The following is a 56,008-nucleotide window of genomic DNA, read 5'->3' as shown; positions in this document are numbered from 1 at the left end:
TTTGGAACCGCTTCATAGGATTTCGGGTAAATGCGGTTGGGTTTTCCACAGCCCTGTTTCTGGATTTCCACCAGCCCCGCATACTGCAACTCCCGCAGGGTGTTGACCGCTTTCTGCCGCCCGCAGCGGAGCAAAGCGACCACCTCGCAGATGGGGTAGTACAGGTAGACCCGCCCGTACTCGTCCGCCCAGCCGTTCTTCCGGGACAACTCCGCCCGGCGCAGGACAAAGGCATACAGCACCTTCGCTTCGTTGCTCAAGGGCTGGAATGTGGGTGCTTCAAAAAGGAAATTGGGGAGCCGGGTGAAACTGAACGCCTTTTCCGGCTGGTGAATATAAATCGTGTTTGTCATAGCGTGTTTTGTGGACGGTTAGAGGCCCGTTTTCCGGGGCGAATGATAAATGATACCAGCCGCCCCGGTTGAGGGCTTGCGGAGCCTTGCAAATCAAGGCTTTTCCCGCTCTTAACTGTCCACAGCAGACCTCCTTTTCCGTTCACTTTCTGTTTTCTGCCGCCTGTGAACTCTGGCGGCGCAGTCCGGGCAGTATTTGCCCCGGTTGGACTTCGGGACGAACACACCGCCGCACTCCGCACAGCGTTTCAAGTCCCTGTCCCGGTAAATCTCCGCTTCCAGCGTCCTGTCCAGCGGCAAGACCGCCCAGCGGAACCACTTGCAGCAGACGGAGAACGAAATCATCTGCGGACAGGCGCAGGTGTCGCCATCGTCCAGCGCAAGGCAGTTTCCGTCCTCGCAGTTGCAGCACTCCCGGCGTATCAGGCCGCTGGCTCGTCTCTTCTGGGGCGGGGTTATGCGGTAGGGGGAGCCGTCCGGCCTGTGTTCCAGCGGCGGCAGGTGTTGATAGGGTCTTTTGCTCATGCGTCCCTCCGTTTTCTTTGGCGTGTTCTGTTTCCAAGGTGCTTGTCCATCGATGAACTATCCCAAGTCTACACCTTTTTGACCGCCTGTGCCGTATATCCAAGAGGTAGGAAATCAGCCTGAAAAACTCCCTATTTCCACGCTCTCGGATTTGTGATATAATCAAAAAAAGATAAAAGACAAATTCAGGTTTCTGGTCTTCTTGCACAAAATAAAGGAGGAGCTATTATGCAAATTGTTTATATTCCAAGCGAATCAATGTCTGTTCAAGGTAAAAAAGATGAAATCTATAAAAGATATGGGAAAGACTGGAATATTAGAGAACAGGGAGGAGGTAACGGAAATTGGTTGTTGACCAGAAAAAGTGATGTGCTTGTAGATGGAAAAAGTTATCGTACTTTTGTACTTGAACACTACGGTAAATCCAAGCTGACAGCGAAGCTTGTTGATAAATTTCGTGAAGATGTAGCAAATGGTAAAATAAAACTGTAAATGCCTATGCCGTTATGCTATGAGCATAGTACATAGCATAACGGCTTCTCTTTCGTTGAGCTAGCAAGGAGGGTGAATATGTCTTTATCCATACAAGAGCGATTAAAAGACCTACGTGTGGAGCGTGGCTTGACGCTGGGGCAGCTTGCGGAGCAGACCGGGCTTTCCAAGTCTGCGCTGGGCAGTTACGAAACGGAAGACTTCAAGGACATCAGCCACTATGCCCTTATCCGGCTGGCGAAGTTTTACGGTGTGACCGCTGATTATCTGCTGGGGCTGTCTGAAATGAAAAATCACCCAAACGCCGATCTTGCAGACCTGCGTTTGAGTGATGAAATGATTGACCTGCTGAAAAGCGGGAGGATAGACAATACCCTGCTGTGTGAGCTGGCGGCGCACCCGGATTTCCCCCGGCTGATGGCTGACCTTGAAATCTATGTGAACGGAACGGCACTGAAACAGGCGCAGGGTGCAAACGCCATAGTGGACACGATGAGCGCAACTGTTATAAAAAAGCATAATCCTGGCATGAGTGATACGCAGTTAAGACAGCTTATCACCGCCCATATTGATGAGGACGAGTTTTGCCGCTATGTGATACAACGGGACATAAACGGGATTGCCCTTGCTCTGCGGGAAACACACAAGGACGATTTTTTCAGCGTCCCAGAGGATAACCCGCTAAAAGAAATGCTGGAAACTGCTGGTGAAATCGTCAGCCAGGACAGCGACACGGAACAAGCGTACTTGGCGTTTATCTGCAAACGGCTCAAGCTGAATTTTAGGAAGCTGTCAGTAGAAGAACGGAAGTGGCTGAAAAAGATTGCGGAAAAATCCGACTTGCTGAAGAATCCAAAACCGCAGAGAGGACGAAGATAAAAAATGCCTGAACGGCGGTTCTGGTTTTTCAGAACCACCATCCAGGCATTTTGTTTAGTAATAGAAAAAGGTGCAGTTGATTATTGCGTATTGTCAATCTCTCTCAAACCGGGTAGTAAAAATACGGCAAGCGCAACGATGATAATGCCAATTCCGCAAATGACAAACCATTTCTCAACTCCCAGCCGCTCCGCCAGAGGCCCGGAAATGACAAGGCCAAACGGCATGGCGAGGGAAGCGGCGCTTGTCAGTAGAGAAAAAACTCTCCCCAGATATTCTGGTTTGACCGTTTCTTGAAAAATCGCATTTTGCACACCGTAAAATGGAGCGGAAATTCCCATAACAGTACAGCACACAACAAAGACAAGAAATGCGTCTGGCGGCAAAAGCCCGGAGAGCATATTGCTAACGCCCATCAGGAGAACGGAAAGACCGATGGTGTACCGCCGTTTCTTAAAACCGCCCCAAATGCTCAGAATGACTCCGCCAAGCAGCATACCAACCGCAAAAGCAATTTCAGCGGCAGAGGCATGGGCCGGTGTTCCTTTGAAGTATGACATACAGATGAGAGGAAAAAGCGTACTGATTGGCATATAAAAGAACATATAAATTACACCAATCCAGAGCAGAGCAAAGAGGCCCCTGTTTTGCTTTAATACCACATACCCCTCTTTCATATCCTGTAAAAACTGTTGTCTTTTCGTTTCTGGACATAGTTCAGGCGTTGGTATGGACGAAATCGCAACAGTCACACAGGCAAGGATTGCACCCACAATATCTAACAATATAATTGCATTAAGAGGCCAAACAGCATATAAAAACGCTGCGGCAGCTGGACTGATAATCGCACTTACTGCTTGCATGGTCTGCGTGTAACCAGCGCATTTTGTAAGTTCCTCTTTTGGCACAATCATAGGTGTTGCTGCGCTGAATGCTGGAGAATGAAAAGCAGTTCCCGCACTTCGGATTAACAGGACAACCATAATAGACCATACGGGCAATTCCATGTAAAACGCCACCAGCGCCAGAATACCGCCAGCGGCGGCAATTATCAAATCCGCACCAATCATTACGCTTTTACGGCTGTGCCGGTCAACAAAAGCACCTGCAAACGGGCCTAAACAGGCTTGCGGCAAAAATCCAATCAGTGTTGCCGCCGTCAATATGATTGCAGAATTAGTTTTCGCAACCAAATAAAAGATAATGGCCATTTGCAAAATACCGCTGCTAATAAAGGATATTGCTTGTCCGGCAAGAAGTGTAAAATAAGTTTTTCTCCATGAATTGTTGTTTTGGGTCATAATGCGAACCTCCTTTTTTATTGCATTGTTCCTTTGTTTCTGCAATAAAAAGCAGGCGTTGTCCCACAGAGAGGGCAGACGCCTGCATAACAACAAAGCACGAAAAAACACCACGATACAGTTCAAAGACTGCTCGTGTCAAACCTACGTGTTCCTTTGCATACGCACGCAAAAAAAGCCCACCATCATGTGGAAAGGTACTTCTACTTTTTATTGCTTATTAGCGTACACAAATTAACACACGTAAGCCTCCTTCCAATCTCAAACTGTCGCACAGTATAACACACATCCGATAGACTTGTCAACCATTTTTAACCTTGTTTTCCATCTTGTTTTTCCATCTCTTACGGGCAGTAGCAAAGCCAGGCGAGCCAGTCAACGGTCAAGATGAACGGCGCTTTCAGCGCCGCCGTTGACAGTCTCGCCCGTCTTTGCTAATGGGTAATCAAGGCGGGAAAGCCATTTTAGGGCTTTCCCGCCCATTTCAATTTTGGGAGAAGAAAGGCCCCAAAATGAACGAGTGCGGCCAAACACTTTTAGGGATTGGCCACCTTGTCCACCCATCCAGCGGGGCGGCGGGGAACGGTCAAGGCCGGGCGTCAGCCCATTCATTTCAGCCTTGACGGTTTCCTGCCGTCCTGCTACTTTTCCCGGAGTGTGGCCACACATCTGGTCACGGTGTCCAGAGCTTTGGGACTTTTTGTCCCATAGGCCGGGGGCGGAGGACGAGGGACGGGGGCTTTCATAATACGCCCTGTCTGCTGCTGAAATCAGCCCTTTGTTTCCGGCTTACCAGCCCCAAACAAAGCCCTGCTTTCCTGCCGCGTCAAATGCCCTTGCCCTCCCCGGCGGCAACGGTATTTTCAGGGCAACGCCGACAGAGCGTATAACACACTACACTTTGCTCCGCAAAGTCGTGTGCCAAATGGGGCGCTGCCCCCTTTGGAAACCCCCGCAACAAACAGGTGCTATGCACCCAGCCGGGAGCATAGCGCCGTTTGTTGTCAGCAGCCCGTTTCACGGTCTGCGTGTAGTTCCTTGTAAACTGACCTAAACTAAGAATTAAGTATCTATTCGATACAGAACTGTGAGGCCTGGGCATTCTGCCTGGCAGCGATTTTGGGCCTTAAAAAAAGCTGGGCGCAAGCGAAATATCGCTTGCGCCCAGCTGGAACATCGCAACACGTTTGCCTTTTCCCGATCGATGGCCACATGTCCATTTGACGCGAGATAATATCCGTATAGGGCGCCCATGGCGAAGATACTCCTCTCCGAATTTTGAATGTTACATATTTGGAAGTTTTCCCTAAGGCATCATGGAGAAGTCAGGGATATGTGAATTATAAACTTGCCAGAGGGCGCCGGAAGCTGTTCCTGTTATAATCCCCCGATTTTACTGTTTCTGGAAAAAGAATTGCCTCAAAACAGAAAGAAACCCGCTTTTGAACTCAATCAAAAGCAGGTTTCTTTTGTGGAAGGGACGGTTGAAATCGATATTTTGGATGGGCGGAACCGCTGCAGAAGAACTGCTAAACGGCCCTTCTGGGCCGCGGCGCGAGTGCGCCGCACAAGCGTTTTGGCCGTAGGCCAAAACCTTGGCGCAGGGGTGGCTCCGCCGCCCCGAGCATTGAAATCCCGAAGGGTGGAGCCGCCCTGCGGCGGCGGAACCCACAAAAAAGGACATCTGCTTTGCAGATGTCCTTTTTTGTGGAGCTAATGATGTGACTCGAACACACGACCTGCTGATTACGAATCAGCTGCTCTACCGACTGAGCTACATTAGCTTATCTCTGTGATCTGCCTGGATCTCTCCAGAGCGAGAATTATTTTATCACAGTTTCCTTCTGCCGTCAACTGGTTATTTTCAATTTCCGCAGGCGGTCTATATTCGCCGCTTTCTGTATAATACGATCTGTATTTTGCAGGAAGTCCTGCAAAATTTTTCACTGCCGTTCGCTCTGTTCTCTGAGCATTCGCTGGAATGCATCGGATTCTGCCAAGAAAACCTGTTGGGATTTACCCAAGAAATTTCGACAATTTCTGTCATTATTTTCTGTTGACTTCCTGTTTCTCCCTCTCCTCCCCCTCGTTTTTCATTTACATAATTTTTTCGATAATTCTCTTTTACAAAGAGTTATTCACATTTTCCACATGGTTTTCAACATCTACATTTTCCTTATATTTCAATAATCTTATTTATAATTGTATTAATTTCCCAATTTTTCTATCCGCCGTTTGAGGGCTTTGGAAGCTGCGCTTATATTTTACATAATATATCAAATTCAAAAACCTCCTCACAGATGTGACCGTTTTTTCCGGGTTCGGACGTATTTGAAAAGTTTTTTTGGCATGCCTTCAAAAAAGTAAGCTGCCCCCCTTTACAGATGCAGCTTGCATAGCCTTTTCATTCATTCCGGCAAAGAGAACAGGCGGCCGCTGACGCGGCCGCCTGTTCAATCTGCAATGTCCCTTGTGGCATAGGCATTCAGGTCCATCCCTGCTGTGTGCCCAGCCAGATACTCATAGTAGCCCTGGGCGCCGATCATGGCGCCGTTGTCGCCGCACAGCTTCAGCGGCGGCAGGTACAGCCGGACGCCCGCCTGGTCGCAGGCGCGCTGCAGGTCTCCCCGGATGATGGAGTTGGCCGCTACGCCGCCGGCGGCACAGAGGATCTTCCGCCCGGTCTGTCTGGCCGCCTCCATGGCCCGGGGCACCAGCGTGTCGCTGACCGCCTGGGCGAAGTCCCGGGCCAGGGCCGCCCGGTCCAGGGGCTCCCCCACCTGCTGTGCGTGGTGGGCCAGGTTCACCACCGCCGTCTTCAGGCCGGAGAAGCTCATGTCCAGCTCTGCCCCATCCACGTGGGCATGAGGCAGGGTGTAGACCCCGCCGGGGGACTGCTGTGCCAAAGCGTCCAGGGGGGCGCCGCCGGGATAGGGCAGGCCCAGCACCCGGGCCGCCTTGTCGAAGCACTCTCCAGCGGCGTCATCCCGGGTGGCGCCCAGGATCACCATGTCCGTGTAGTCCCGGACGTCCACGATTAGCGTGTTGCCGCCGGAGATGGCCAGGGCCAGGAAGGGCGGCTCTAAGTCCGGAAAGGCCAGGTAGTTGGCGGCGATGTGGCCCCGGATGTGGTGCACCGGGATCAGGGGCACCCCCAGGGCGAAAGCCACGGACTTGGCAAAGCTGAGGCCCACCAGCACCGCGCCGATAAGGCCCGGGGCGTAGGTCACCGCCACCGCGTCGATGTCTTGTTTGGTGCAGCCCGCCTCCCGGAGCGCCTGCTCCGTCAGGGCGGCGATGGCCTCCACATGCTTGCGGGAGGCGATCTCCGGCACCACGCCGCCGTACAGGGCGTGGAGGTCTGCCTGGGAGGCGATGGCATCCGACAAAACGGTGCGGCCGTCCTCCACCACGGCCACCGCCGTCTCGTCGCAGGAGGACTCAAAGGCCAGGATCTTCATGTGTTCACGCTTCTTTCTCTCACTGCTGCCACTCCACCTTTGCCCCAAGGCCGGCCTGGGGGTCAAAGGGGATGCGGACGTATCTGGCGAACTTGTCCGGGGCAAAGGTACTGGCGTAGACGAAGCGGTGCTCCTCCATCAGGGCCGCCTCGTCCACGTCTCCCGCCGCCCAGTACAGGGTCTTGTAGGGCACGCCGAACATCTCCGTGTCGTACCCGGCGGTCCGGGCGCCGCTGCGGGCGTAGAAGCCCAGCCGCCGCTCCGCCATGGCGGGATCCGGGGCGTACCGGGGGATCTCGCTCTCCCCGAAGATCACGGTGTCCCCCTCCGTCTCCCGGAGCTTCTCCAAAATCACAGAGCCCAGGCCGCCGTTCCGGCGGTCGGAGGCCACGCACAGGTAGTCCAGCAGGGCCCAGCCGGGGTGTCCCAGCCACAAAAACGCCTCGCCGGCGATGTCGTCTCCGTCAAACAGGCACCAGGGGCGGTACCGCCCGGCGGCCCACATCTCCTCGATATTCCGCAGGGGCTTCAGCTCCGCGGCGGGAAACGACGCCCGCAGGTCCCGGTCATAGACCGTCCGCAGCTGCTCCAGTGTCGGGATCCTCAGTTCCATTTGCAAACTCCTTCGTCATGATGATGGCATCCTCTTTCGGATGCTCGTAATAGTTTTTCCGCCGGCCCATGCTGCGGAAGCCCCGGCTGCCGTACAGGGCGATGGCCCCGTAGTTGGACGCCCGGACCTCCAGCGTCAGAAACGCAAGACGGTGGGCCTGGGCAAAGTCCAGGAACACCTGCAGCAGCTTCTGGGCGATGCCGTTGCGGCGGCACTCCGGCCGCACGGCCACATTGGTGATGTATCCCTCGTCCAGCACCACCAGCAGCCCGGCGTAGCCCACCACGTGGTCCTCATCATCCAGGGCCACCAGGAAGGCGGCGCAGTCGTTCTGCAGTTCCTCCACCAGCATGTTCCGGGACCAGGGGGTGGTGAAGCAGATCCGCTCCAGCTCCGCCACCTCGTCCACGTGGTCCCCGGTCATGGGGACGATGCGCACGTGCATCTGTTCTCTCATGGTTCTCTCTCCTTTTCTGTGGCCGCCGCCTGTTTCAGGATCTGCTCCGCCGTCTCCCGGGGCGTCAGGTCTGTCACATCCAGCCGGCGGACGTCCAGGGCCTCGTACAGCGGCAGATAGGCAAGGCTCCGATCCAGCACATCCGGCGTCCGCTTCCCGGCCCGGATGTCTCCCTCCAGCCGGGACCGCAGGGCCTCCGGCGTACAGACCAGGAAGACGGCCCGCAGGGCATACGGCTCCGTCAGGCGGCGGAGCAGATCTGCCCAGATCTCCCGCCGGTGCAGGACCCAGCAGAAGATCACATGGTCATAGGCAGAGCAGCGGAGGAAATTATCCAGAAGAAAGGAGATGTTCTCCAGCACCATCTCCCGGGTCTCCTCCGTCGCCTGAAAGGGATGGGCGTCCCAGCACCAGTCCCCGTCCAGGAACACGCTGCGGTCCAGCAGCTGCTGCAGCTGGCGGCAGGCGGCGGTCTTGCCCACGCCCATGGGGCCGCCGATCACATACAGGCGCTTCATGTGCCCGCCTCCGCCGCGCCGTCCGCCCAGGCCTGGAGGCGGGAGAAAAACCGCCCCACATGGAAGCCGTCCGTGACGCCGTGGTGGACCTGCCCAGCCAGGGGCAGCAGGGCGGTGATGTCCACATCCGCCGTCATGCTGTACCAGCAGGGCACGTCCCGGTGGTAGTGCTCAAAATACGAGCGGCGGGGCCAGGCGTCGTAGTCGATCCTGCAAAATCCCATCAGCCCTTGGCCTCCAGCCAGTTTTTGCCCCAGTGGGCGTCCGCCGTCAGGGGGACGGTCAGGCCCACCACGTTTTCCATCTCCGCCTTCAAAAGCGCCGCCGCCCGCTCCGCCTGTGGCTCCGGGCACTCCACGATCAGTTCGTCGTGGACCTGGAGCACCAGCCGGGCCTCCGGCAGCTCGGCGCGCAGCCGCTTCCACACCGCCACCATGGCCAGCTTCATGATGTCCGCCGCCGTGCCCTGGATGGGCATGTTCAGCGCCACCCGCTCGCCGAAGGAGCGAAGGTTGAAGTTGGAGGACTTCAGCTCCGGCAGGTCCCGCCGGCGGTGGAACAGGGTCTCCACATACCCCTGCTCCCTGGCCCGCTCCACAATGGCGTCCATGTAGGTCCGGACGCCGGGGAAGGTGGCGAAGTACGCCTCCATATACGCCTTGGCCTCCGCCACGCTGACGCCGATGTCCTGGCTCAGGGAGAAGGCGGAGATGCCGTAGACGATGCCGAAGTTCACCGCCTTGGCCTGGCGGCGCATCTCGTGGGTCACCTGGTCCGGCGCCACGTGGAACACCTTGGCCGCCGTCTCCGCGTGGAAGTCCCCGCCGGAGAGGAAGGCCGCCTGCATGTCCCGGTCCCCGGAGATGTGGGCCAGCAGCCGCAGCTCGATCTGGGAGTAGTCCGCGTCCACCAGGACGCAGCCCTCCGCCGGGATGAACATTTTTCGGATCTCGCTGCCCAGGTCCGTACGGGTGGGGATGTTCTGGAGATTGGGCTCCGTGGAGCTCAGGCGGCCCGTGGCCGTCACCGTCATCTGGAAGGAAGTCCGCACCCGGCCGTCCGGGTCCATGGCCTTCAGCAGCCCATCGGCATAGGTGGATTTCAGCTTGGCGTACTGCCGGTACTCCAGCACCGCCCCCACAATGGGAGCCTCGTACCGGAGCTTTTCCAGCACGTCGGCGTTGGTGGACCAGCCGGTTTTCGTCTTTTTGCCGTGAGGCAGCCCCAGCTTGCCGAACAAAATCTCGCCCAGCTGCTTGGGGGAGTTGATGTTGAACTCCTCCCCCGCTAAATCATAGATCTGCTGTTCCAGCTCCGCGCTCCGGGCGGCCAGCAGGTCCCCGAAAGCCGCTAGGGCTTTGGCGTCCACCCGGCAGCCGGCGATCTCCATCTCCGCCAGCACCCGGCACAGGGGCAGCTCCGCCGTCTCATAGAGGTCCCACATCTGCTCCTCCCGCAGCCTAGGGGCCAGGGCGCCGTACAGGGCGTCCACGGCGGCGGCGTAGCTGTCGAAGCTGGCCTCCGCCGCCGCGGCGTCCCCCAGCAGGGAGAAGGCGTCCTTCTCCAAATACAGGGGCTTTGGCAGCTCCTCGTTGAAATAGGAGACGAACAGACGGGCGAGGTCATAGCTCCCCGCCGTGGCGTCCAGCAGGTAGGCGGCCAGGGCCGTGTCGAACACGAACCCCTCCGCCGGGAGGTGGTTCTCCAGCAGGGTCCGCATCAGGTCCTTTACGTTGTGGGAGACCTTGCGGATGTCCGCCGAGAACAGGGCGGTCAGCAATGCGTTCCAGTCCCCCTGGTACTTCTCGAAGAACAGCTCCGCCGTGACGCCGGTGTTCTCCCCGGTCCAGCAGACCACGGACAGGCCTGTCAGATCCGGCAATGCCAGCACCGCCACGTGGTCCGCCTGCCGCCACTGGGCCAGCAGGCGCTCCACCTGAGCCGGGTCCGTCACCTGCTCCACGGTCATGTCACAGCTGGGCTTCTCTGCGGTCACGGCCTCCGCCGGGGCCAGGCCGAACTTCTCGATGAGCTTGGTGAACTCCAGCTTCAAAAACAGCGGGTAGGCGTCCGGGCCAGGCTGCTGCCGCAGGTTGTCCTCCGGCCGGAACTCCAGGGGAGCGTCGGTGACGATGGTGGCCAGCCAATAGGACTCCCGGGCGCTTTTCTCCCCCTCCGCCAGCTTGCGGACAGCGGCGGGCTTGGCATCGATGTCCGGCATCCGGGCGTACAGGTTGTCGATGCTCTCGTACTGCTGGATCAGGGCCATGGCGGTCTTCTCCCCGATGCCGGGGACGCCGGGGATGTTGTCGGAGCTGTCCCCCATCAGGGCCTTCAGGTCGATCATGTGGATGGGAGCGAAGCCGTACTGCTCCCGGAAGGCGGCCTCCGTCATGTCACGGGTTACGGTCTGCCCCATGCGGGTGGACACCAGCTTCACCATGGTTCGGTCTGTGATGAGCTGCAGACTGTCCTTGTCGCCGGTGACCACCACGCAGTCCCAGCCGTCCGCCTCACACCGTCGGGAGATGGTGCCGATGAGGTCGTCGGCCTCCCAGCCCTCCAGCTCGTACCGGGGGATGCGCAGGGCGTCCAGCACCTCCTTCAGCACCGGCACCTGCATCCGCAGCTCCTCCGGCATGGGCTTGCGGGTGGCCTTGTAGGCCTCCGACGCCTGGTGGCGGAAGGTGGGGGCGTGGACGTCAAAGGTGACGCACAGGGCGTCCGGCGCTTCCTCCCCCTCCAGCCGGAGGAGGGTAGTGAGGAAGCCGAAGATGGCGTGGGTGTAGAGCCCGTCCCGTGTGGTGAGGGGGCGGATGCCGTAGTAGGCCCGATTCAGGATGCTGTTGCCGTCGATGACCATGAGCTTCATGGGAAGTCCCTCCTGCCCGCAGGCTGATTTTTCCATAGAGATATAGTATATCCCAAATCCAACGTTTTCGCAAGGCGGGTTTGCGCCGCCGGGCCGGCCCGGACGCCCCCCGTCCGGCAAAGCCGGAAACCCCGCCCCGCCGGCCTTGCAAAGGGCGGGCGGATATTGTATGATAGAAGCGAATAAAACGGCGCCGTTCCGGCGCCGGAGGGGGGCTTGTGTTATGGGTTTGTTTGACGATGACGATTTGGAACTGGATGAACTGCTTGACGCAGTCAAGAAATATCCGCCCTGCGTTGCGGAACTGACCGAGGCCAATGTCCAGGCCATCTTTGATCGGTGCTTGGCGAAAAAAGGCTGTGCAGAAACCTCATATAGCCATCTCTACCTCAAAGAATTGGGATATGAGCGGGAAGATACTGGGATCGCCTTTGACAGAAAAATCATACTGGAGAACCGGAGGAATATCGAATATCTGTTTGGTCAGCTTGGGGCGGTACATCACGGCCAACTGCAACTCAAAGAGGGAGATTTTTCTCTCTCTTATTCAGGAAAGAGCTGGACGGTCGAGAGAGCATCCATTATGCAGCTGATTTATTTGTCAGCGGCAAACGATATTAAGATTATCAACAAATTTATTGCCAAGTACCAGGAGACCCCGCTTTGCAAAGCAGTCACCCCCACCCTCTCCCCGAAGGACCCGGCCTTCCCGGCCTGGTGGGAGGAACACAAGGGGGAGTGGGAAGCATGACCCTGTAGGGGCGGACCTATGTGTCCGCCCGTCCGCCATCCCCCTGCCGGTTCCCCCCGGGCGGCAACTTGCCGCCCCTACGGCACAGAAGGGGCCGCTCCAGCATCGAGCAACGGGCCGACACACAGGTCGGCCCCTACGGCTTTTCATTCCTCATTCCTAACTCCTCATTCCTCATTGATTTTCTCTGCCGTTTGCGGCACAAGGAGGCACTATGGATCACCGTCCCTCTCACACCCTGCTGTTAAAGGCCGCCCGGGCCCTGGAGCTCCTCATCGCCGCCGTCATTCTGGTGGTGATCGTCTGCGCTGCCGGACTGCTCCTGTGGGAAACTGCCCGGACCCTGGTCCTCTCACCGGCGGACTTCGCTCTGGGGGACTTCCTCTCCGGCACGCTGCTGCTGGTGATGGGCATCGAGTTCGTGAAGATGCTGGCTCTCCACACCGCTGACGCGGTGGTGGACGTGCTGCTGTTCACCATCGTCCGGCAGATGATCGTCAACCACACCGACGCGGTGGAGACCCTGCTGGGCGTGGCCGCCGTGGCGGGGATCTTTGCCATCAAGAAGTTTCTGCAGACCAGGGAAGACACGGAATGAGTTAGGAATTAGGAATGAGGAATTTTGGCGTCCGGCGGAGCCGGACAAATTGAAATCGTTCCGCCTGCGGCGGAACACATCAATTCCTAACTCCTAATTCCTAACTCCTAATTTCCCCCAGCTTCTTCCGCAGTCTCTTGGCGATCCAGGCACCCGCCGTGCCGACAACGGCCCCTACCACGATGCCTCCCAGCACGTCGGTGGGCCAGTGGACGTACAGGTACAGCCGGGAGAAGGCGATGACCGACGCCAGCACCGCCGCCGGCTTCCACAGGGGGCTGCCGGAGGCCCACAGGGCGAACACCGCCGCGAAGGACGCCGCCGTGTGGCCCGAGGGGAACGAGGCGTCTGCGGGGGGCGCAGTCAGCAGCTCCACCGCCGTGTTCACCGCAAAGGGCCGGATGCGGCCCACCAGGGGCTTCAGGATCATGTTGCAGCAGATCAGGTCCAGGATCAGGGCGAAGGACACCGACACCCCCGTCCACCGGTGTTTTTTCCAGAACAGCAGCACCGCCGCCAGCAGGATCCAGATCTCCCCGTGGTCGCAGGTCCAGCTGATGACCGGCAGCACCGCATCCAGAAAGCCGCACCGCAGATGGGTCTGGATCCAGTCCAGCACCGCCAGCTCCGCCGTCTGCATGGCACCTCACACTCCTTCCTCCGGCAGCTCCGCCGGATGTCACTTGGGGCATCATACCATAATATTCCCACAGTGCGCAATGCCTTTCGCCATTTTCTTCTCCGATCTGCACAAATCTGCGGGACTGCTTCCATTTTTTTGGAAACAGGCGTTGACATCTCCGGGGGAACGTGATAGGATACCAATCAAAATTGGATCGCTCAGATAGAGGCGCGGCGTTCATCAGTACCGCTCCGGCAAGGCCAGGCAGCCGCCGGGTGGGAAAGGGTCCGCCGCCGAAGTGCCGGGACGATGCCTGTCCTTCCGGCGCTGGGTCGTCAGGGAATACCTGCCGGACTGTCACAAACCTTTGTGAAGCGCTATCGATGGCTGTTCGGGAGTGTCCCTCCGGGGCTTCTTTCCGTATTTTCCATGGACCGCTTGACAAAGCGGTCCATTTTTTGTTCACTCCTCTGCCAGCGGCGGGCGTGGGGCGGACACCGGAAACGCCGCGGAGATTTTTTGGAAAGGTGAATGAACATGAAGAGACTTCTGACCCTGCTGATGGCCCTGGCCATGACCGCATCCCTGGCCGCCTGCGGCGGCAGCACTGACACCGAGGACGGCGCGTCCTCCGACGAGACCACGGCTGTGTCCTCCGGCGTGGAGGACGGCGTGCTGACCATCGCCATGGAGTGCGCCTACGCCCCCTACAACTGGACCCAGAGCGACGATTCCAACGGCGCCGTGCCCATCAAGGACTCCACCGAGTACGCCAACGGCTACGACGTGATGATGGCCAAGAAGATCTGCGAGGCCAACGGCTGGGAGCTGGAGATCGTCCGCACCGACTGGGACTCCCTGGTGCCCGGCGTCCAGTCCGGCGTCTATGACGCCGTCATCGCCGGCCAGTCCATGACCGCCGACCGCATGGAGCAGGTGGACTTCGCGGGCCCCTACTACTACGCCTCCATCGTCTGCGTCACCAAGGCCGACAGCCCCTACGCCTCCGCCACCGGCATCAGCGACCTGTCCGGCGGCTCCTGCACCGCCCAGATCGCCACCATCTGGTATGACTCCATGCTGCCCCAGATCGAAGGTGCCCAGATCCAGCCCGCCGCCGAGACCGCGCCCGCCATGCTGATGGCCCTGGAGACCGGCACCGTGGACTTCATCTGCACCGACATGCCCACCGCCATGGGTGCCGTGGCCGCCTATCCCGACATGACCATCCTGGACTTCTCCGACAGCGACGACAACTTCGTGGCCGACGAGGGCGACATCAACATCGGCGTGTCCGTCATGAAGGGCAACACCGAGCTGAAGGACGCCATCGACAGCGTGCTCTCCACCATGACCGCGGACGACTTCAACGCCATGATGGACGAGGCCATTGCCATCCAGCCCCTGAGCGAGGGCTGAGGCTGATCCCGGCAATCACAGTCTGACTTTTCCCCGGAGCGGAAGGTGCCGGCGCGCCTTCCGCTCCGGGACGCATCGGAAGGCGGACGTCAGGTCACGCCCCCCTTCCGATGCGCCCCGGAACAGCGGGATTTTTACTGCAATCTATGAAATCTATTATTTATATAAGGAAGGGAGTCCTCCCCCATGGAACGATTCGCACAGCTGGGCGCCGACATCGTAAAGCTCTGGGAGCGAAGCGGCGGCGACTATCTCAACGGCATTCAGAACACCCTGATCCTGGCCATCGTGGCCACCATCATCGGCTGCATCATCGGCTTTGTATGCGGCGTCCTCAACACCATCCCCTGCGCCAAATCGGATCCCCTCGTCAAGCGCTTTCTCGTCAAGCTGATCCGGGTGATCGTGCGGGTCTATGTGGAGGTCTTCCGGGGCACACCCATGATGCTCCAGGCCGTGTTCATTTACTACGGCCTGCCCTACTTCACCAATAACACGGTCCAGTGGCCCAGCGTCTGGATGGCGGCCATCCTGGTGGTCTCCATCAACACCGGCGCCTATATGGCCGAGTCCGTCCGGGGCGGCATCATCTCCATCGACCCCGGCCAGACGGAGGGCGCCAAGGCCATCGGCATGACCCATGTGCAGACCATGACCAGCGTCATCCTGCCCCAGGCCCTGCGCAACATCATGCCCCAGATCGGCAACAACCTGATTATCAACATCAAGGACTCCTCGGTCATGTTCATCATCTCCTTCACGGAGTTCTTCGCTGCCCACCGGGGCGCGGTGGGAGCCACCTACCTCTACTTCCCCTCCGCCACCATCGAGATGGCAGGCTACCTGACCATGACCCTGATCGCCTCCTTTATCCTGCGCTGGGTGGAGAAGCGGATGGACGGCAGCGGCGACTACGAGCTGGTGACGGGGGACCCCCTGGTGATGGCCGCCGGCACCTACAGCCATCCTGACCGGGGCACGCCCTTCGACGAGCGGAGCCCGGAGGAACGGGATCGGATCCGCCAGGAACTGAAGCACGGCCGTACGAGAGGAGATCGCTGACATGGACGATATGATTTTGGAGATCCGGCATCTGAGCAAGTCCTTCGGCAGCCATGAGGTGCTGCGGGACATCGACTTCACTGTGAACAAGGGCGACGTCACCAGCATCATCGGCTCTTCCGGCTCCGGCAAGAGCACCCTGCTGCGGTGCATCAATCTGCTGGAGACGCCCACCAGCGGCGAGATCCTGTACCACGGGCAGAGCGTCACCGGCCCCAAGGTCAACGCACCGGAGTACCGCTCTCACGTGGGCATGGTGTTCCAGTCCTTCAACCTGTTCAACAATATGACCGTGCTGGAAAACTGCGTGGTGGGCCAGGTGAAGGTACTGAAAAAGGACCGGGAGACTGCCCGGAAAAATGCCATGCAGTATCTGGAGCAGGTGGGCATGGCCCCCTACATCAACGCCAAGCCCCGGCAGATCTCCGGCGGCCAGAAGCAGCGGGTGGCCATCGCCCGGGCCCTGGCCATGGAGCCGGAGGTGCTGCTGTTCGACGAGCCCACCTCCGCCCTGGACCCGGAGATGGTGGGTGAGGTCCTCTCCGTCATGCAGGATCTGGCACGGGCCGGCATGACCATGCTGGTGGTGACCCACGAGATGGCCTTTGCCCGGGATGTCAGCAGCCATGTGGTGTATATGAACCAGGGTATCATCTGTGAGGAGGGCACGCCGGAGCAGATCTTCGGCGACCCCCAGCGGCAGGAGACGAAGGACTTTCTCTCCCGGTTCCGCAAGAACTGAATCCGCCGGTTCCCGGAGGCGCTGCCTCCGGGAACTTTTTTTGCGGTTTTTTCCGGGATGTTGCGTCTACCACTTGTTCTTGTGGGAAAATTCGCCTACAATAACAATATCTTGTGTCTGGAGGGAACAACGCATGCACATTCACGGACTTCAGAAGCTGGCCATGGTGGACTATCCCGGAAAGCTGGCGGCCACGGTGTTCACCGGCGGGTGTGACCTGCGGTGCCCCTTCTGCCACAACGCCCTGCTGGTGACCCGGCTGGCGGAGACGCCGGAGATCCCGGAGCGGGAGGTGCTGGACTTTCTGTCCTCCCGGAAGGGGCTTTTGGACGGGGTGGTCCTCACCGGAGGGGAGCCGCTGCTCCAGCCGGACGCGGCAGAGTTCCTGCAAGCTGTCCGGGAACTGGGCTTTGCCGTAAAGCTGGACACCAACGGCTGCCACCCGGCGGCCCTGGCGGAGATCCTGGAGGCGGGCCTGGCGGACTATGTGGCCATGGACGTGAAGAACAGCCGGGCGCGGTACGCCGAGACCGTGGGGGTGCCGGGCTTCGACCTCTCGCCGGTGGAGGAGAGCGTCCGGCTGCTGCGGGAGAGCGGCGTGGACTGCGAATTCCGCACCACCCTGGTGCGGGAGCTCCACCGGCCGGAGGATCTGGACGACATCGCGGTCTGGCTGGAGGGGGCGCCCAAATACTTCCTGCAGAATTTCGTGGATTCCGGCAACCTCATCGGCCGGGGATACCACGGCTTTTCCCCGGAGGAACTGCGGGCGTTCGCTGACCGGGTAAGGCCCCATTTCGGCTGCGTGGCGCTGCGGGGCGTGGAGTAGCTCTCTGCGATTTTCAGCGTTTTCACAGATTTTTTACCCAAGATATAGTGGTTCTCCTAATTGACACCACCACAGGAAGTGGTAAAATGGTAGGTACAGGGCGCGCGGGCGCCCATTCGTCTGTACGCGGATCGGGATCGGTCGCATTCGATTTTTTATAGAGAAAGCAGGGGTTTCATGTATCAGGTCGTCAAGCGGGATGGGAAGATCGCCTCTTTCGACATCTCCAAGATCAGCACCGCCATCACCAAGGCCTTCGAGGCCACCGGGAAGGAGTACAACCCGGACATCATCGATTTCCTTGCCCTGAAGGTCACGGCAGACTACCAGGACAAGATCCGCGACGGCAAGATCACCGTGGAGGACATCCAGGACAGCGTGGAGAGCGTGCTGGGCCGGGCCGGCTATGAGGACGTGGCCAAGGCCTACATCCTCTACCGCAAGCAGCGGGAGAAGATCCGCAATCTCCACTCCACCATGCTGGACTACAAGGAGCTGGTGGACAACTACCTGCAGATCAACGACTGGCGGGTGAAGGAGAACTCCACCGTCACCTACTCCGTGGGCGGACTGATCCTGTCCAACTCCGGCGCCATCACTGCCAACTACTGGCTCAGCGAGATCTATGACCAGGAGATCGCCGACGCCCACAAGAGCGGCGACCTCCATCTCCACGACCTGTCCATGCTCACCGGCTACTGCGCCGGGTGGAGCTTGAAGCAGCTGATCCAGCAGGGCCTGGGCATCCCCGGCAAGATCAACTCCACCCCGGCCAGCCACCTGTCCACCCTCTGCAACCAGATGGTGAACTTCCTGGGCATCATGCAGAACGAGTGGGCCGGCGCCCAGGCGTTTTCTTCCTTTGACACCTACCTGGCCCCCTTCGTCAAGGTGGACAACCTCTCCCAGAAAGAGGTCAAGCAGTGCATCCAGTCCTTTGTGTTCGGCGTGAACACCCCCAGCCGCTGGGGCACCCAGGCGCCGTTCTCCAACATCACCCTGGACTGGACGGTGCCCAAGGACCTGGAGAACCTGCCGGCCATCGTGGGCGGCAGGGAGCAGGACTTCACCTACGGCGACTGCAAGAAGGAAATGGACATGGTGAACAAGGCGTTCATCGAGATCATGACCGAGGGCGACGCCGACGGCCGGGGCTTCCAGTACCCCATCCCTACCTACTCCATCACCCGGGACTTCGACTGGTCCGACACGGAGAACAACCGGCTGCTGTTCGAGATGACCGCCAAGTACGGCACCCCCTACTTCTCCAACTACATCAACTCCGACATGGAGCCCAGTGACGTGCGCAGTATGTGCTGCCGCCTGCGGCTGGACCTGCGGGAGCTGCGGAAGAAGTCCGGCGGCTACTTCGGCTCCGGCGAGTCCACCGGGTCCGTGGGCGTGGTGACCATCAATCTGCCCCGGATCGCCTATCTGAGCCAGACGCCGGAGGAATTCTATCAGCGGCTGGACCACATGATGGACATTGCCGCCCGGAGCCTGAAGGTGAAGCGGACCGTCATCACCAAGCTGATGGACGCGGGCCTGTACCCCTATACGAAATACTACCTGGGCACCTTTGACAACCACTTCTCCACCATCGGCCTCATCGGCATGAACGAGGTGGGCCTGAATGCCAAGTGGCTGCGGAAGGACCTGACCCATCCGGAGACCCAGCAGTTCGCGAAAGACGTGCTGAACCACATGCGGGAGCGGCTGCGGGACTATCAGGAGGAGTACGGCGACCTGTACAATCTGGAGGCCACCCCGGCGGAGTCCACCACCTACCGGCTGGCCAAGCACGACGTGGCGCTGTATCCCGATATCATCACCGCCGCCAAGAATCCCGGCGACACGCCCTACTACACCAACTCCTCCCATCTGCCGGTGGGCTACACCAACGACATCTTCGAGGCCCTGGCCATCCAGGACGACCTGCAGACTCTGTACACCTCCGGCACCGTGTTCCATGCCTTCCTGGGCGAGAAGCTGCCGGACTGGAAGGCCGCCGCCAACCTGGTGCGGAAGATCGCGGAGAACTTCAAGCTCCCCTACTACACCATGTCCCCCACCTACTCCATCTGCCCGGACCACGGCTACCTCTCCGGCGAGCACTTCACCTGTCCCAAATGCGGACAGAAATGCGAGGTGTGGAGCCGTATCACCGGCTATTACCGCCCGGTGCAGAACTGGAACGACGGCAAGGTCCAGGAGTTCAAGGACCGGAGAGAGTACGAGGTGGAGAACTCCCGCCTGGAGGGCCGCCGTCTCTGCGACCGGGAGTCCGTGACGGAGCCCGCCGCAGGCACCGCCCCCACCTCCCCGGCAGAGAGCGGGCAGGACGGGCTGTTCCTCTTCACCACCAAGACCTGCCCCAACTGCAAGATCGCCAGGAGCGAGCTGGAGAAGGCGGGTCTCACCTACCAGGTGATGGACGTCAGCGAGCACATGGACCTGGTGAGCCAATACGGCATCCAGCAGGCCCCCACTCTGATCGTCCGCCACGGGGATCAGGTGGAAAAGCTGGTGAACGCCTCCACCATCAAGAAGTTCGCCAGCCAGAGCAAGTAAGCACCGGAACAAACAACCAAAAAGGAGGGACTCCAAGTCCCTCCTTTTTCATCCCACTCATCCTATACAAGTGAGGTCATCACCATGGAACCCTATTTCGACATCGTCATCGTGGGCGGCGGCCCGGCCGGGCTCACCGCCGCCATCTATGCCCGCCGGGCCGGAAAGTCCGTGCTGCTGCTGGAAAAGGAGAGCTTCGGCGGGCAGATCGCCTCTGCCCCCAAGGTGGAGAATTTTCCGGGCCTGCCCGCTGTCTCCGGTGCAGAGCTGGCGGACCGCCTGTACGGCCAGGCGGAGTCCCTGGGGGCCCGGATCGAACTGGAGGAGGTGCTGGAGATCCGGGACGGCACGCCCAAACGGGTGGTCACGGACTATGGAGCCTACGGCGCGGGCGCCGTGATCCTGGCCGTTGGGATGCGCCGCCGGACGCTGGGCCTTCCCGGTGAGGATGGTCTGGCGGGGATCTCCTACTGTGCGGTGTGCGACGGGGCCTTTTACGCCGGACAGGACGCGGCCGTGGCCGGCGGCGGCAACACCGCCTTTCAGGACGCCCTGTATCTGGCGGACATCTGCCGCCATGTGACGCTGATCCACCGGCGGGATTCCTTCCGGGCGGATCCCATCCTGGTGGCGCAGGCGGCGGAGCGGGGGAACCTCACCCTGCTTCCCTCCACCGTGGTGGAGGGGCTGGAGAGCGCAGGGGGGCGCCTCTCCGGTCTGATGCTGCGGAACACCGAGACCGGGGAAGCGTCCCATCTGCCGGTCTCCGCTCTGTTCCAGGCAGTGGGCCAGCTGCCGGAGAGCCGGCTGGCCCAGTCCCTGGGGATCCCCGTGGACGGGGCAGGCTTCATCGCCGCCGGGGAGAACTGCGCCACGCCAGTGCCCGGCGTGTTCGCGGCCGGAGACATCCGGGCCAAAGGCGTCCGCCAGCTGACCACCGCCTGCGCCGACGGCGCTGTGGCGGCCCTGGCCGCCTGCCGGATCTGCAGCCAGCGGGCCTGAGTTCCGATCCAAAAAGAGACGGCCGCCGGAGTTCCGGCGGCCGTCTCTCTTTGGAGATCTATCTGATGGCGAACGTGGCGGAGACTGTGGCGGGCTGATCGCCCAGCGTGCCGCTTTTGCTGACGCAGTATGTCCCCTGCGGCAAAACACCGGCCCACTCCATATCTCCCCAGTGGAGCGTGAGCTCCCGGCTCTCTCCGGGCCCCAGTGTGTAGAGGATGGCGATGGACGCCGCCTCTTCGTTCATCTCATACCAGCCCCCGTTCACCTGCCGGTAGAGGCCGTATGCCGCACCATAGGAAAACGCCGCCTCCGTCTCGTTTTTCAGCAGGAGCGTGGCCCCGGTGGTGGAGCACTGCCGCAATTCCAGCGTCAGGCCCTCCGGTGCCGCCGGCAGGGAGACCGCCGCCATCCCGCTTTGGAACAGGCACTCTGTCAAAACCCCCAGTTCCTCCTGGGAAACGGCCGCATCCGGCCGCAGCTCCACGGCGCTGCCGGAGTACCACAGGCCGTTGTGGACCGCCCAGCAGACCGCCTCCCGGCTCCAGCCCGGGACCGTATCTGCGTCCCGATAGCCGGAAAGGTCCCGGCTGGATCCGCCCTCCAGCGGCAGGTCCGTGGTCTGGGCATAGCGGTACAGCATCACCGCCGCCTGCTGCCGGGTCACCGGGGCAGAGGGGCGGAAGGCTCCTCCGGCATAGCCGCCGGCGATCCCGCTGGCCTTGGCCCAGCACAGCGCCTCAAAATACGGGGACCAGGAGCCCACGTCCCGGAAGGGCGCGGCGCTGCCCTCGCTGACCACCGGCGTGCCGCCGTTGGCCACATGGGCATCATACAGCGCGTCCACGAATGCGCCGCGGCTCACCTCTGCTGTCCCGGCGGATGGTTCCACCGCTCCCGCAGTGCTTGCCAGCAGCAGGCAGGCACACAGGCACATGATCCAACTGTTCAAGATCCGACGTCCCATTGGCGTCACACTCCCCCTTGATGATTTTTCCGATCTGTCTATATGACGGTTTTTCTGCCGGTTTTGTTTCATGCCGGCGGGATTTTTTTCTCCGGTGCATTCACGCCAGGCCGTTGACGACGCTGTCCGGCCGCTCCCCTGCCGCCAGGCGCTGGGCATTGCGCCACATGTGGGCATGGGCCCGGCGGAAGGACGCCTCGGTGATGCCGCCCAGATGGGGCGCCAGGACCACCCTCCGCTGGATCTCCGGCGGCAGGGTCACCAGGGGATGGTCCGCCGGCACCGGCTCCGGGGCCAGGGTGTCCAGCCCCGCGCCGGCGATGCGGCCCTCCGTCAGGGCCCGCCGCAGGGCGTCGTTGTCCACCAGGTCCCCCCGGGCGGTGTTGATGAGGTACGCTGTGGGCTTCATCCGCCTCAGCAGGGCGTCGTCCACCATGCCCCGGGTCTCATCATTGACAGCGCAGTGGAGGCTGACGATGTCGCTCCTCTCCGCCAGCTCCTCCAGGGGCAGGTAGGTGATGCCGTACTTCCGCTCCTCCTCCGGCGTCCGGCGGTGCTTGGTGTAGTAGTACAGCTCACAGCCGAAGGGGGCCAGCCGCTCCGCCGCGGCCCGGGCGATGTCGCCGAAGCCCACCAGGCCGACCTTGCAGGCGGAGAGCTCCGTGAGTCCCTCCACCATGCACCGCTCCTTCATCTCCATCTGCCGCCCCTCCCGGACGGCCCGGTCCCCCTCCAGCGCACGGCGCAGGAGCATCAGCATCAGCAGGATGGCCTGCTCTGCCACGGCACCGGCGTTGCAGCCCTTGTTGTTGCAAACATAGATGCCCCGGTCTCTGGCGGCTGCCAGATCGATGCGGTCAAAGGCGACACCCTCCGAATGGACCATCCGCAGGCTGGGCATCCGCTCCATCAGGGCACCGGACACCGGCGTGATGGCGTCTACGAACAGCACCTCCGCGCCGCCGCCGGCGGCAAGGATCGTGTCCTCCGTGCTGTCCTTGTCCAAAAACACCAGCTCCTGCCGGCCGATAAACGGCATGTCGGGCTGATAGGCCCGGTAACGGGCCTCCGTGCCCAGGATCAGGATCTTCACAGGCGTGCCTCCTTTTCTCATTTGCATCCATTATAACATCCCCCAGCCGGTTGTCCACGGTGAAATCCCACGAAAAACTGCCGGCCCGGACGGCCTGCTCCCGTGCTTCCCGCCATCGACGGCAGACTGGATATGCAGAGGGAAAAAAGCCGGGCGGAATCTGTCAAATCTGCCAGTTGCGGCTGGAGGCAAAATTCGCTACAATGGGTATGACTTTTGTGGTATTACCTATTTTCTCTCAGAAAGAGGTGTCACTATGAGCGGTCAGCCGACACAGACCAAGACGATCCGCTCCCAGCTCCTTGCCGACATGAAGGACGGTCCCTACGCCGCCTGCGAACGCCTGCCCCGGGAGAGCGTTCTGGCGGAAAAGCTGGGCATCAGCCGCACCCAGCTGCGGGACATCCTGGCCTCTCTGGAGCGGGAGGGCTTCATCACCCGCCGCCACGGGGTGGGCACCATCATCAACCGCCACGTGCTGAACGTCCAGACCCGCATGGATATCGAGGTGGAGTTCCTGGACATGATCCGCCAGAGCGGCCACGAGCCGGCGGTGGCCTTTGTCCGGGTGGCGGACGGCACGGCGGACGCCAAGATCGCCGCCCAGCTCCGCATTCCGGAAGGTACGCCCATCATCCGCATCGCCCGGCTGTGCACTGCCGACGGCAGGCCCGCCATCTATTGCGAGGACGTGGTGGAGAAGGCCCTGGCCAAGGGGAACTATACCATCCAGGACTTCAAGCTGCCCATCTTCCACTTCCTCCAGCGATTCTGCGGCATCTATCCCTATCTGGACCTGACGGACGTACGGCCCGCTGCTGCGGACGCATCCCTGGCGGAGATCTTTCAGGTCCCCATGGGTACGCCTCTGCTGAACATGGATGAGGTGGACTATGACATTGACGGCCGGCCGGTATTCTGCTCCAACGAGTACTTCGTGGACGGCATCTTCCGCCACACGGTGATGCGGAAGAAACTCTGAGCCGGAAAGGAGCGTCCTGTATGAAAAAAGTCGCTGTCATCATGGGGTCGGATTCCGACTGGCCCGTGGTCCAGGGGGCCTGCGCACAGCTGGCCGCCCTGGAGATCCCCTATGAGGCACATATCCTCAGCGCCCACCGGACCCCCGCCCAAGCGGCAGACTTCGCCGCCAATGCCCGGGCCAACGGCTTCGGGGTGCTGATCTGTGCCGCCGGCATGGCGGCGCATCTGGCGGGGGCCTTTGCCGCCAACACCACCCTGCCGGTCATCGGCATTCCCATGAAAGGCGGCGCCCTGGACGGGCTGGATGCCCTGCTGTCCACCGTTCAGATGCCCAGCGGCATCCCGGTGGCTGCCGTGGCCCTGAACGGAGCCAAAAACGCCGCTGTCCTGGCCGCACAGATCCTGGCGGTGGAGGACGGCGCCCTGGCGGCGCGCCTGGATGCAGAACGCCGGAAGATGGCGGAGCAGATCGCCGCCAAGGATGCCAAGCTCCAGGGTGAACTCCTGACATAGCGCCCCTCCGGAACGCGGAGCTGCGCCAGCGGCCCCCGCTTCCGGATTTTCCGTCCCAAACCGTTCAGTTTTTCTAATCGGTCTAATAGATGTATTCACATTTCCTAATGGCATAGAGCCGGGCCGACACAGAACAGATAAGAGGGAAGAGATAAAAGATAAGAGATTTGGTGTCCGGCGGAGCCGGGCGATTTCAAATCGTTCCGCCTGCGGCGGAACCCATCAACTCCTATCTCCACTCTCCACTCTCCACTCTTCACTCTCAATACCTTTTATCTTTTCACTTTTATCTCTTAACTAAAAAACAAGGAGGATTTTCCAATGCAGAAGCTGGAACAGATCTATGAGGGAAAGGCCAAAAAGGTCTTCCGCACCGATGACCCGGAGCTGTATATCGTGGACTACAAGGATGACGCCACTGCCTTCAATGGCCTGAAAAAAGGTACCATTGCGGGCAAGGGCGTCATCAACAATCAGATGACCAATGCCCTGATGCGGCGGCTGGAGAAGGCCGGCATCCCCACCCACTTCGTGAAGGAACTGAGCGAGCGGGAGACGCTGGTGAAGAGGGTCTCCATCGTGCCCCTGGAGGTCATCATCCGCAATCTCTCCGCCGGGTCCTTCGCCAAGCGGTACGGCGTGGAGGAGGGCATCGTGTTCGACGCCCCCACCATCGAGTTCTCCTACAAGAACGACGAGCTGGGCGATCCCCTGCTCAACAGCTATCACGCTCTGGCGCTGAAGCTGGCCACGGCGGAGGAGATCGAGACCATCAAGAAGTATGCCTTTGCCGTCAATGACATTCTGAAGGCCTTCTGGAAGGAATGCGGCGTCATTCTGGTGGACTTCAAGCTGGAGTTCGGCCGGCTGACCGACGGCACGATCGTTCTGGCGGACGAGATCAGCCCCGACACCTGCCGTCTCTGGGACGAAAAGACCCACGAGAAGCTGGACAAGGACCGCTTCCGCCGGGATCTGGGCGGCGTGGAGGATGCCTACGCCGAGATCATGAAGAGGCTGCTGGACCATGACGCGGAGTGAAATCAGCGCCGTGCTCCCGGCCCGCCACATCCACGAGGAGTGCGGCGTGTTCGGCGTGTACACGCCGGAGACTGCCGATGTGGCCTCCCTGGCCTACTACGCCCTGTATGCCCTCCAGCACCGGGGGCAGGAGAGCGCCGGCATCGCGGTGAACGACGACGGGGTCTTCACCGCCTACCGGGACGTGGGGCTGGTGAACGACGTGTTCCCGGCAGAGCGGCTCCGCTCTTTGGGCACGGGGACCATCGCCGTGGGCCATGTGCGCTACGGCACCACCGGGTCCGACAACAAGCGCAACGTCCAACCCATCCTGGTGAACCACTACAAGGGCCGCATGGCCCTGGCCCACAACGGCAACCTGACCAACTCCCACCAGCTGCGGCAGGAGCTGGAGAGCCGGGGCTCCATTTTCCAGACCACCACGGATTCGGAGGTCATCGCCTACATCATCGTCCAGGAGCGGCTGAAGGCCCCCTCCATCGAGGATGCCGTCGCCGCCGCCATGGGCCGGATCGAGGGGGCCTATTCCCTGGTGATCTCCTCTCCCACCAAGCTCATCGCCGTCCGGGACCCCCACGGCTTCCGGCCGCTGTGCATGGGCCGCCTGAAGGACGGGGGCGTGGTGTTCGCCTCCGAGTCCTGCGCCCTGGACGCCATCGGCGCCCGGTTCGAGCGGGACCTGCTGCCCGGGGAGATCGTGGTGGCGGACAAGCACGGCGTCAAGTCCGACACCCGCCGGTGCGGCCAGGCGGAAAAGCGCCTGTGCGTGTTCGAGTTCATCTACTTCGCCCGGCCGGACTCCGTCATCGACGGGTCCAGCGTCCACGTGGCCCGGCAGCGTGCCGGGGCCTTCCTGGCCCTGGAGCACCCGGTCCAGGCGGACATCGTCATCGGCGTGCCGGACTCCGGCCTGGACGCCGCCCTGGGCTATGCCCGGCAGAGCGGCATCCCATACGGCATCGGCTTCATCAAGAACAAATACATCGGCCGCACCTTCATCTCCCCCACCCAGGCCATGCGGGAGAATGAGGTCAACATCAAGCTGAACCCCATCCGCTCCGTGGTGGAGGGCAAGCGGGTGGTGCTGATCGACGACTCCATCGTCCGGGGCACCACCTGCCGCCGGACCATCGACCTGCTGCGCAAAGCCGGGGCAAAGGAGATCCACATGCGGGTCAGCGCGCCGCCCTTTGTGGCCGCCTGCTACTACGGCACGGACATCGACGATCCCACCAAGCTCATCGCCAACAATCACTCCGTGGAGGAGATCGCAAAAATCATCGGCGTGGACTCCCTGGGGTATTTGAGCCTGCAGGACGTGGTGAAGCTGGCGGACAACACGGAGTGCGGCTTCTGCACCGCCTGCTTCGGCGGCGGCTATCCCACCGCCGTGCCCCGGGACGGCGGCAAGGACCGCTTTGAGTGCAAGATCAGTGAGAGGGGGAAATGCTGACATGGAGAGCTATTCGGAGAGCTATCGGAAGGCGGGGGTGGACATCACCGCCGGATACCAGGGCGTGAAATTGATGGCCCCCCACGTGGAGCGGACGATGATCCCCGGTGTGGTGTCCGGCATCGGGGGATTTGGCGGGCTGTTCGCCCCGGATCTTTCCGGCATGCGCGAGCCGGTGCTGGTGTCCGGCACCGACGGGGTGGGCACCAAGATCCGCATCGCCCAGCTGCTGGACCGGCACGACACCGTGGGCGTGGACTGTGTGGCCATGTGCGTCAACGACATCATCTGCTGCGGGGCAAAGCCCCTGTTCTTCCTGGACTACATCGCCATCGGCAAAAATGTGCCGGAGAAGGTGGCCGCCCTCGTCTCCGGCGTGGCGGAGGGCTGTGTCCAGGCAGGCTGCGCCCTCATCGGCGGGGAGACCGCCGAGCACCCCGGCGTCATGGATGCCGAGGACTACGACCTGGCAGGCTTTTCCGTGGGCATCGTGGACAGGGGCGACATCATCGATCCCAGCCGGGTCCGGCCCGGTGACGTGGTGCTGGCCCTGCCCTCCTCCGGTCTCCACTCCAACGGCTTCTCCCTGGTGCGGAAGGTCTTTCACGTGGAGCACGCGGACCTGCGGGCCCACTGCGAGGACCTGGGGGAGAGCCTGGGAGACGCCCTGCTGACCCCCACCCGCATCTATGTGAAGCCGGTGCTGGCAGCCATCGGCGCCGCAGAGGTCCACGGTATCAGCCACATCACCGGCGGCGGCTTTTACGAGAACCTCCCCCGGTGCCTGCCGGAGGGCCTGACGGTCAGGATTGAAAAGGCGTCCCTCCGGACGCCGCCCATCTTCAAGCTGCTCCAGGAGACGGGCCGCATTCCGGAGCGGGACATGTTCAACACCTTCAACATGGGGGTGGGCATGGCGGTGATCGTCTCCAGGGAGACGGCGGACAAGGCCCTCTCCGCCCTGGCGGACCACGGCTGCCCCGGCTATGTGATGGGGGAGATCGTCCCTGGAGAGGAGCGGGTGGTCCTATGCTGAACAAGGCCCGCATCGCGGTGCTGGTCTCCGGCGGAGGCACCAATCTGGAGGCGCTGTTCAATGCCCAGGCGGCGGGAGCCCTGCCCCACGGGGAGATCGTGGCGGTCGTCTCCAGCAACCCCGACGCCTTTGCCCTGGAGCGGGCCAGACGCCGCGGGGTGCCGGCCTATGCCCTGCCCCGGAAGCAGTTGGGGCAGGAGGCCTTCGAGGCGGCGCTGACGCAGAAGCTGAGAGAATGCCGGGCGGATCTGATCGTCCTGGCCGGGTTCCTGTCCATTCTGTCTGCGGACTTCGTCCGGCGGTGGCCGGACCGGATCGTCAACGTCCATCCCTCCCTGATCCCCGCCTTCTGCGGGAAGGGGTACTACGGACTGCGGGTCCACCAGGCGGCGCTGGAGCGGGGCGTGAGGGTCACCGGCGCCACGGTCCACCTGGTGAATGAGATCCCCGACGGCGGCCGCATCCTGCTGCAGAAGGCAGTGGAGGTGCAGCCCGGCGACACGCCGGAGGTCTTGCAGCGCAGAGTCATGGAACAGGCGGAGTGGGTGCTGCTGCCCCAGGCCGTGGAGCAGCTGTCCGCTCACATCGCCATGGAAAAGGAGGATCATCTGTGAAACAGGATCTGTGCGCCCTGCTGCGGGGCAACCCCTATCCCGGCCGGGGGATCGTGCTGGGAAGGGCGGCGGACGGCAAGTCGTCCGTGGCCGTCTACTTCATCATGGGCCGCAGCGCCAACAGCCGCAACCGCATCTTCGCCGAGGAGCCGGACGGCATCCGCACCCAGGCGGCGGACCCCGCCAAAATGGAGGACCCCAGCCTCATTATCTACCATCCCGTGCGGCAGATGGGCCGGGGGCTCATCGTCACCAACGGGGATCAGACGGACACCATCCTGGAGTTTTTGAAACAGGGCCTTCCCATGGAGCAGGCCCTCCGCACCCGGGCGTTCGAGCCGGACGGCCCCAACTGGACCCCCCGGATCTCCGGCCTGCTGGGGCCCAACGGCAGCTACAAGCTGTCCATCCTGAAGGCCGCCGACGAGACCGGCAGGCGCTGCCTGCGGCAGACCTTCGAGTACCCGGGCCAGCCGGGGCTGGGCCACTTCCTCCACACCTACGCCGGGGACGGCAGCCCCCTCCCCTCCTTCGCCGGGGAGCCGGAGCCGGTGGCCATCGAGGGGGAGCTGGACGCCCTCACCGCCGCCGTGTGGGAAAGCTTGAACGACGATAACAAGATCTCCCTCTTCGTCCGCTTCACGGACCTGGAGACCCACACCTTCCAGCAGCGCATCGTCAACAAGTACCAACCGTTAGGAGTGAGGAGATAGAAGCTGAATGAGGAATGAGGAGTTAGGAATTAGGAATTGTGGTGTCCGGCAAAGCCGGACGAATTTCAATCGTTCCGCCTCCGGCGGAACACCGCAACTCCTATCTCTTATCTTTTATCTCCTATCTTCACTCTCAAAAATTCCGAATTCCTAACTCCTAATTCCTAATTGTATCGGGAGGTTTGCCATGAACGAACTGGAACTGAAATACGGCTGCAACCCCAACCAGAAGCCCGCCCGCATCTTCATGCGGGATGGGACCGATTTGCCCCTCACCGTGCTGAACGGCAGGCCGGGGTACATCAACTTCCTGGACGCCCTGAACTCCTGGCAGCTGGTGCGGGAGCTGAAAGACGCCACCGGCCTGCCCGCCGCCGCGTCCTTCAAGCACGTCTCCCCCGCCGGGGCCGCCGTGGGGCTGCCCCTCTCCGACGTGGAGCGTCAGATGTACTTCGTGGAGCAGGCGGGAGACCTGTCCCCCCTGGCCTGCGCCTACATCCGGGCAAGAGGGGCGGACCGGCTGTGCTCCTACGGGGACTGGGCGGCCCTCTCCGACGTGTGCGACGGCGATACCGCCCGGTATCTGAAGCTGGAGGTGTCCGACGGCATCATCGCCCCCGGCTACACCGAGGAAGCCCTGGAGATCCTGAAAGCCAAAAAGAAGGGCAACTACAACATCGTGCAGATCGACCCGGACTATGTCCCCGCCCCCCAGGAGTACAAGGACGTGTTCGGCATCACCTTCCAGCAGGGCCGGAACGATTTTACCATCAGCGAGGACCTGCTGACCAACATCGTGACCGAGAACCGCGACCTGCCGGAGGATGCCAGGCGGGACATGATCGTGGCTCTCATCACCCTGAAATACACCCAGTCCAACTCCGTGTGCTATGTGAAGGACGGCCAGGCCATCGGCGTGGGGGCGGGCCAGCAGAGCCGCATCCACTGCACCCGGCTGGCGGGCACCAAGGCGGACACCTGGTGGCTGCGGCACCACCCCAAGGTGCTGGGATTGCAGTTCGTGGAGCACATCCGCCGCCCGGACCGGGACAACGCCATCGACGTGTACCTCTCCGACGAGTACGAGGACGTGCTGGCGGAGGGCGTCTGGCAGCAGACCTTCGCCGTGAAGCCGGAACCCCTGACGGCGGAGGAGAAAAAGGCCTGGATCTCCACCCTCACCGGCGTCACCTGCGGCTCCGACGCCTTCTTCCCCTTCGGCGACAACGTGGAGCGGGCCAGAAAATCCGGCGTCCAATATATCGCCGAGCCCGGCGGCAGCATTCGGGACGACAATGTCATCGAGACGGCGAATAAGTACGGCATCGTGATGGCGTTCACCGGGATGCGGCTGTTCCACCACTAAAAATTAGGAATTAGGAATGAGGAGTTAGGAATTGAAGGAGAACGAGGTCAGGTGCAAAAGCCTGTTGTTTGCCAGACGCATCGTCATGCTTTATCAATACCTCTGTGAGGAGAAAAGGGAATATGTGCTTTCCAAGCAGCTTCTCCGCAGCGGTACCAGCATCGGCGCCGACATTTCCGAGGCGCAGTATGCAAGCAGCCGAAAGGATTTTCTCAACAAGCTCTATATTGCCTTGAAGGAATCCGCCGAGACCTTGTACTGGCTGGAACTGCTATACTCGTGCGATTACGTATCTTCCCCGGAGTACAAATCTCTCTATCAGGACTGTGAGGAACTTCGCAAGCTCCTCTCCTCCATCACCAAATCCATCCGAGACGGGAAAATTCCTAATTCCTAACTCCTAATTCCTCATTGACAGAAAGGCTGTGACAACATGACGCTCCTCGTAGTGGGCGGCGGCGGCCGGGAGCACGCCATCATCAAAAAACTGAAAGAGAACCCGAATGTGGAGACCATCTACGCCCTGCCGGGCAACGGCGGCATCGCGGCGGACGCCGTCTGCGTGCCGGAGATCGGGGCCACGGACATCGGCGGCATCGTGGCCTTCGCCCGGAGCCACGCCGCGGACTTCGCCGTGGTGGCGCCGGACGACCCCCTGGCCCTGGGGTGCGTGGACGCCCTCCACGCCGCGGGCATCCCCTGCTTCGGCCCGGACGCCAAGGCCGCCCGGATCGAGTCCAGCAAGGTCTTTGCCAAGGACCTGATGCAGAAACACCACATCCCCACCGCCCGGTATGAGGTGTTCACCTCCCCGGCGGAGGCCCTGGCTTTCCTGCGGACCGCCTCCTTCCCCATCGTCATCAAGGCGGACGGCCTGGCACTGGGCAAGGGGGTGCTGATCCCCCGGTCCTATGAAGAGGCGGAGGCGGCGGTCAGGACCATCATGGAGGACCGGGCCTTTGGGGACTCCGGCAGCCGGGTGGTCATCGAAGAGTTCTTGACCGGGCCGGAGGTCAGCGTCCTGGCCTTTACCGACGGCACTGCCATCGCCCCCATGGTGTCCTCCATGGACCACAAGCGGGCGGGGGACGGGGACACCGGCCTCAACACCGGCGGCATGGGCACCGTGGCCCCCAACCCCTGCTACACGGAGGACATCGCCCAGGTATGCATGGACACCATCTTCCTGCCGACCCTGGCCGCCATGCGGGCGGAGGGCTGCCCCTTCAAGGGCTGCCTGTACTTCGGGCTGATGCTGACCCCGGACGGGCCCAAGGTCATCGAGTACAACTGCCGCTTCGGGGACCCGGAGACCCAGGTGGTGCTGCCCCTGCTGAAAACGGACCTGCTGACCGTCATGCAGGCGGTGGAGAACGAGACCCTGGGAGAACTCACCGTGGAGTGGCGGCACGCCTCCGCCGCCTGCGTCATCCTGGCCTCCGGCGGGTATCCGGGCCACTATGAGAAGGGCAAGGCCATCTCCCTGCCCGCTTCCCTGCCGGGGAACGTGACCATCTACCACGCCGGAGACAGGCTGGACGAGAGCGGCCGGCTGGTCACCAGCGGCGGCCGGGTGCTGGGTATCACTGCCACCGGCCCCACCCTGCGGCAGGCGCTTGCCGACGCCTACGCCGCCGCGGAGACGGTGGACTTTGACGGCAAATACCTGCGCCACGACATCGGCCGGCGGGCGCTGGCGGCCCTGGCAGACTGAATCTCATTTTATCAAGCGCCTGACCGGCGCCGGGAGGTCATACGATGGTAAGACGGATCTATGTGGAAAAGAAGCCGGGACTCCGGCAGGAGGCCCAAAGCCTGCTGCGGGAGCTGCGGACCGTGGTGGGCGTCTCCGCCCTGGAGGGCCTGCGCCTGCTGAACCGCTACGACGCGGAGGGGCTGGACGAGGCCGCCTTCCGCCGGGCGGTGGGGACGGTGTTCTCCGAGCCCCAGGTGGACGATGTCACCGCGGCCCTGCCCGCCGGGGACTGCATCGCCTTCGGCGTGGAGCCCCTGCCGGGGCAGTTCGACCAGCGGGCGGACTCCGCCGCCCAGTGCATCCAGCTGATGACCCAGGGGGAGCGGCCCACGGTCCGCACCGCCAAGGTCTATCTGCTGTTCGGCCCCCTGACGGCGGCGGACGCGGAGGCGGTAAAGCGGTACGTCATCAACCCGGTGGAGTGCCGGGAGGCGTCCCTGGAGGTGCCGGAGAGCCTGACCCTGACGGCCGCCGTCCCGGCGGACGTGGCCGTTCTCACCGGCTTCACGGCCCTGGACCGGGCAGGTCTTTCCGCCCTGCTGGAAAAGCTGGGTCTTGCCATGGACCTGGAGGACCTGGCGTTCCTCCAGGCCTGGTTCCGGGACACAGAGCGGCGGGACCCCACCGTGACGGAGGTCCGGGTGGTGGACACCTACTGGTCCGACCACTGCCGCCACACCACCTTCTCCACCCATCTGGACAATATCCAGATCGACGACCTGAACGTCCAGGCGGCCTATGAGGACTATCTGGCCGCCCGGGTGGAGGTCTATGGAGCGGAGAAGGCGGCCAAGCGGCCCCAGACCCTCATGGACATCGCCACCATCGGTGCCAAGGTCCTGAAGAAGCAGGGCCTGCTCCCCGAGCTGGATGAGAGCGAGGAGATCAACGCCTGTTCCATCCATGTCACCGCCCAGGTGGACGGCAGCCAGCAGGACTGGCTGCTGATGTTCAAGAACGAGACCCACAACCACCCCACGGAGATCGAGCCCTTCGGCGGCGCGGCCACCTGCATCGGCGGGTGCATCCGGGATCCCCTGTCCGGCCGTGCCTATGTCCACCAGGCCATGCGGCTCACCGGCTGCGGCGATCCCCGGACGCCGGTGGGCGAGACAGTCCCCGGCAAGCTGCCCCAGCGGAAGATCGCCCAGACCGCCGCCGCCGGCTACTCCTCCTACGGCAACCAGATCGGCCTGGCCACGGGGCTGGTCAGCGAGGTGTACCACCCCGGCTACATCGCCAAGCACCTGGAGTGCGGCGTGGTGGTGGCCGCCGCCCCGGCGGCCAACGTGGTCCGGGAGGAGCCCCAGCCGGGCGACATCGTGATCCTGCTGGGCGGGCGTACCGGCCGGGACGGCATCGGCGGCGCCACCGGCTCCTCCAAGAGCCATGACAGCCACTCCCTGGCCACCATGGCCAGCGAGGTCCAGAAGGGCAACGCCCCGGAGGAGCGGAAGATCCAGCGGCTGTTCCGGGACGGGAACGTCACCCGCCTCATCAAGCGGTGCAACGACTTCGGCGCCGGCGGCGTATCCGTGGCCGTGGGCGAGCTGGCTGACGGCCTCTCCATCGACCTGGACGCGGTGCGGAAGAAGTACGACGGCCTGGACGGCACAGAGCTGGCCATCTCCGAGTCCCAGGAGCGGATGGCGGTGGTGGTGGCTCCGGAAAACGCCGAGAAATTCATCGCCGCCGCGGACGCCGAGAACCTGGAGGCCTATCCCGTTGCCGTGGTGACGGAGAGCCCCCGGATGGTGATGCGCTGGCGGGGCCGGACCATCGTGGACCTGAGCCGGGACTTTCTCAATACCAACGGCGCGGTGAAGCACACCAGCGTCTCCGTCCCCGACCGGAGCAGCGTGGAAGTTTCCATTCCTGTCGGAAACGGGGAGACCAAAACGGTAAAAGGCGCCAAATTTGGAGTATCTTTCAGCGGCTCTCTGCGTGAGATGGCCGCCAGTTTGAGATCCGCCTCCCGCCGGGGGCTGGCGGAGCGGTTCGATTCCACCATCGGGTGCGGCAGCGTGCTGATGCCTTTCGGCGGCAGGTTCCAGCGGACGCCGACTCAGGTGATGGCCGCCCTGCTGCCTGTCCTGCCGGGGCAGGAGACCGACCAGGCCAGCGTCATGGCCTGGGGCTTTGACCCGGACCAGATGATGGAGGATCCCTTCTTCGGGGCCTATACCTCGGTGGGTGTGTCCCTGGCCAAGCTGGTGGCCGCCGGCGCGGACTACCGGAAGGCCTACCTCACCTTCCAGGAGTTCTTCGAGAAGCTGCGCAGCGAGCCGGAGCGCTGGGGCAAGCCCTTCGCCGCCCTGCTGGGGGCGTTGGCCGCCCAGCTGGCCTTTGGCCGGGCGGCCATCGGCGGCAAGGACTCCATGTCCGGCACCTTCAACGACCTGGACGTGCCCCCCACCCTGATCTCCTTCGCCATCGCCCCCGTCAAGGCCGGCGAGGTCCTGTCCCCCGAGTTCAAGGAGGCGGGCCACCCGGTGTATGCCTTCGGCGGCTCCTCCAGCGCAGAGCACCTGAAGGAGACCTGGGAGGCCTTCCACGACCTGCACCGGCAGGGCAAGGTGAAGGCCGCCTGGGCGGTGGAGAACGGCGCTGCGGAGGCCGTGATGAAGATGTCCTTCGGCAACTCCATCGGCTTTGTGAACGATCCCCAGGCGGGCGCCCCCTGGTGGGGACCCTATCCCGGCATGATCGTGGCCGAGCTCACCGAGGAGGTGGACCTGCCCTGCGCCAACCGCATCGGCTTCACCACCGCGGAGCCCACCATCACCATTGGCAAGGACAGCGCCTCCATCGAGGAGCTGCTGAACCTCAACGAGGGCGCGCTGGAGGATGTGTACCCCAACCGCACGCCTGCCGATCCCGCGCCGGTGCCGGTGCCGGAGGCCCCGGCCTTCACCCGTGCCGCCCCCAGGGCCAGCGCGGCGAAGCCCAGAGTGCTGATCCCCGTGTTCCCCGGCACCAACTGCGAGTACGACAGCGCCCGGGCCTGCCTGCGGGCGGGTCTCACGCCGGAGATCCTGGTGCTGAACAACCAGACCCCCGCCAAGGTGGCGGAGTCCGCCGCCCGGTTCGCCCGGGCCGCCCGGGAGAGCCAGATCCTGTTCCTGCCCGGCGGCTTCTCCGGCGGCGACGAGCCGGACGGCTCCGGCAAGTTCATCACCGCCTTCCTCCGGTCTCCCCAGACTGCCGACGCGGTGATGGACCTGCTGAAAAACCGGGACGGCCTGATCCTTGGCATCTGCAACGGCTTCCAGGCCCTCATCAAGCTGGGGCTGGTGCCCTTCGGGGAGATCCGGGACACGGACGCCTCCTGCCCCACCCTGACGTATAACGTCATCGGCCGCCACCAGTCCCGGATCGTCCGGACGAGAGTGGCCTCCAACCGGTCCCCCTGGCTCTCCCGGGTGCGGGTGGGTGACGTCGTCAGCGTGCCCATCTCCCACGGGGAGGGGCGGTTCCTCTGCCCGCCGGACCTCCTGGCGCAGCTGGCGGAAAACGGGCAGATCGCCACCCAGTACGTGGACGACGGCGGCGCGCCCACCATGGACATCGCCGGCAACCCCAACGGCTCCGTCTGGGCGGTGGAGGGCATCACCTCCCCCGACGGCCGGGTCCTGGGCAAGATGGGCCACAGCGAACGGGTCGGCCCCTGCCTGTACAAAAATGTCCCCGGCAACTATGACCTGGGTCTGTTCCAGGCAGCCAGGGCGTATTTTTCCATCTGACGGTTGACAGGCCCGCCGGAAGCGGGTATCATAATCTGAAATACCCGACGGGAGGTGTCGGCCATCAGCTCCCATATCACGCTCCTGCCGGCCTGTGACGCCCTCGCGGACATCCGGGGACGGACAGGCCGCCGGCCGCATCGCCCTGCGGCGGCCGGGATTCCGCGAGATCCCCTGCTACAATAACAGTCCCCCGGATACCACGCTGTTTTTCCAGCTGGATCTGTAAGCGTGTTCCCATATCTGAAATCTGATGAAATGAGGTGGCCCTATGGCATATTTTTTCTCCGAGCCCTCCCGCACCTTCAGTGAGTATCTGCTGGTGCCCGGCTACTCCTCTGCGGAGTGCATCCCCGCCAACGTCTCCCTCAAGACCCCGGTGGTGAAGTACCGCCGGGGCGAGGAGCCCGCCCTCACCATGAACGTGCCCATGGTCTCCGCCGTCATGCAGGCGGTGTCCGGCGAGCAGATGGGCATCGCCCTGGCAAAAGAGGGCGGCATCGCCTTCATCTACGTCTCCCAGCCCATCGAGCAGCAGGCGGAGATGGTGCGGAAGGTGAAGAACTACAAGGCGGGCTTTGTCATCAGCGATTCCAACCTCCGCCTGGGTGACACCCTGGCGGACGTACTGGCCCTGAAGGAGCGGACCGGCCACTCCACCATGGCGGTCACGGACGACGGCACCGGCACCGGCAGGCTGCTGGGTCTCGTCACCAGCCGGGACTACCGGGTGAGCCGCATGGACCCGTCCACCCCGGTCAGTCAGTTCATGACTCCGGCGGAGAAGATCGTCTCCGCCCCGGAGGGCACCAGCCTGAAGGCCGCCAACGACATCATCTGGGACCACAAGCTCAACGCCCTGCCCATCGTCTCCGATGACGGGCATCTGGTGAGCTTCGTGTTCCGGAAGGACTACGACTCCCACAAGGGCAACCCCCTGGAGCTGCTGGACAGCCAGAAGCGGTATGTGGTGGGCGCCGGCATCAACTCCCGGGACTACGAGGACCGGGTGCCCGCCCTGGTGGAGGCCGGGGCCGACGTGCTGGTGATCGACTCCTCCGAGGGCTACTCCGAGTGGCAGAAGCGGACCCTGGCCTGGATCCGCAGCCGGTACGGCGACACCGTGAAGGTGGGCGCCGGCAACGTGGTGGACGGCGAGGGCTTCCGCTTCCTGGCGGACTGCGGCGCCGACTTCGTGAAGGTGGGCATCGGCGGCGGCTCCATCTGCATCACCCGGGAGACCAAGGGCATCGGCCGGGGCCAGGCCACGGCAGTCATCGACGTGGCGGCAGAGCGGGACAAGTATTTTGAGGAGACCGGCGTCTACGTGCCCATCTGCGCCGACGGCGGCATCGTCCAGGACTACCACATCACCCTGGCCCTGGCCATGGGGGCGGACTTCTGCATGCTGGGCCGGTACTTCTCCCGGTTCGACGAGTCCCCCACCAGCAAGGTCCTCATCGGCGGCAGCTATATGAAGGAGTACTGGGGCGAGGGCAGCGCCCGGGCCCGGAACTGGCAGCGGTACGACCTGGGCGGGGCGGCCAAGCTCTCCTTTGAGGAGGGGGTGGACTCCTATGTTCCCTACGCCGGCAAGCTCTCCGACGGCATGGCCACCACCCTGGCCAAGGTGCGATCCACCATGTGCAACTGCGGAGCGCTGACCATCCCGGAGCTGCGGGAGAAGGCTAAGCTGACGCTGGTGTCCTCCGTCTCCATCGTGGAGGGCGGGGCACATGACGTGCTGCTGAAGGACACCACCGCCGGCGGCAACCAGCGGAGCTGACGGCAATCTCGACCTCCTCGCCGCCCGACCTCCCGCGGCAGCGGGTCCAAGCGTTTTGCGCAGCAAAACCTTGAACCGGCCGGGCTCCGCCTGGCCGGTTGCGACCAAATGCGGGGTCCCCACGGGGCAGGTCCCGTGGGGTGCGGCGGCGCACATGACGTGCTGCTGAAGGACACCACCGCCGGCGGCAACCAGCGGAGCTGACGGCAATCTCGACCTCCTCGCCGCCTGACCTCCCGCGGCAGCGGGTCCAAGCGTTTTGCGCAGCAAAACCTTGAACCGGCCGGGCTCCGCCTGGCCGGTTACGATCAAATGCGGGGTCCCCACGGGACAGGTCCCGTGGGGTGCGGCGGCGCACACGATGTGCTGCTGAAAGACACCACCGCCGGCGGCAACCAGCGGAGCTGAGTCAAATTTTTCCGATTCGGAGATACAAAGCGGCCGGGCGATGCCCGGCCGTTTTTCATACGTCCTCCCAAACACATTGGGCCTGGACAACCTCCCGGAATTCCTGTATGCTCAAATCAAAGGAGGGATCCTCATGAAGGTGCCATGGAAAAAGCTCCTGTCCGCCCTGGTCATGGCAGCGGCTGTCGTGATTTTTTACGGCGGCCTGCTGCTGTTTGCGGTCCTGTTCACCTCTCTCACCGGCTGGCCGCCATACGCGCAGTACGCCCTGTGGGCCTGGGCAGTCGTGTCCCTCCCCCTGGCGGTGATCGCTCTGGCGGGGCGGCGGTGGCTGCCCCGGCGGGCCAAGCGGTGGTTGGGCTTCGGAACCCTGGGAGTCCTTGCTCTGTGCCTCGCCTGGTGTGGCTTCGGCGCCTGGCGGGACAGCATCCCCACGGTGGACGACGACCGGGCCGATCTGCTGCGGGAGTATGAGCCCTTTGGGGAGGATACCAAAGCTGTATGGCTGGAAGAGCCCTCCGCCCTGCGGCTGGACCCTCAGGAGGCCCGGAACCTGACCCTGAACGGGGCCACCGCCTTGTATCCGGTCTATTCCGCCTTCGTCCAGGCGGTGTACCCGGGGCCGGCCGGCGATGACCCCATACTGTACAGCACCCAGGGCATCGTCCGGTGCGACGGCACCATTACCGCCTATGAGCGGCTGCTGGATGGCACCACGGACATCGCCTTTGCCGCCGCCCCCTCCCAGGCCCAGCTGGAGGCGGCAGCGGCGGCGGGGATGGAATACCACCTGACCCCCATCGGCCGGGAGGCCTTCGTGTTCTTCGTCAACAGCCGCAACCCGGTGACGGAGCTGACGGTGGATGAGATCCAGGGCATCTACACCGGTGAGATCACCAACTGGCGGGAGGTGGGCGGGGAGGATCAGTCCATCCGCCCCTTCCAGCGGGCGGAGGACAGCGGCAGCCAGTCCGCTCTGGAGCGGCTGATGGACGGCCTGCCCCTGGTGGAGCCGGAGCTGGAGGACCGGGTGGGCACCATGGGCGGCATCATCCAGGAGGTGGCCAGCTACCGGAACTACCGCAACGCCATCGGCTTCTCCTTCCGCTTCTACGCCACGGAGATGGTGGAGAGCGGGGACATCCGCCTGCTGGCCCTGGATGGGGTGGAGCCCACCCGGGAGACCATCCGGGACGAGTCCTATCCCATCACGGAGACCTTCTATGCCGTCACCGCCGCCCCCGTCGGGGAACCACCGCTCCAGGAACGGGATTCCACCGTGGCGGCTTTCCTGGACTTGATCCTGTCGGACCAGGGCCAGCAGCTCATCGAGCAAACGGGCTATGTGGCCCTGGAATGAGGCCTTGCCAGTCCCATCCCGCTGTGGTATGCTGATGGCGCAAAGATAAAAACACGTCCCGGTCGGTAGTCCGGGAGCGGCCGAATGGCCGTCAGTAACCTGCCTCCTTGGTTGTCCGTTCTTTGTAAGCGCTTTTTCAAAGGAGGACACCATATGGGCACCAGCAGGCTCACCATCCTGTTCGAAGATCCCTTCTGGATCGGTCTGTACGAGCGGGAGGACGACACGGGGTACGCCGTCTGCCGGATCGTTTTCGGCGCGGAGCCCCGGGACCAGGAGGTCTACGCCTATCTCCTGGAGCACTGGCGGACGCTGCGATTCAGCCCGCCCCGGCCGGCGGACGACCGTCCGGACGCCCCCAAAAGCCCCAAGCGGCGCCAGCGGGAGGCCCGGCAGGCGACCCGGACCGGGACCATCGGCACCAAGGCCCAACAGGCCCTGAAGCTCCAGCAGGAGCAGGGGAAACAGGCCCGTCTCGCCCGCACCCGCCAGCAGCGGGACGCGGAGGCGGAGCGGAAATTCCAGCTGCGGCAGAAGCGCCGAAAAGAAAAGCACAGAGGTCACTGACCTCTGTGCTTTCCTCTGCCCCGCAGGCGCTTCCGCAAGGGGGTTGCGCAGGCGGCAGAGTCTGCTATAATGACACTGTCAAACCATCAGCGCCCCGCCTGCCGGGGCAGAAGGAAGGAGAACTGCAGGCATGAAGATCATTGACGCCCATCTGCATCTGTTTACAGAGGACTCCGCCGAGGAAATGGCCCGCCAGGTGGGCCACCACGGCACCGTCCGCCACCTGCGGGAGGTCTACGGGGAGCTGGACATCGTCCACGGCGTGGTGATGGGCAATTACGGCCTGGACGTCCAGGGCCGCTATCCCGCCGACCTGTTCCACTACTGCGTGGGACTGGACAGCGGCACCGCCGCCGGCGGAACAGCGGTCCCGGATCTGCCGGACCGGGTGGAGGAGCACCTGCGGCGGGACAACTGCTGCGGTGTGAAGCTGTACCCGGGGTACAACAGGATCTCTCTGTCAGACCCCATGTACGAGCCCATCTACCGTCTGGCGGCCCGATATGGCAAGCCGGTGGCCATCCACATGGGGCTGACGTCCTTCTCCCGGGCCCATCTGAAATACTGCCATCCCCTGGCTCTGGACGAGGCGGCGGCAGACCACCCGGACACCCGATTCGTCATGTGCCACTTTGGAAACCCCTTCCTGGAGGCCGCGGCGGCAGTGGTGGAGAAGAACCCCAACGTGGCGGCGGATCTCTCCGGCCTGCTGGAGGGCCGGGTGGACCTGGACGATTACTTTCAGGAGCAGGCGGGCTATGTGTTCCTGCTGCGGTCCTGGCTCACCGCCATCCAGTGCTGGGACAAAGTGATGTTCGGAACCGACTGGCCCATTGTCAATTTGGGCGAATATATTGGCTTTATCGCCCGGCTGGTGCCGGAGCGGTACCATGAGGCGGTGTTCTTTGACAACGCCAACCGCATCTACGGTCTGGGGCTGTGACAGGAAAACGGGGAGGCATCCAAGGGTGCCTCCCCGCTTTTTCTGAGATTTATTTGTTCAGGATCTCCATGAACTCGTCGCCGGTGATGGTCTCCTTCTCGTACAGGTACTGGGCAAGCTCGTCCAGCTTCTTCCGGTTCTCGGAGAGGATCTGGCTGGCCTTCTCGTGCTGGCGCTTCACCAGCTCCACCACCTGCTGGTCGATCTTGGCCGCCGTCTCGGCGGAGCAGGCCAGGGATGAATCCCCGCCCAGGTACTGGTTCTGCACCGTCTCCAGGGCCACCATGTCGAAGTCGGGACTCATGCCGTACCGGGTGATCATGGCCCGGGCCAGCTTGGTGGCCTGCTCGATGTCGTTGGAGGCGCCGGTGGAGGCAGAGTGGAACACCAGCTCCTCGGCGGCCCGGCCGCCGGTGAGGGTGGCGATCTTGTTCTCCAGCTCGGCCTGGCTCATCAGGTAGTGGTTGCCCTCGTCCACCTGCATGGTGTAGCCCAGGGCGCCGGAGGTCCGTGGGATGATGGTGATCTTCTGCACCGGGGCGGAATTGGTCTGCTTGGCCGCCACCAGGGCGTGGCCGATCTCATGATAGGACACCACTTTCTTCTCTTCATCGGTGAGGATGGCGTTCTTCTTCTGGTAGCCGGCGATGACCACCTCGATGCTCTCCTCCAGATCCGCCTCCGTGGCGAAGCGCCGGCCGTCCCGCACCGCCCGCAGGGCGGCCTCATTGACGATATTGGCCAGTTCCGCGCCGCTGGCGCCGGAGGCCATCCGGGCGATCTTGTTCCAGTCCACGTCCTCCGCCACCTTGATCTTCTTGGCGTGGACCTTCAGGATGTCCTCCCGGCCCTGCAGGTCCGGCAGCTCCACCGGCACCCGCCGGTCAAACCGGCCGGGCCGGGTCAGGGCCGGATCCAGGGACTCGGGCCGGTTGGTGGCCGCCAGGATGATGACGCCGGTGTTCTCCTCAAAGCCATCCATCTCGGTGAGCAGCTGGTTCAGGGTCTGCTCCCGCTCGTCGTTGCCGCCGTAGGTGCCGGAGTTCCGCTTCTGGCCGATGGCGTCGATCTCGTCGATGAACACGATGCAGGGGGCCTTCTCCTTGGCCTGCTTGAACAGGTCCCGCACCTTGCTGGCGCCCATGCCCACGAACATCTCCACAAACTCCGAGCCGGACATGGAGAAGAAGGGGACATTGGCCTCGCCGGCCACGGCCTTGGCCAGCATGGTCTTGCCGGTGCCGGGAGGGCCCACCAGCAGGATGCCCTTGGGCATGGTGGCGCCGATCTCCCGGTATCTGCCTGGGTCGTGGAGGTACTCCACGATCTCCTTCAGGTTCTCCTTGGCCTCGTCCTCACCGGCCACATCGGAGAATTTGATGCCCTCCGAGGACTTGACGTACATCTTGGCATTGGACTTGCCGAAGGCCATGGCGTTGGGCCCGCCCATGTTCTTCATCATCCGCCGGGAGAGATACTGTCCCAGGGCGATGAAGATCACGATGGGCAGCACCCAGCTCAGAAGAAAGCTGAGGATGGGGTCCGTCTGCTGGATCTCCTCGCCGGTCAGGGATGCCCCGGCATCCAGCACCCGCTGCGTCAGGTCCGGGTCTCCAACCAGGGCGGTCTTATAGACGGCCGTCTCCTCCGTATTCGTAAACAGGACACGGTTCTCCTGCTCCTGAAGCTGGACCAGGCCCACCTGGCCGTCCTCCAGCATCTCCACAAAGGTGTTGTAGTCCACCTCCTGGATCTGCCGCTGGGCCAGCCAGGGCATGGCCAGGAAGTTGAACAGCAGCAGGATCAGCACGGCCACGCAGTAGTAAAAGATCAGCGGCCGTTTCGGGGGTCTGACTTCTTTCATCGGTATTCTTCCTTTCCTTCGTATTTCTGCTCCTCACAGCTCATCTGCCGGTCTATGGCAATCAGTGCCGCCAGCAGGGCGCCCCGCATGGCCTGGCTGGCAAAGTCAATGGCGTATTCAGCGTAGAGCGCCGCCGCCTCCGCCTGCTCCTCCTGGGGGTCTTCCTCTCCCCGCATCAGGCGGGGCAGCTTCTCCCGCAGGATCTCCTCCACCCGGCGGTCATAGTCCCGCTGGGCGGACGACAGCTCCGCCACCGCCGGGGACCGGCTGCCCTCCGCCCGCCTTTCCATCAGCAGAGCGTTTTCCCGGTAGTCATTCAGCTCATCCTGAAGAATGTCCCGGATCTTTTCGTGGCCTGCGCCCTGACACAGTTCCAGGCGGGTCTGCAGCAGGCCGTACTGCCGCTCCAGCTCGCAGAGCTTCACCGCGAAGATCCCATCTCTCAGTTCCATTCCTGTGCTCCTTTCCGGCCCGCAGCACGGTGGGTCCTTCTCTCGGTTCCTGTTATACCACGGCCCCGCCTGCCGCCGCCACTGCCAATACAGCGACTCTGTCCTGACAAAAACGCCCCCGTGTCAGGCTTTCTGACACGGGGGCAGATCTGTCAATCTCTCTTTGGATGCACCATCTCACCGGACAGCAGCCGGGCCAGCTGGTCCGCCAGCTGGTCCCGGTCCTGGACACGGCGGCGGTCGCTGCCCAGCAGCAGTCCCGCCATCCCGCAGGCGTAAAAGTCCAGCGTCACCTGCCAGTCTGCCTGGTTCAGCGACGGCTCCACGCCCCATTCCCGGGCGCTTCTCTCCAGATAGACGCGGGTGGCCTCTACCATGATCCGTTCCATGGCCTCCCGCCGCTGGGAATTCAGCAGCCGCCGGACCATTGGCTGCGACTCGGCGGCAAAATCCACGAAGCGGCCCAGTGCCTCCCGGGGCGAGGACGCCTTCAGGCTCTGGGCCAAAAGGCGCTCCACTCCCTGGCGGGCCGTCCACTCCAGCACATCCACGATATCCCTGAAATGGTAGTAGAACGTCTGCCGGGAGATCCCGCAGGCCTCCACCAGGTCCTTCACCGTGATCTTGTCCACGTCCTTTCGGGCGGCCATCTCCAAAAACGCAGCCGCAACTGCACCCTTCACATCCACCGGCATCGCACATCCCTCCTTTGGCCGTCTTTTTTATCATACCGGAAACGCAGCCTCCATTGCAACCCCAAAATGCGGAAACTTGGGGCAATGGCGCCCGGCCGCCGCGTCAGGGGATTTCCCTCTTGATTTTTCCGGTGCCATTCCATATACTATGTTATACGGATATGGTGAGACGGAATGAGCAAACCATGTCATCCGGTCTGTAAAACAGACGATCCGGCTTTCCCGCACTCTGGCCGGTCCGGTCCTCCGGCGCGGCCCTCTATGAGAAAGGTTTGGAGATGGAACCATGACACCCCAAAAGATCGCTTTGCTGACGGACTCCTGCGCAGATCTCTCCCCCCAGATGGCGGAGGAAAATCAGATCTATGTAGTCCCGCTGCGGATCCTGTGTGCCGATGGGGAATACCGGGACAGTGTGGATATCCACGCCGCCGATATCTATGCACGGCTGCGATCCGGTGAGCTGCCCCAGACCTCCCTTCCCGCGGCCCAGGATATCACCGGTGCCTTTGACCGCATCGCCGCCGACGGGTATGACGCCGTCATTGCCCTGATGCTCTCCGGCGGGCTCTCCGGCACCTACAACATGGTGCGCCTGCTGGCGGAGGAGCGGACGGATCTGACCATCCGGGTGTACGATTCCGTCAGCGGGTCCCTGGGCACCGGCATGATGGTGCTGCAGCTGGCGGAGGACATCCGCCTGGGCATGGACTGGGACACCCTGACGGAGCGCCGGGTGCCCCGGCTGATCCGAAACACCTTCCCCTTCTTCTCCGTGGATACGCTGGAGTATCTGCAGAAGGGCGGCCGCATCGGCAAGGTGACCGCCATGGCGGGCACCATGCTGCAGATCAAGCCTCTCATCACCTTCGCTGCCGACGGGCAGCTCCAGTCCATCGCCAAGGTCCGGGGCCGGAACCTGGTGATCCGCAAGCTCATCGAGCTGGTGGAGGACCGCCACAGCGGCGCGGCCCGGTACAACCTGGCGGTAGCCAACGGCGGCGCCCCGGCAGAGATGGAGATTCTGAAAGAGAAGCTCACCGCCGCCCTTCCCAATTATGACCACATCTGGAGCGGCGAACTGGACGGCACGCTGAGCGTCTACATCGGCGACGGCGTGCTGGGGGCCGCGGTGCAGAGGCTGGAGTAGGGATGAGGAATGAGGAGTTAGGAATTAGGAATTCTGCGCGTAAGCAAGGACCCGGGGCCATCAGGCCGCCGGGTCCTTGTTGTCTGGCAGGCGATCATGGAGGAAAACCTCTGCTGCCGTTTCAATTCCTAATTCCTAACTCCTCATTCCTAATTATTCCGTTGGAGCGCTTCCCATTGCCTCGCCAGGGCCAGTGGTGCAGAGCCTTCGGAAGCACCGCTCCGGCAGAGCAGTTGCCAGGACACCCGCCACAGCGGCGGTCTCCTCCCGATCCAGCTCCAGGCCCAGGGCCGGAAGCCGACGCTCCAGGTCCTGCAGCCCGGCCTGCAGCTGCCGGGCCAGGGCTGCGCCCGTCTCCGTCAGATTGATCTTGCCGTACCGCTCCTTGGTCACCAGGTCCTTTTCCGCCAGGATGGCCAGCATCCGGGTGACGGAGGGACGGGATACCTGGAGCGCCCGGGCCACCTGCGCAGAGCTGACCGCACCCGTTCCCTGAGACAGCTGGCCGATGGCCAGCAGATACCGCAGATGCGCACTGCTCAGTTCCATGGAACGCCTCCTTCTGCCCGGCGGGGCCGGGCCGCCTTGTTAGGAATGGCGGGTCGTCTCGCCGCAGCGGCATCCGCCTCCGCAGGCCCCGCAGTCGCCGCCGCAGGAGCAGCCGCCCCTGCCGTGGCGCCGGTTGTAGATGCCCTTGCCCACGATGGCCGCAAAGACCGCCAGCACGATCAGACCGACAATGATGGTAGGTGCGTTCATAAATGCTTCCTTTCTTACTTGGCGGCAGCGCGGCGGCTGGCAGCCTCCACGGCGCTGATGGTCAGCCGCTCATCGTCATATCTGTTCCGGCGGAACAGCAGGTACAGGATCCCAGCGATCAGCACTGCAGCCACGACGGTGCCCAAGCCGAAGGCCACCTCGCCGGTGATGAGGCCGCCGATCTGATAGACGATCAGGGAGACCACATAGGCGAACACGCACATGTAGCCGATGGCGATGGCCGTCCACTTGGGGTTGTTCATCTCCCGCTTGATGGCGCCCATGGCCGCGAAGCAGGGTGCGCACAGCAGGTTGAAGATCATGAAGGAATAGGCGGAGATGGCGGTGAGGTCGCCGGAGGCGGCCAGCAGGCCCCACATCTCGTCGCCGTTGTCGCTCAGGTCGCCGGCGTAGCCGTAGAGCACAGCCAGGGTGGCCACCACGTTCTCCTTGGCAATGAGGCCGGTGAACACCGCCACGGTGAGCCGCCAGGAGCCGAAGCCCAGGGGCACGAACACGAAGGCAATGGCGGTGCCGATGGCGGCCAGGACGGAGTTGTTCATGTCCGCCACCATGCCGAAGGCGCCGTTCTCCCAGCCGAAGCCCTGGAGGAACCACAGCACGATGGAGGAGGCCAGGATCACGGTGCCGGCCCGCTTGATGAAGGACCAGCCCCGCTCCCAGGTGGCCCGCAGCACGTTGCCGGCGGAGGGGGTGTGGTAGGCGGGCAGCTCCATGACGAAGGGCGCCGGATCGCCGGCGAAGAGCTTCGTCTTCTTCAGGATGATGCCGGAGATGACGATGGCCGCCACGCCGATGAAGTAGGCGGAGACACCCACCAGGGCCGACTCGTTGAACAGGGCGCCGGCGATCATGCCGATGATGGGCAGCTTGGCGCCGCAGGGGATGAAGCAGGTGGTCATGACGGTCATACGCCGGTCCCGCTCGTTCTCAATGGTGCGGGAGGCCATGACGCCGGGGACGCCGCAGCCGGTGCCCACCAGCATGGGGATGAAGCTCTTGCCGGAGAGGCCGAACTTCCGGAAGATCCGGTCCATGATGAAGGCGATCCGGGCCATGTAGCCGATGTCCTCCAGAACGGCCAGCATGAGGAACAGCACCAGCATCTGGGGCACGAAGCCCAGCACCGCACCCACGCCGGCCAGGGCGCCGTCGCAGATCAGGCCGACGAGCACCTCATTGACGCCCCAGCCCTCCAGGGCGGCCTTGGGGATGTCCACCAGCCAGGCGGTGCCCAGCACGTCGTTGGTCCAGTCCGTCAGGAAGGTGCCGAAGGGGCCCATGGCGATCCAGTACACCGCGAACATTACCACGGCGAAGATGGGCAGGGCCAGGATCCGGTTGGTGACGATCTGGTCGATCTTGTCGGAGGTGGAGAGGCGGTGCTTCTCCCCGTGTTTCTTGACGGACTTGCTGACCAGGCCGTTGATGTACGCATACCGCTGGTTGGTGATGATGCTCTCGGCGTCGTCGTCCAGCTCCTTCTCGCAGTCCACGATGTGGTCCTCCAGATGGGCACGGAGGTCGGCGCTCAGGTCCAGGTCCGCCAGGACCTTCTCGTCCCGCTCAAAGACCTTCACCGCGTACCAGCGGAGGTAGCGGTCGTCCACCCTGCCCTGGATGGACTCCTCGATGTGGGCGATGGCGTGCTCCACGCTGCCGGTGAACACGTGGGGCAGCTCGCCGGCGCACTTCTGCTGGGCCAGCTTGGCAGCCAGCTCCGCAGCGGCCACGCCGCCCTCGCCCTTCAGGGCGCTGATCTCCACCACCTGGCAACCCAGGGCGTCGCTGAGCTTCTTGGCGTCGATCTGGTCGCCGTTCCTGCGGACCAGGTCCATCATGTTGACGGCCACCACCACCGGCAGCCCCAGCTCGATCAGCTGGGTGGTGAGGTAGAGGTTCCGCTCGATGTTGGTGCCGTCCACGATGTTCAAAATGGCGTCGGGCTTTTCCTTCACCAGGTAGTTCCGGGCCACCACTTCCTCCAGCGTGTAGGGAGACAGGGAGTAGATGCCGGGCAGGTCCTGGATGACCACATCCTTGCGGCCCTTCAGGCGGCCCTCCTTCTTTTCCACCGTGACGCCGGGCCAGTTGCCCACGTACTGGTTAGAGCCGGTCAGATCGTTGAACAGCGTGGTCTTGCCGCAGTTCGGGTTGCCGGCCAGTGCGATCTTAATGTCCATCGTTCTCTCCTTCCAAAATGTTAGTTAAAGCTAACTTTCTTCCTGAAAAACAGCGGCCAAAGCCGCCCTTATCGTCTCTCCTGTTCCCGCACCGTCCGGGAAAAGGGCCGGGAAAAACCTACGGTTTTTCCGGTTCATCTGCCAAAGGCAGATGAAGAAAATAGGATTATTTTCGCCGCGGCATGTACGTGGCGAAAATACTTTGACCCGGCCGCCTTGGGCGGCGTCCACCAGTCCGCAGACTGGTGAGGGGGACTCTAAAGGGGGGGACGCAGTCCCCTCTTTAAGAGACCTCGATCATCTCCGCGTCTGCCTTCCGCACGCTGAGCTCATAGCCCCGCACATTCAGCTCCATGGGGTCACCCAGCGGCGCGACCTTGCGGACATGGACCTCCACGCCTTTGGTGATGCCCATGTCCATAATCCGGCGCTTGGTGGCGCCCTCTCCGTAGAGCCTGACTACTGTGGCAGTCTCTCCCACCTTGACATCTTTCAGGGTCTTCATCGTTCGTCCTCCTAACTCTTGCAAACACTCAAATCATGATCCGATTCGCCATGGTCTTGTCCAATGCCACCCGGCTGTCCTTCACCTGCAGGATCAGATTGCCGGCGATCTCGCTGACCACGGTGACATCGCTGTCCACCACAAAGCCAAGCTCCGCCAGATGCTGACGGATCTCATCCTTGCCGGTGATCTTGCGAATCGTGACCGTCTCTCCCGGCCGGGCCATCGTCAGAGGCATCATGGGACCTCCCTCCTCTACAAGACGCTTCCTGTTCTTTGCTGCGGAGGTTAGCATTTGCTAACCTTTCTTTCGATTCGGTAGTTTACCATGACTAACCATGCCTGTCAAGCCCTTTTCCGGAAAAATTTGAAAACATCGCGGCAAAGCGGAAAAGGAGTCGGCCCCCGCGCGGCAGGCACACCGCGCGAGGGCCATGTTGAGGGGAAAAAAGGAGATAAGTATCAAAGAAAGATCTTTGATGAGCAGAGTTTACCAGGCCGCCAGCTTGCGCCCCAGCTCCCGGCAGGCCTCTCGGGCCTCCTCGCTGGGAGATTCGTTGGCTGTCAGGCCCTCTTCGTCATACAGGCTGGCGCCCGCCGCCGCACAGCGGCTGCACCACTCCCGCATCCACTGGCCGTCGCCCCAGCCGTAGGAGCCGAACAAGGCGATCTTCTTCCCGCCCAGGGATCCCTCCAGCCCGGCGAACATGGGTTCCACTTCGTCCTCTTCCAGCTGCTCCGCCCCCATGGCGGGACAGCCGAAGGCAACAACACTGTATTCTGCGAACTTGGCGGCGGAGAACTCGGCAGGTCCCATCAGGGTCACATCCGCGCCGGCCTCTCTGGCCCCCTCTGCGATGCAGTTGGCCATGGTTTCCGTATTGCCGGTGCCGCTCCAGTAGACGATGGCTAATTTGTTCATATCGGTGCTTCCTTTCCAGCAGATAAGATTCACGCCGCAATCAGCTGTGTGATGGGCGCGCCCCGCCGGAACCGCTCCTTGCAGGCAGCGGTGCAGCGGCGGTACTGATCAAAGCGTCTCCGGGCCGCCTCCGGATCGCCGTAGGCCTTCCAGCATCCGCAGCAGGTGTAGTTCCTGCCGCGGTTTTCGATGAAGCCCACCACGTCCTCCAGCGGATAGCCCAAAAACACGCCGATCTCATGGGGGAACTCCCTCTCCAGGCACAGCCGCCGGGAGAGCTGCCGCAGCAGCCCCGGACAGCCCTGGTCCGTCTGATACCCCTGCCGTGCCAGAAAGGCGCGGTTGGATGGCTCCGAGAGGATCGACCGGAGCCATCCGGCCCGGTACAGGTAGATCAGACAAGCACCCGTCTGCGGGCAGACCTTCAGGATCCGGACGGTGATGCCGTAAGGGGCCAGCTCCTTGGCCCAGCGGGCCGCAGCCTCCCGGGACTGCCGCCGGTCAGCGCCCTGGTACCGGAACAGGCTGGCCGGCTTCACACCTGCCAATGTGGTCGCGCACTGCTCCACCAGCACCGCTTCAAAGCTCCGTTCCAAGGCAGTCCCTCCGTTCCTGTTCCCGAAAGTTAGTTTAAACAAACTATCGGTTGAAAAGAATGGGCCGCTCCCGGCCCGCGCCGTTAGTTAGTATTAACTAACCATGTACAGAATATACCATGGATGTGCGCTCCTGTCAACCCCCTTTTTCAAATTTTTCCGCTTCCCCGCCGAAAGCCTGCTGCCTGCGGGCCGCCCGGCGGAAGGCAGGATCCCGGGCGGTCCGGTACGGAGTTCGATCGCAGAAGGAATTGCATCCTCTCTTTATTTCCGCTATACTGAAAAAAACATCTCTGGAAGGAATGGGCTTATGGATATCCTGGTACTCTCCGATTCCCATGGGGCTGTGGCCCCTATGATCCGCGCCGTGGAGCTGACCGCTCCGAATCTGATCATCCATCTGGGAGACTGCTGGCGGGACGGCGAGCGGCTCCACACATATTTCCCCGACATCCCGCTGGAACAGGTGCCCGGCAACTGTGACTTCCGCCCGACGGAACCGGCAGAGCGGCTGCTGGTGCTGCGGGACAAGCGGATCCTTCTGTGCCACGGCCACACGTACGGGGTGAAGCAGTCCCTTGTGACCGCCGGTTTTGCGGCAGAGGAACAGCAGCTGGATCTGTTTCTCTTCGGCCATACCCACAAGCCCCTGGTGGACCGGCGGGGCCGGACGCTGTTCCTGAACCCCGGCAGCATCGGCGACTCCACCCGCCCTTCCTATGCCGTTGTGACCATCCAGGGCGGACAGCTGGACGGGCGGACCGTTTGGCTGGCGTGAACACCTCTTGTCAAACCGGCGGTTTTCCTGTATAATAAGAAAAGTTAATCGGACACGGGAGGAGAAACCTGGCATGGACGTATTCTCGATCGCCCTCCGTTTCCTGTTCGCCGCCGCAGTCGGATTCCTCATCATGAGCGTTTTCGGCATCCAGGCGCTGGTGGCGCTCTGCTCCTCGATCTCCCTGGCCCGGCGCCGGAAGCAGCAGGTCCCGGATTTTGACCTGTCCCTGGCCCTGAGGCGGATCGTACGGCATACGGTCATCGGCTTTCTGTGTGTGGCTGTGATCTCTGTGCTGGTGATCCGGCTCACCGCTTCTGCCGCCACCTTCGGGTATCTTTTCGGCATGATCCTCGCCTTCCTGAAGAGCCTGAACCGGATGACGCCCAACAACCGCCGGAATCAGCGGCGGTTCGAGAAGATGTTTGCAGACTGCTATCCCGACGCGGACGATTTTGAAGACGCGGATCTCTGATCGACCGTAAAAGCCCCGGAGCGTTGCTCCGGGGCTTTTTTCAATGCCCGTGGTCCTCTGCATCCTCCCGCGGCGCCAGTTCAGGGCCGTAGGGGATGTGATTGCGGTCATAGTAGTCCCGGACAGCCGCCCGCACCGCCTCCTCCGCCAGTACGGAGCAATGGATCTTATGGGTGGGCAGGCCGTCCAGGGCCTCCACCACCGCCCGGTTGGTCAGCTTCAGCGCCTCGGCGATGGGCTTGCCTTTGATCAGCTCCGTGGCCATGGAGCTGGTGGCGATGGCGCTGCCGCAGCCAAAGGTATTGAACTTCACATCGGTGATCACCTGGGTCTCCGGGTCCACCTGGATGTACATCCGCATGATGTCCCCGCACTTGGCGTTGCCCACCTCCCCCACGCCGTCGGCGTCAGGCAGCTTCCCCACGTTCCGGGGATGCTGGAAGTGGTCCATTACCTTCTCACTGTATAATGCCATGGTCGTTGTCTCCTTTCAGATCAGATGCGGCCGGCGGCCGGTCTCCAGCTCGTCCCACACCGGGGACATGTCCCGCAGATAGGACACGATACCCGGCAGGACCTCCAGGATATAGTCGATCTCCTCCGGCCGGTTCTCTTCGCTGAGGGTCAGCCGCAGGGAGCCGTGGGCCACCTCGTGGGGCCGCCCCAGGGCCAGCAGCACATGGCTGGGGTCCAGGGAGCCGGAGGTGCAGGCGCTGCCGGAGGAGGCGGCGATGCCCTTTTCGTCCAGCAGCAACAGCAGGGACTCCCCCTCGATGCCCTCGAAGCACACGTTCACGTTCCCCGGCAGCCGGCGGGCAGCGTCGCCGTTGAGCACGGTGTGGGGGATGGCGGTGAGGCCGGCGATCAGCCTGTCCCGCAGAGGCGTGAGGCAGTCGGCGTTCCGGGCCATATTGGCGCAGGCCTCGTCAAAGGCGGCCGCGGCGCCGCAGATACCGGGGATGTCCTCGGTGCCGCCCCGCTTGCCCCGCTCCTGGGCGCCGCCGTGGATCAGCGGCGTCAGCGCCACGCCACGCCGGGCGTACAGGACCCCCACCCCCTTGGGGCCGTGGAACTTGTGGGCGGAGAGGGACAGCAGGTCCACCTGCAATGCCTCCACGTCAATGGGCACATGCCCCGCCGCCTGGACCGCGTCCGTGTGGAACAGGACCCCCGCCTGGCGGCAGACGGCCCCGATCTCCGCGATGGGCTGGATGGTGCCGATCTCATTGTTGGCGAACATGACGCTCACCAGGCAGGTGTCCGGCCGGATGGCGCTTCGCACCTGCTCCGCCGTCACCACGCCGTCCGGCGGGATGTCCAGCAGGGTCACCTCGTATCCCTCCCGCTCCAGAGCCTGGAGGGTGTGGAGCACCGCGTGGTGCTCAAACTTCGTGGAGACGATGTGCCGCTTTCCGCGCTTTGCCCCCAGGGCCGCGGCAGAGCGGAGGGCCTGGTTGTCCGCCTCGCTGCCGCCGGAGGTGAAAGTGATCTCCCGGGGGTCCGCGTGCAGATTCCGGGCAAAGACCTCCCGGGCCGCCGCCAGCTTCTCCGCCGCCAGCTGTCCCGGCGTGTGGAGGCTGGAGGGGTTGCCGTAGATCTCCTGGAAGCAGGGGGTCATGGCCGCCAGCGCCGTGTCGCTGAGGCGGGTGGTGGCCGCGTTATCTGCATAGATCTTCATCTGGTTCACTCCATTTCCCAGTTAATTACTATGGTATAGTTATCTCACATAAATTCATATTTGTCAAGTAGGAATTTGACGTAAAAAACGGCGGGCTGCACCCGCCGTGTGGATGGGATGGATCCGCCATTCAGACGGATGCCGCCGAAGATACCGGCTCCAGGGGCCGGACCGCCGGTGCTTCCGCTGCCCGGGCCGGCCGGGCCGGCGTCAGCTCTGCCGCCGGCAGGACCGCCCTGCCCAGGTACTCCTCCAGGCAGACGCCGGTGCGGTAGATCTCCGCAGCCGCCGCCTTGCCCACGTAGCGGTAGTGCCAGGGCTCGTAGCCGATTCCGGTGATGTCGCTCTTCTCCGAGGGGTAGCGGAGGATGAAGCCGTACTTCCAGCTGTTCTCCATCAGCCACTTCTGCTCCGCCGTGTCCTCCTGCTTCTCGTCCAGGATCTGGTAGCTGGCGGCCACGATGTCCAGGGCCAGACCGGTCTGGTGCTCACTGGTGCCGGGCTTGGCCACCCAGCGGGCGGCCTCTGCCTCCACCTGGTCCTCCGGCACGCCGGAGGCGCGGACCCGGGCCACCTTGTTCCGGTACAGCCGGGTCTGGGTAGCCTCTGTCCGGTAGGCGGAGCAGACGATGGGAGAGAGCCCCGCCTCCCGGCAGTCGGTGAGCATGTCGTCCAGATCGTCATAGATCCGCTCATCCACCTGCAGTCCGTTGGACAGCGTGGCCAGCTGGATCTCATATCCCTCCGGCACCGTGTTCCACGGATTCACCAGCAGGAGCCGCCAGTCTGTCTGGACGGTCCGGACTGCCGGGATGAGCTGAACTGCCGGGACGGATGCAGTCTCCGCATCCGCCGCCAGGGCGGACGGAGCCAGTGCCAGCACGGCCGCCAGCAGCGCGCCGCAGCGCATCAGATTCTTTTGGATGTTCATCTATCGTTCCTTTCCAGCCATAGGCTGACGCTTGTCCTCTCTTCTGTTTCCATGGTACTCTGCCTGCCGCGCGAAAACAAGGGAGTTTTTGTGAACGTTTGGAAACAAATAGAAACAAGACGGACGGAGAAATTAGGAGTTAGGAATTAGGAGTTAGGAATTTTGGTGTCCGGCAAAGCCGGACGTTTTGAATTTCGTTCCGCCGTAGGCGGAACACAACAATTCCTCATTCCTAATTCCTCATTCCTAATTCCTCATTCCTAATTCCTCATTCCTAATTGACACCCGGCTTCCCCGCGCAAAAAGGGCCGCCCTCCCGGGCGGCCCTTTTTGTGCTTGCATCAGCTGTGATTACTTGTACATCTCCGGCTTTTCCATGGTCTCCACCTTCAGGAACTGAGAGGTGCCGCGGGAGGCATTCAGGGCGTCGCCTGCCACGCAGGCCACGTAGCCGTCCCAGGAAGAGGGGCCGGTGAGCTTGCCGGCGTGGACGGACTCCACCCACTTGCAGAACTCGATGTCATAGGCCTCGATGAAGCGCTCCTTCCAGTCGGTCATGATGGGCATGGACTCGGCGGGCTTCACGCTGTCCCAGCCGGCGGGACGGGAGCGGCAGACCACGGCGTAGGGGTCGGGCAGCTTGACGGTGCCGTTCTCGCAGACCACCTCGCACTGGATGTCATAGCCGTAGCCGTCGGCCACCTGGACCTCCACGTCGATGAAGCAGCCCTTCTTGGTGCGCATCAGCATCACCTGAGGGTTGTCATAGCCCTTGTTGGAATTGGCGCTCTGGCGGACCTTCACGCACTGGACGTCCTCATACTCGTCGTCCAGCAGCCAGCGGCAGATGTCCAGCTCGTGGATGGCCACGTTGGTGACGCCGTTCTCCGTCTTGAAGCCCGGGCCCTGGGACACGTTGCGGTGGCAGGCCTTGATCAGCAGGGGGGCGCCCAGCTCGCCGGAGGAGATGATGCGCTTCATCTCGGCATAGCCCCGGTCATAGTGGCGCATGAAGCCCACCTGCACCAGCCGCTTGCCGATCTCCTGCTCCCGCCGGATGATCTCCTCGCAGTCCTTGGCGTTCTGGCTCAGGGGCTTCTCGCAGAAGCACCACTTCTCCTCCGCCAGGGTCTTCATGACATAGTCGTGGTGGGTGGGGTCGATGGAGGTGATGACCACGGCCTCCACCTCAGGGTCCTTGATCATGCCGTCGCAGTCGTTGCCGAAGGAGCGGATGCCGTACTTGGCGGCAGTCTCGTCCGCGGCAGCGGCCACGTAGTCGCTGACAGCCACCACGGTGGCGCCGGGGACGGTCTCGATGATGCGGCGGCAGTGGTCCTTGCCGATGGCGCCGCAGCCGATGATGCCGATTTTCAGAACCTTATCCATGATTGTGTACCTTCCTTTATTTGAAAAATAATGGGGAAATGCAGGGGGTGAGATGGGGGGACCTCCCCCCGGGGGCCGTTTCCACGTGGGATGCGCCCCCCATTCTCTTTTTGGTCTTGCCCAAAAAGAGAATGCGCCGCGCCCGGTGGAAGAGAAAAAGGCGCTAAGCGCGCTCCGGTGCAGTGGCCCTCCGCGCGCGA

Annotated in this window: 53 protein-coding genes, 1 tRNA gene, 2 pseudogenes and 1 riboswitch (1 of these 57 cut by a window edge); of the genes and pseudogenes, 28 read left to right on the top strand and 28 right to left on the bottom strand. The window is 62.7% G+C overall.

Features of this window, described 5'->3' with window-relative positions:
- Window positions 1-353: the 5' portion of a replication initiator protein A gene (locus H9X91_RS07925; protein WP_002575861.1), read on the bottom strand. The gene continues 43 nt to the left of window position 1, outside the view; 353 of the gene's 396 nt are visible here — the first part of the coding sequence; its start codon is at window positions 351-353; its stop codon lies off the left edge, out of view.
- A gap of 111 nt (window positions 354-464) precedes the next feature.
- Window positions 465-878 (bottom strand): cysteine-rich VLP domain-containing protein, encoded by a 414-nt coding sequence (locus tag H9X91_RS07920; RefSeq protein ID WP_002575860.1) that lies wholly within the window; start codon window positions 876-878, stop codon window positions 465-467.
- A gap of 228 nt (window positions 879-1,106) precedes the next feature.
- Here H9X91_RS07920 and H9X91_RS07915 point away from each other — a divergent pair, with 228 nt between their 5' ends.
- Both H9X91_RS07915 and H9X91_RS07910 read left to right on the top strand, forming a co-directional pair.
- Window positions 1,107-1,370 (top strand): hypothetical protein, encoded by a 264-nt coding sequence (locus H9X91_RS07915; protein ID WP_002575859.1) that lies wholly within the window; start codon window positions 1,107-1,109, stop codon window positions 1,368-1,370.
- Between the two features lie 78 nt (window positions 1,371-1,448).
- A complete protein-coding gene (locus H9X91_RS07910) occupies window positions 1,449-2,249 on the top strand; it encodes a helix-turn-helix domain-containing protein (RefSeq protein WP_002575858.1) in 801 nt (266 codons plus the stop codon).
- An 80-nt stretch (window positions 2,250-2,329) separates the two neighbouring features.
- On the opposite strand, the gene H9X91_RS07905 is transcribed toward H9X91_RS07910, so the two are convergent.
- The 9 genes and pseudogenes from H9X91_RS07905 to polA all read right to left on the bottom strand — a co-directional run bounded on the left by H9X91_RS07905 (window position 2,330) and on the right by polA (window position 11,471).
- A complete protein-coding gene (locus tag H9X91_RS07905) occupies window positions 2,330-3,550 on the bottom strand; it encodes an MFS transporter (protein ID WP_002584949.1) in 1,221 nt (406 codons plus the stop codon).
- A gap of 1,708 nt (window positions 3,551-5,258) precedes the next feature.
- Window positions 5,259-5,334 (bottom strand) — tRNA-Thr (locus H9X91_RS07900).
- A 669-nt stretch (window positions 5,335-6,003) separates the two neighbouring features.
- Window positions 6,004-7,011 carry a tRNA (adenosine(37)-N6)-threonylcarbamoyltransferase complex transferase subunit TsaD gene (gene tsaD, locus H9X91_RS07895; RefSeq protein WP_204804118.1) on the bottom strand — a complete coding sequence of 336 codons (1,008 nt, stop codon included), beginning with the start codon at window positions 7,009-7,011 and terminating at the stop codon, window positions 6,004-6,006.
- A 19-nt stretch (window positions 7,012-7,030) separates the two neighbouring features.
- Window positions 7,031-7,624, bottom strand: a complete 594-nt coding sequence (locus tag H9X91_RS07890; RefSeq protein ID WP_204804117.1) for a GNAT family N-acetyltransferase — start codon at window positions 7,622-7,624, stop codon at window positions 7,031-7,033.
- Window positions 7,578-8,081 (bottom strand): ribosomal protein S18-alanine N-acetyltransferase, encoded by a 504-nt coding sequence (rimI, locus tag H9X91_RS07885; protein WP_204804116.1) that lies wholly within the window; start codon window positions 8,079-8,081, stop codon window positions 7,578-7,580. The genes H9X91_RS07890 and rimI overlap by 47 nt, the downstream gene beginning before the upstream one ends.
- On the bottom strand, window positions 8,078-8,599 hold the full coding sequence (locus H9X91_RS07880; RefSeq protein ID WP_204804115.1) for an AAA family ATPase: 522 nt from the start codon (window positions 8,597-8,599) through the stop codon (window positions 8,078-8,080). Before H9X91_RS07880 ends, rimI begins: the two co-directional genes overlap by 4 nt.
- Window positions 8,596-8,709 (bottom strand): annotated as a pseudogene (locus H9X91_RS14375) (CatA-like O-acetyltransferase); the annotation flags it as partial. The pseudogene H9X91_RS14375 and the gene H9X91_RS07880, both read right to left, overlap by 4 nt.
- 6 nt (window positions 8,710-8,715) lie before the next feature.
- Window positions 8,716-8,823 (bottom strand): annotated as a pseudogene (locus H9X91_RS14615) (CatA-like O-acetyltransferase); the annotation flags it as partial.
- Entirely contained in the window at window positions 8,823-11,471 is a 2,649-nt protein-coding gene (polA, locus tag H9X91_RS07870; protein WP_204804112.1) for a DNA polymerase I, read from the bottom strand. The pseudogene H9X91_RS14615 and the gene polA, both read right to left, overlap by 1 nt.
- Window positions 11,472-11,694: 223 nt before the next feature.
- On the opposite strand from polA, the gene H9X91_RS07865 reads away from it, so the two are divergent.
- Together H9X91_RS07865 and H9X91_RS07860 are read left to right on the top strand one after the other, a co-directional pair.
- Window positions 11,695-12,222 (top strand): hypothetical protein, encoded by a 528-nt coding sequence (locus H9X91_RS07865; protein WP_204804111.1) that lies wholly within the window; start codon window positions 11,695-11,697, stop codon window positions 12,220-12,222.
- Window positions 12,223-12,436: 214 nt separating this feature from the next.
- Window positions 12,437-12,820, top strand: a complete 384-nt coding sequence (locus H9X91_RS07860) for a transporter (protein ID WP_204804110.1) — start codon at window positions 12,437-12,439, stop codon at window positions 12,818-12,820.
- 100 nt (window positions 12,821-12,920) lie between these two features.
- On the opposite strand, the gene H9X91_RS07855 is transcribed toward H9X91_RS07860, so the two are convergent.
- Window positions 12,921-13,460 carry a phosphatase PAP2 family protein gene (locus tag H9X91_RS07855; RefSeq protein ID WP_204804109.1) on the bottom strand — a complete coding sequence of 180 codons (540 nt, stop codon included), beginning with the start codon at window positions 13,458-13,460 and terminating at the stop codon, window positions 12,921-12,923.
- A gap of 197 nt (window positions 13,461-13,657) precedes the next feature.
- A riboswitch (Lysine riboswitch) is annotated at window positions 13,658-13,830 on the top strand.
- A gap of 149 nt (window positions 13,831-13,979) precedes the next feature.
- Between H9X91_RS07855 and H9X91_RS07850 the strand changes: the two genes are divergently transcribed.
- The 6 genes from H9X91_RS07850 to H9X91_RS07825 all read left to right on the top strand — a co-directional run bounded on the left by H9X91_RS07850 (window position 13,980) and on the right by H9X91_RS07825 (window position 21,067).
- Window positions 13,980-14,861, top strand: a complete 882-nt coding sequence (locus H9X91_RS07850; protein WP_204804108.1) for a transporter substrate-binding domain-containing protein — start codon at window positions 13,980-13,982, stop codon at window positions 14,859-14,861.
- A gap of 186 nt (window positions 14,862-15,047) precedes the next feature.
- A complete protein-coding gene (locus H9X91_RS07845; protein ID WP_204804107.1) occupies window positions 15,048-15,923 on the top strand; it encodes an amino acid ABC transporter permease in 876 nt (291 codons plus the stop codon).
- A gap of 1 nt (window position 15,924) precedes the next feature.
- Window positions 15,925-16,665, top strand: a complete 741-nt coding sequence (locus tag H9X91_RS07840; RefSeq protein ID WP_207754359.1) for an amino acid ABC transporter ATP-binding protein — start codon at window positions 15,925-15,927, stop codon at window positions 16,663-16,665.
- Between the two features lie 133 nt (window positions 16,666-16,798).
- The gene (locus H9X91_RS07835) at window positions 16,799-17,494 is read left to right on the top strand and encodes an anaerobic ribonucleoside-triphosphate reductase activating protein (RefSeq protein WP_204804106.1); all 696 of its coding nucleotides are present in this window, start codon (window positions 16,799-16,801) and stop codon (window positions 17,492-17,494) included.
- Between the two features lie 177 nt (window positions 17,495-17,671).
- Window positions 17,672-20,065, top strand: a complete 2,394-nt coding sequence (locus H9X91_RS07830) for a ribonucleoside triphosphate reductase (protein ID WP_204804105.1) — start codon at window positions 17,672-17,674, stop codon at window positions 20,063-20,065.
- An 84-nt stretch (window positions 20,066-20,149) separates the two neighbouring features.
- Window positions 20,150-21,067, top strand: a complete 918-nt coding sequence (locus H9X91_RS07825; protein WP_204804103.1) for an NAD(P)/FAD-dependent oxidoreductase — start codon at window positions 20,150-20,152, stop codon at window positions 21,065-21,067.
- A 58-nt stretch (window positions 21,068-21,125) separates the two neighbouring features.
- On the opposite strand, the gene H9X91_RS07820 is transcribed toward H9X91_RS07825, so the two are convergent.
- The gene (locus H9X91_RS07820) at window positions 21,126-22,034 is read right to left on the bottom strand and encodes an S-layer homology domain-containing protein (RefSeq protein WP_204804101.1); all 909 of its coding nucleotides are present in this window, start codon (window positions 22,032-22,034) and stop codon (window positions 21,126-21,128) included.
- A gap of 100 nt (window positions 22,035-22,134) precedes the next feature.
- Window positions 22,135-23,127, bottom strand: coding sequence for an NAD(P)-dependent oxidoreductase (locus tag H9X91_RS07815; RefSeq protein ID WP_204804099.1), 993 nt, complete (start codon window positions 23,125-23,127; stop codon window positions 22,135-22,137).
- Window positions 23,128-23,383: 256 nt separating this feature from the next.
- Here H9X91_RS07815 and H9X91_RS07810 point away from each other — a divergent pair, with 256 nt between their 5' ends.
- From H9X91_RS07810 to H9X91_RS07740, 15 genes are all read left to right on the top strand, one after another.
- Entirely contained in the window at window positions 23,384-24,109 is a 726-nt protein-coding gene (locus tag H9X91_RS07810; protein ID WP_204804098.1) for a GntR family transcriptional regulator, read from the top strand.
- 20 nt (window positions 24,110-24,129) lie between these two features.
- A complete protein-coding gene (gene purE, locus H9X91_RS07805; protein ID WP_204804097.1) occupies window positions 24,130-24,624 on the top strand; it encodes a 5-(carboxyamino)imidazole ribonucleotide mutase in 495 nt (164 codons plus the stop codon).
- A 321-nt stretch (window positions 24,625-24,945) separates the two neighbouring features.
- A complete protein-coding gene (purC, locus tag H9X91_RS07800) occupies window positions 24,946-25,665 on the top strand; it encodes a phosphoribosylaminoimidazolesuccinocarboxamide synthase (protein WP_204804096.1) in 720 nt (239 codons plus the stop codon).
- The gene (gene purF, locus H9X91_RS07795; RefSeq protein ID WP_204804095.1) at window positions 25,652-27,118 is read left to right on the top strand and encodes an amidophosphoribosyltransferase; all 1,467 of its coding nucleotides are present in this window, start codon (window positions 25,652-25,654) and stop codon (window positions 27,116-27,118) included. Before purC ends, purF begins: the two co-directional genes overlap by 14 nt.
- 1 nt (window position 27,119) lies before the next feature.
- Complete coding sequence (purM, locus tag H9X91_RS07790; protein WP_204804094.1) at window positions 27,120-28,154, top strand: phosphoribosylformylglycinamidine cyclo-ligase; 1,035 nt, start codon at window positions 27,120-27,122, stop codon at window positions 28,152-28,154.
- Window positions 28,148-28,768: a phosphoribosylglycinamide formyltransferase gene (gene purN / locus H9X91_RS07785; protein WP_204804093.1), complete on the top strand. Its 621-nt coding sequence runs from the start codon at window positions 28,148-28,150 to the stop codon at window positions 28,766-28,768. Before purM ends, purN begins: the two co-directional genes overlap by 7 nt.
- Window positions 28,765-29,481, top strand: coding sequence for an IMP cyclohydrolase (locus H9X91_RS07780; protein WP_204804092.1), 717 nt, complete (start codon window positions 28,765-28,767; stop codon window positions 29,479-29,481). The genes purN and H9X91_RS07780 overlap by 4 nt, the downstream gene beginning before the upstream one ends.
- A gap of 187 nt (window positions 29,482-29,668) precedes the next feature.
- Window positions 29,669-30,847, top strand: coding sequence for a phosphoribosylaminoimidazolecarboxamide formyltransferase (locus H9X91_RS07775; RefSeq protein ID WP_204804091.1), 1,179 nt, complete (start codon window positions 29,669-29,671; stop codon window positions 30,845-30,847).
- Window positions 30,848-30,878: 31 nt separating this feature from the next.
- Window positions 30,879-31,244, top strand: coding sequence for a four helix bundle protein (locus H9X91_RS07770; RefSeq protein ID WP_204804089.1), 366 nt, complete (start codon window positions 30,879-30,881; stop codon window positions 31,242-31,244).
- A gap of 36 nt (window positions 31,245-31,280) precedes the next feature.
- Window positions 31,281-32,561 (top strand): phosphoribosylamine--glycine ligase, encoded by a 1,281-nt coding sequence (gene purD, locus H9X91_RS07765; protein WP_204804087.1) that lies wholly within the window; start codon window positions 31,281-31,283, stop codon window positions 32,559-32,561.
- A 44-nt stretch (window positions 32,562-32,605) separates the two neighbouring features.
- Window positions 32,606-36,346, top strand: a complete 3,741-nt coding sequence (locus H9X91_RS07760; protein ID WP_204804085.1) for a phosphoribosylformylglycinamidine synthase — start codon at window positions 32,606-32,608, stop codon at window positions 36,344-36,346.
- A 271-nt stretch (window positions 36,347-36,617) separates the two neighbouring features.
- Complete coding sequence (locus H9X91_RS07755) at window positions 36,618-38,132, top strand: IMP dehydrogenase (protein WP_204804083.1); 1,515 nt, start codon at window positions 36,618-36,620, stop codon at window positions 38,130-38,132.
- A 541-nt stretch (window positions 38,133-38,673) separates the two neighbouring features.
- Window positions 38,674-39,900 (top strand): substrate-binding domain-containing protein, encoded by a 1,227-nt coding sequence (locus tag H9X91_RS07750; protein ID WP_204804081.1) that lies wholly within the window; start codon window positions 38,674-38,676, stop codon window positions 39,898-39,900.
- Window positions 39,901-40,053: 153 nt separating this feature from the next.
- Window positions 40,054-40,467 carry a YjdF family protein gene (locus H9X91_RS07745; RefSeq protein ID WP_204804079.1) on the top strand — a complete coding sequence of 138 codons (414 nt, stop codon included), beginning with the start codon at window positions 40,054-40,056 and terminating at the stop codon, window positions 40,465-40,467.
- Between the two features lie 130 nt (window positions 40,468-40,597).
- A complete protein-coding gene (locus H9X91_RS07740) occupies window positions 40,598-41,410 on the top strand; it encodes an amidohydrolase family protein (protein WP_204804077.1) in 813 nt (270 codons plus the stop codon).
- A gap of 49 nt (window positions 41,411-41,459) precedes the next feature.
- Here H9X91_RS07740 and ftsH read toward each other — a convergent pair whose 3' ends face one another.
- The 3 genes from ftsH to H9X91_RS07725 form a co-directional block, all read right to left on the bottom strand.
- Window positions 41,460-43,274 (bottom strand): ATP-dependent zinc metalloprotease FtsH, encoded by a 1,815-nt coding sequence (gene ftsH / locus H9X91_RS07735; protein WP_204804075.1) that lies wholly within the window; start codon window positions 43,272-43,274, stop codon window positions 41,460-41,462.
- Window positions 43,271-43,726, bottom strand: a complete 456-nt coding sequence (locus tag H9X91_RS07730; RefSeq protein WP_204804073.1) for a hypothetical protein — start codon at window positions 43,724-43,726, stop codon at window positions 43,271-43,273. Before H9X91_RS07730 ends, ftsH begins: the two co-directional genes overlap by 4 nt.
- 152 nt (window positions 43,727-43,878) lie before the next feature.
- Complete coding sequence (locus tag H9X91_RS07725; protein WP_204804071.1) at window positions 43,879-44,421, bottom strand: TetR family transcriptional regulator; 543 nt, start codon at window positions 44,419-44,421, stop codon at window positions 43,879-43,881.
- Window positions 44,422-44,707: 286 nt separating this feature from the next.
- Between H9X91_RS07725 and H9X91_RS07720 the strand changes: the two genes are divergently transcribed.
- Window positions 44,708-45,571 (top strand): DegV family protein, encoded by an 864-nt coding sequence (locus H9X91_RS07720; protein WP_204804069.1) that lies wholly within the window; start codon window positions 44,708-44,710, stop codon window positions 45,569-45,571.
- 153 nt (window positions 45,572-45,724) lie between these two features.
- Here the strand turns inward: H9X91_RS07720 and H9X91_RS07715 are convergent, their stop codons facing one another.
- The 7 genes from H9X91_RS07715 to H9X91_RS07685 all read right to left on the bottom strand — a co-directional run bounded on the left by H9X91_RS07715 (window position 45,725) and on the right by H9X91_RS07685 (window position 50,557).
- Window positions 45,725-46,120 (bottom strand): metal-dependent transcriptional regulator, encoded by a 396-nt coding sequence (locus H9X91_RS07715; protein ID WP_204804067.1) that lies wholly within the window; start codon window positions 46,118-46,120, stop codon window positions 45,725-45,727.
- Window positions 46,121-46,159: 39 nt separating this feature from the next.
- Window positions 46,160-46,330, bottom strand: coding sequence for a FeoB-associated Cys-rich membrane protein (locus tag H9X91_RS07710; protein ID WP_204804065.1), 171 nt, complete (start codon window positions 46,328-46,330; stop codon window positions 46,160-46,162).
- A 14-nt stretch (window positions 46,331-46,344) separates the two neighbouring features.
- The gene (gene feoB / locus H9X91_RS07705; RefSeq protein WP_204804064.1) at window positions 46,345-48,534 is read right to left on the bottom strand and encodes a ferrous iron transport protein B; all 2,190 of its coding nucleotides are present in this window, start codon (window positions 48,532-48,534) and stop codon (window positions 46,345-46,347) included.
- 283 nt (window positions 48,535-48,817) lie between these two features.
- Window positions 48,818-49,039, bottom strand: a complete 222-nt coding sequence (locus H9X91_RS07700; protein ID WP_204804063.1) for a FeoA family protein — start codon at window positions 49,037-49,039, stop codon at window positions 48,818-48,820.
- Window positions 49,040-49,067: 28 nt separating this feature from the next.
- Window positions 49,068-49,280: a FeoA family protein gene (locus H9X91_RS07695; RefSeq protein ID WP_204804062.1), complete on the bottom strand. Its 213-nt coding sequence runs from the start codon at window positions 49,278-49,280 to the stop codon at window positions 49,068-49,070.
- A 249-nt stretch (window positions 49,281-49,529) separates the two neighbouring features.
- The gene (locus H9X91_RS07690) at window positions 49,530-49,961 is read right to left on the bottom strand and encodes a flavodoxin (RefSeq protein ID WP_204804061.1); all 432 of its coding nucleotides are present in this window, start codon (window positions 49,959-49,961) and stop codon (window positions 49,530-49,532) included.
- A 29-nt stretch (window positions 49,962-49,990) separates the two neighbouring features.
- The gene (locus H9X91_RS07685; RefSeq protein WP_204804060.1) at window positions 49,991-50,557 is read right to left on the bottom strand and encodes a DUF3793 family protein; all 567 of its coding nucleotides are present in this window, start codon (window positions 50,555-50,557) and stop codon (window positions 49,991-49,993) included.
- A 310-nt stretch (window positions 50,558-50,867) separates the two neighbouring features.
- On the opposite strand from H9X91_RS07685, the gene H9X91_RS07680 reads away from it, so the two are divergent.
- Both H9X91_RS07680 and H9X91_RS07675 read left to right on the top strand, forming a co-directional pair.
- Entirely contained in the window at window positions 50,868-51,335 is a 468-nt protein-coding gene (locus H9X91_RS07680) for a metallophosphoesterase family protein (protein ID WP_204804059.1), read from the top strand.
- Between the two features lie 73 nt (window positions 51,336-51,408).
- The gene (locus H9X91_RS07675) at window positions 51,409-51,810 is read left to right on the top strand and encodes a hypothetical protein (protein WP_204804058.1); all 402 of its coding nucleotides are present in this window, start codon (window positions 51,409-51,411) and stop codon (window positions 51,808-51,810) included.
- Between the two features lie 40 nt (window positions 51,811-51,850).
- Here the strand turns inward: H9X91_RS07675 and nifU are convergent, their stop codons facing one another.
- From nifU to H9X91_RS07655, 4 genes are all read right to left on the bottom strand, one after another.
- Window positions 51,851-52,285 carry a Fe-S cluster assembly scaffold protein NifU gene (gene nifU / locus H9X91_RS07670; RefSeq protein ID WP_204804056.1) on the bottom strand — a complete coding sequence of 145 codons (435 nt, stop codon included), beginning with the start codon at window positions 52,283-52,285 and terminating at the stop codon, window positions 51,851-51,853.
- Between the two features lie 15 nt (window positions 52,286-52,300).
- Window positions 52,301-53,488 carry a cysteine desulfurase family protein gene (locus H9X91_RS07665; RefSeq protein WP_204804054.1) on the bottom strand — a complete coding sequence of 396 codons (1,188 nt, stop codon included), beginning with the start codon at window positions 53,486-53,488 and terminating at the stop codon, window positions 52,301-52,303.
- 130 nt (window positions 53,489-53,618) lie between these two features.
- A complete protein-coding gene (locus H9X91_RS07660; protein WP_204804052.1) occupies window positions 53,619-54,419 on the bottom strand; it encodes a M15 family metallopeptidase in 801 nt (266 codons plus the stop codon).
- Window positions 54,420-54,770: 351 nt separating this feature from the next.
- Complete coding sequence (locus tag H9X91_RS07655; protein WP_204804050.1) at window positions 54,771-55,808, bottom strand: Gfo/Idh/MocA family protein; 1,038 nt, start codon at window positions 55,806-55,808, stop codon at window positions 54,771-54,773.
- Window positions 55,809-56,008: the final 200 nt, after the last annotated feature.

This window comes from Oscillibacter valericigenes (genome assembly GCF_016902445.1).
Taxonomy (GTDB): Bacteria; Bacillota; Clostridia; order Oscillospirales; family Oscillospiraceae; genus Oscillibacter; species Oscillibacter avistercoris.
The sequence above is the reverse complement of the archived record's forward strand: the minus strand, read 5'-3'. Positions and strand labels throughout refer to the sequence as shown.

Excerpts from the sequence above, each read along its gene's own strand:
- H9X91_RS07920 (WP_002575860.1), bottom strand. The coding sequence starts at position 878 with ATGAGCAAAAGACCCTATCAACACCTGCCGCCGCTGGAACACAGGCCG.
- H9X91_RS07915 (WP_002575859.1), top strand. The coding sequence starts at position 1,107 with ATGCAAATTGTTTATATTCCAAGCGAATCAATGTCTGTTCAAGGTAAA.
- H9X91_RS07910 (WP_002575858.1), top strand. The coding sequence starts at position 1,449 with ATGTCTTTATCCATACAAGAGCGATTAAAAGACCTACGTGTGGAGCGT.
- H9X91_RS07905 (WP_002584949.1), bottom strand. The coding sequence starts at position 3,550 with ATGACCCAAAACAACAATTCATGGAGAAAAACTTATTTTACACTTCTT.
- tsaD (WP_204804118.1), bottom strand. The coding sequence starts at position 7,011 with ATGAAGATCCTGGCCTTTGAGTCCTCCTGCGACGAGACGGCGGTGGCC.
- H9X91_RS07890 (WP_204804117.1), bottom strand. The coding sequence starts at position 7,624 with ATGGAACTGAGGATCCCGACACTGGAGCAGCTGCGGACGGTCTATGAC.
- rimI (WP_204804116.1), bottom strand. The coding sequence starts at position 8,081 with ATGAGAGAACAGATGCACGTGCGCATCGTCCCCATGACCGGGGACCAC.
- H9X91_RS07880 (WP_204804115.1), bottom strand. The coding sequence starts at position 8,599 with ATGAAGCGCCTGTATGTGATCGGCGGCCCCATGGGCGTGGGCAAGACC.
- polA (WP_204804112.1), bottom strand. The coding sequence starts at position 11,471 with ATGAAGCTCATGGTCATCGACGGCAACAGCATCCTGAATCGGGCCTAC.
- H9X91_RS07865 (WP_204804111.1), top strand. The coding sequence starts at position 11,695 with ATGGGTTTGTTTGACGATGACGATTTGGAACTGGATGAACTGCTTGAC.
- H9X91_RS07860 (WP_204804110.1), top strand. The coding sequence starts at position 12,437 with ATGGATCACCGTCCCTCTCACACCCTGCTGTTAAAGGCCGCCCGGGCC.
- H9X91_RS07855 (WP_204804109.1), bottom strand. The coding sequence starts at position 13,460 with ATGCAGACGGCGGAGCTGGCGGTGCTGGACTGGATCCAGACCCATCTG.
- H9X91_RS07850 (WP_204804108.1), top strand. The coding sequence starts at position 13,980 with ATGAAGAGACTTCTGACCCTGCTGATGGCCCTGGCCATGACCGCATCC.
- H9X91_RS07845 (WP_204804107.1), top strand. The coding sequence starts at position 15,048 with ATGGAACGATTCGCACAGCTGGGCGCCGACATCGTAAAGCTCTGGGAG.
- H9X91_RS07840 (WP_207754359.1), top strand. The coding sequence starts at position 15,925 with ATGGACGATATGATTTTGGAGATCCGGCATCTGAGCAAGTCCTTCGGC.
- H9X91_RS07835 (WP_204804106.1), top strand. The coding sequence starts at position 16,799 with ATGCACATTCACGGACTTCAGAAGCTGGCCATGGTGGACTATCCCGGA.
- H9X91_RS07830 (WP_204804105.1), top strand. The coding sequence starts at position 17,672 with ATGTATCAGGTCGTCAAGCGGGATGGGAAGATCGCCTCTTTCGACATC.
- H9X91_RS07825 (WP_204804103.1), top strand. The coding sequence starts at position 20,150 with ATGGAACCCTATTTCGACATCGTCATCGTGGGCGGCGGCCCGGCCGGG.
- H9X91_RS07820 (WP_204804101.1), bottom strand. The coding sequence starts at position 22,034 with ATGGGACGTCGGATCTTGAACAGTTGGATCATGTGCCTGTGTGCCTGC.
- H9X91_RS07810 (WP_204804098.1), top strand. The coding sequence starts at position 23,384 with ATGAGCGGTCAGCCGACACAGACCAAGACGATCCGCTCCCAGCTCCTT.
- purE (WP_204804097.1), top strand. The coding sequence starts at position 24,130 with ATGAAAAAAGTCGCTGTCATCATGGGGTCGGATTCCGACTGGCCCGTG.
- purC (WP_204804096.1), top strand. The coding sequence starts at position 24,946 with ATGCAGAAGCTGGAACAGATCTATGAGGGAAAGGCCAAAAAGGTCTTC.
- purF (WP_204804095.1), top strand. The coding sequence starts at position 25,652 with ATGACGCGGAGTGAAATCAGCGCCGTGCTCCCGGCCCGCCACATCCAC.
- purM (WP_204804094.1), top strand. The coding sequence starts at position 27,120 with ATGGAGAGCTATTCGGAGAGCTATCGGAAGGCGGGGGTGGACATCACC.
- purN (WP_204804093.1), top strand. The coding sequence starts at position 28,148 with ATGCTGAACAAGGCCCGCATCGCGGTGCTGGTCTCCGGCGGAGGCACC.
- H9X91_RS07775 (WP_204804091.1), top strand. The coding sequence starts at position 29,669 with ATGAACGAACTGGAACTGAAATACGGCTGCAACCCCAACCAGAAGCCC.
- purD (WP_204804087.1), top strand. The coding sequence starts at position 31,281 with ATGACGCTCCTCGTAGTGGGCGGCGGCGGCCGGGAGCACGCCATCATC.
- H9X91_RS07760 (WP_204804085.1), top strand. The coding sequence starts at position 32,606 with ATGGTAAGACGGATCTATGTGGAAAAGAAGCCGGGACTCCGGCAGGAG.
- H9X91_RS07755 (WP_204804083.1), top strand. The coding sequence starts at position 36,618 with ATGGCATATTTTTTCTCCGAGCCCTCCCGCACCTTCAGTGAGTATCTG.
- H9X91_RS07750 (WP_204804081.1), top strand. The coding sequence starts at position 38,674 with ATGAAGGTGCCATGGAAAAAGCTCCTGTCCGCCCTGGTCATGGCAGCG.
- H9X91_RS07745 (WP_204804079.1), top strand. The coding sequence starts at position 40,054 with ATGGGCACCAGCAGGCTCACCATCCTGTTCGAAGATCCCTTCTGGATC.
- H9X91_RS07740 (WP_204804077.1), top strand. The coding sequence starts at position 40,598 with ATGAAGATCATTGACGCCCATCTGCATCTGTTTACAGAGGACTCCGCC.
- ftsH (WP_204804075.1), bottom strand. The coding sequence starts at position 43,274 with ATGAAAGAAGTCAGACCCCCGAAACGGCCGCTGATCTTTTACTACTGC.
- H9X91_RS07730 (WP_204804073.1), bottom strand. The coding sequence starts at position 43,726 with ATGGAACTGAGAGATGGGATCTTCGCGGTGAAGCTCTGCGAGCTGGAG.
- H9X91_RS07725 (WP_204804071.1), bottom strand. The coding sequence starts at position 44,421 with ATGCCGGTGGATGTGAAGGGTGCAGTTGCGGCTGCGTTTTTGGAGATG.
- H9X91_RS07720 (WP_204804069.1), top strand. The coding sequence starts at position 44,708 with ATGACACCCCAAAAGATCGCTTTGCTGACGGACTCCTGCGCAGATCTC.
- H9X91_RS07715 (WP_204804067.1), bottom strand. The coding sequence starts at position 46,120 with ATGGAACTGAGCAGTGCGCATCTGCGGTATCTGCTGGCCATCGGCCAG.
- H9X91_RS07710 (WP_204804065.1), bottom strand. The coding sequence starts at position 46,330 with ATGAACGCACCTACCATCATTGTCGGTCTGATCGTGCTGGCGGTCTTT.
- feoB (WP_204804064.1), bottom strand. The coding sequence starts at position 48,534 with ATGGACATTAAGATCGCACTGGCCGGCAACCCGAACTGCGGCAAGACC.
- H9X91_RS07700 (WP_204804063.1), bottom strand. The coding sequence starts at position 49,039 with ATGAAGACCCTGAAAGATGTCAAGGTGGGAGAGACTGCCACAGTAGTC.
- H9X91_RS07695 (WP_204804062.1), bottom strand. The coding sequence starts at position 49,280 with ATGATGCCTCTGACGATGGCCCGGCCGGGAGAGACGGTCACGATTCGC.
- H9X91_RS07690 (WP_204804061.1), bottom strand. The coding sequence starts at position 49,961 with ATGAACAAATTAGCCATCGTCTACTGGAGCGGCACCGGCAATACGGAA.
- H9X91_RS07680 (WP_204804059.1), top strand. The coding sequence starts at position 50,868 with ATGGATATCCTGGTACTCTCCGATTCCCATGGGGCTGTGGCCCCTATG.
- H9X91_RS07675 (WP_204804058.1), top strand. The coding sequence starts at position 51,409 with ATGGACGTATTCTCGATCGCCCTCCGTTTCCTGTTCGCCGCCGCAGTC.
- nifU (WP_204804056.1), bottom strand. The coding sequence starts at position 52,285 with ATGGCATTATACAGTGAGAAGGTAATGGACCACTTCCAGCATCCCCGG.
- H9X91_RS07665 (WP_204804054.1), bottom strand. The coding sequence starts at position 53,488 with ATGAAGATCTATGCAGATAACGCGGCCACCACCCGCCTCAGCGACACG.
- H9X91_RS07660 (WP_204804052.1), bottom strand. The coding sequence starts at position 54,419 with ATGAACATCCAAAAGAATCTGATGCGCTGCGGCGCGCTGCTGGCGGCC.
- H9X91_RS07655 (WP_204804050.1), bottom strand. The coding sequence starts at position 55,808 with ATGGATAAGGTTCTGAAAATCGGCATCATCGGCTGCGGCGCCATCGGC.